Annotated in this window: 55 protein-coding genes and 1 tRNA gene (2 of these 56 running past the window's edge); 33 read left to right on the top strand and 23 right to left on the bottom strand. The window is 67.2% G+C overall.

Going from position 1 to position 54895, the window contains the following annotated elements; translation table 11 throughout:
* From JGR78_RS10205 to serB, 3 genes are all read left to right on the top strand, one after another.
* A protein-coding gene (locus tag JGR78_RS10205; RefSeq protein ID WP_200559288.1) for a hypothetical protein crosses the window boundary here: on the top strand, positions 1-322 show its 3' portion. It extends 203 nt beyond the left edge of the window; the window shows 322 of its 525 coding nt (coding positions 204-525); the start codon falls outside the window, past its left edge; the stop codon is at positions 320-322.
* A gap of 419 nt (positions 323-741) precedes the next feature.
* On the top strand, positions 742-1770 hold the full coding sequence (locus JGR78_RS10200) for a site-specific integrase (protein WP_182805013.1): 1029 nt from the start codon (positions 742-744) through the stop codon (positions 1768-1770).
* Positions 1771-1901: 131 nt separating this feature from the next.
* Positions 1902-2783: a phosphoserine phosphatase SerB gene (gene serB / locus JGR78_RS10195; RefSeq protein WP_182805015.1), complete on the top strand. Its 882-nt coding sequence runs from the start codon at positions 1902-1904 to the stop codon at positions 2781-2783.
* 78 nt (positions 2784-2861) lie between these two features.
* Here the strand turns inward: serB and JGR78_RS10190 are convergent, their stop codons facing one another.
* From JGR78_RS10190 to dnaK, 4 genes are all read right to left on the bottom strand, one after another.
* Complete coding sequence (locus JGR78_RS10190; RefSeq protein WP_182805017.1) at positions 2862-3875, bottom strand: nitronate monooxygenase family protein; 1014 nt, start codon at positions 3873-3875, stop codon at positions 2862-2864.
* Between the two features lie 259 nt (positions 3876-4134).
* A complete protein-coding gene (gene radC, locus JGR78_RS10185) occupies positions 4135-4926 on the bottom strand; it encodes a DNA repair protein RadC (protein WP_182805020.1) in 792 nt (263 codons plus the stop codon).
* 46 nt (positions 4927-4972) lie between these two features.
* Positions 4973-6118, bottom strand: coding sequence for a molecular chaperone DnaJ (gene dnaJ, locus JGR78_RS10180; RefSeq protein ID WP_182805022.1), 1146 nt, complete (start codon positions 6116-6118; stop codon positions 4973-4975).
* Between the two features lie 95 nt (positions 6119-6213).
* Positions 6214-8124, bottom strand: a complete 1911-nt coding sequence (gene dnaK / locus JGR78_RS10175) for a molecular chaperone DnaK (RefSeq protein ID WP_182790719.1) — start codon at positions 8122-8124, stop codon at positions 6214-6216.
* Between the two features lie 162 nt (positions 8125-8286).
* Here dnaK and JGR78_RS10170 point away from each other — a divergent pair, with 162 nt between their 5' ends.
* Positions 8287-8937, top strand: a complete 651-nt coding sequence (locus JGR78_RS10170; RefSeq protein ID WP_182805024.1) for an alpha-ketoglutarate-dependent dioxygenase AlkB — start codon at positions 8287-8289, stop codon at positions 8935-8937.
* On the opposite strand, the gene JGR78_RS10165 is transcribed toward JGR78_RS10170, so the two are convergent.
* Complete coding sequence (locus JGR78_RS10165) at positions 8934-9755, bottom strand: ABC transporter permease (protein WP_182790717.1); 822 nt, start codon at positions 9753-9755, stop codon at positions 8934-8936. The genes JGR78_RS10170 and JGR78_RS10165 overlap by 4 nt on opposite strands.
* 158 nt (positions 9756-9913) lie before the next feature.
* Here JGR78_RS10165 and cysQ point away from each other — a divergent pair, with 158 nt between their 5' ends.
* The 8 genes from cysQ to JGR78_RS10125 all read left to right on the top strand — a co-directional run bounded on the left by cysQ (position 9914) and on the right by JGR78_RS10125 (position 19009).
* The gene (cysQ, locus tag JGR78_RS10160) at positions 9914-10714 is read left to right on the top strand and encodes a 3'(2'),5'-bisphosphate nucleotidase CysQ (protein WP_182805026.1); all 801 of its coding nucleotides are present in this window, start codon (positions 9914-9916) and stop codon (positions 10712-10714) included.
* Between the two features lie 4 nt (positions 10715-10718).
* Positions 10719-11519, top strand: coding sequence for a 3-deoxy-manno-octulosonate cytidylyltransferase (locus JGR78_RS10155; protein WP_182805028.1), 801 nt, complete (start codon positions 10719-10721; stop codon positions 11517-11519).
* 146 nt (positions 11520-11665) lie between these two features.
* Complete coding sequence (locus tag JGR78_RS10150) at positions 11666-12556, top strand: UTP--glucose-1-phosphate uridylyltransferase (protein ID WP_182805031.1); 891 nt, start codon at positions 11666-11668, stop codon at positions 12554-12556.
* 3 nt (positions 12557-12559) lie between these two features.
* On the top strand, positions 12560-13561 hold the full coding sequence (gene galE / locus JGR78_RS10145; RefSeq protein ID WP_182805033.1) for a UDP-glucose 4-epimerase GalE: 1002 nt from the start codon (positions 12560-12562) through the stop codon (positions 13559-13561).
* 2 nt (positions 13562-13563) lie between these two features.
* Positions 13564-14616 carry a glycosyltransferase family 2 protein gene (locus JGR78_RS10140; RefSeq protein WP_234450713.1) on the top strand — a complete coding sequence of 351 codons (1053 nt, stop codon included), beginning with the start codon at positions 13564-13566 and terminating at the stop codon, positions 14614-14616.
* Positions 14617-14783: 167 nt separating this feature from the next.
* Complete coding sequence (locus JGR78_RS10135) at positions 14784-15782, top strand: glycosyltransferase family 2 protein (RefSeq protein WP_182790712.1); 999 nt, start codon at positions 14784-14786, stop codon at positions 15780-15782.
* The gene (locus JGR78_RS10130; protein WP_182805034.1) at positions 15779-17560 is read left to right on the top strand and encodes a beta-1,6-N-acetylglucosaminyltransferase; all 1782 of its coding nucleotides are present in this window, start codon (positions 15779-15781) and stop codon (positions 17558-17560) included. Before JGR78_RS10135 ends, JGR78_RS10130 begins: the two co-directional genes overlap by 4 nt.
* A gap of 69 nt (positions 17561-17629) precedes the next feature.
* Complete coding sequence (locus tag JGR78_RS10125) at positions 17630-19009, top strand: hypothetical protein (protein WP_182805036.1); 1380 nt, start codon at positions 17630-17632, stop codon at positions 19007-19009.
* Here JGR78_RS10125 and JGR78_RS10120 read toward each other — a convergent pair.
* The 6 genes from JGR78_RS10120 to JGR78_RS10095 all read right to left on the bottom strand — a co-directional run bounded on the left by JGR78_RS10120 (position 19006) and on the right by JGR78_RS10095 (position 23283).
* Positions 19006-19920 carry a DMT family transporter gene (locus tag JGR78_RS10120; RefSeq protein ID WP_256435004.1) on the bottom strand — a complete coding sequence of 305 codons (915 nt, stop codon included), beginning with the start codon at positions 19918-19920 and terminating at the stop codon, positions 19006-19008. The two genes, JGR78_RS10125 and JGR78_RS10120, sit on opposite strands and share 4 nt — an antisense overlap.
* Positions 19917-20939 (bottom strand): tRNA epoxyqueuosine(34) reductase QueG, encoded by a 1023-nt coding sequence (gene queG, locus JGR78_RS10115; RefSeq protein WP_370576540.1) that lies wholly within the window; start codon positions 20937-20939, stop codon positions 19917-19919. The genes JGR78_RS10120 and queG overlap by 4 nt, the downstream gene beginning before the upstream one ends.
* Positions 20940-20988: 49 nt before the next feature.
* The gene (locus JGR78_RS10110; RefSeq protein ID WP_182805040.1) at positions 20989-21669 is read right to left on the bottom strand and encodes a glutathione S-transferase family protein; all 681 of its coding nucleotides are present in this window, start codon (positions 21667-21669) and stop codon (positions 20989-20991) included.
* 88 nt (positions 21670-21757) lie between these two features.
* Positions 21758-22492, bottom strand: coding sequence for a biosynthetic peptidoglycan transglycosylase (locus tag JGR78_RS10105; RefSeq protein ID WP_370576539.1), 735 nt, complete (start codon positions 22490-22492; stop codon positions 21758-21760).
* Between the two features lie 59 nt (positions 22493-22551).
* A complete protein-coding gene (locus tag JGR78_RS10100; RefSeq protein WP_182805043.1) occupies positions 22552-23085 on the bottom strand; it encodes a DUF1269 domain-containing protein in 534 nt (177 codons plus the stop codon).
* 113 nt (positions 23086-23198) lie between these two features.
* A tRNA-Leu gene (locus JGR78_RS10095) sits at positions 23199-23283 on the bottom strand.
* Between the two features lie 178 nt (positions 23284-23461).
* On the opposite strand from JGR78_RS10095, the gene JGR78_RS10090 reads away from it, so the two are divergent.
* From JGR78_RS10090 to JGR78_RS10055, 8 genes are all read left to right on the top strand, one after another.
* On the top strand, positions 23462-24448 hold the full coding sequence (locus tag JGR78_RS10090) for a complex I NDUFA9 subunit family protein (protein ID WP_182790707.1): 987 nt from the start codon (positions 23462-23464) through the stop codon (positions 24446-24448).
* Positions 24448-25251, top strand: a complete 804-nt coding sequence (locus JGR78_RS10085; protein WP_370576332.1) for an undecaprenyl-diphosphate phosphatase — start codon at positions 24448-24450, stop codon at positions 25249-25251. The genes JGR78_RS10090 and JGR78_RS10085 overlap by 1 nt, the downstream gene beginning before the upstream one ends.
* A 145-nt stretch (positions 25252-25396) precedes the next feature.
* Positions 25397-26971 carry an NAD(P)-dependent oxidoreductase gene (locus tag JGR78_RS10080; RefSeq protein WP_182805045.1) on the top strand — a complete coding sequence of 525 codons (1575 nt, stop codon included), beginning with the start codon at positions 25397-25399 and terminating at the stop codon, positions 26969-26971.
* Positions 26972-27051: 80 nt separating this feature from the next.
* Positions 27052-27741 carry a hypothetical protein gene (locus tag JGR78_RS10075; protein ID WP_182805080.1) on the top strand — a complete coding sequence of 230 codons (690 nt, stop codon included), beginning with the start codon at positions 27052-27054 and terminating at the stop codon, positions 27739-27741.
* Between the two features lie 26 nt (positions 27742-27767).
* Positions 27768-28151, top strand: coding sequence for a GFA family protein (locus JGR78_RS10070; protein WP_234450711.1), 384 nt, complete (start codon positions 27768-27770; stop codon positions 28149-28151).
* A complete protein-coding gene (gltB, locus tag JGR78_RS10065) occupies positions 28148-32686 on the top strand; it encodes a glutamate synthase large subunit (protein ID WP_182805049.1) in 4539 nt (1512 codons plus the stop codon). The genes JGR78_RS10070 and gltB overlap by 4 nt, the downstream gene beginning before the upstream one ends.
* 290 nt (positions 32687-32976) lie before the next feature.
* Positions 32977-34053, top strand: coding sequence for an AI-2E family transporter (locus tag JGR78_RS10060; RefSeq protein WP_182805051.1), 1077 nt, complete (start codon positions 32977-32979; stop codon positions 34051-34053).
* A gap of 131 nt (positions 34054-34184) precedes the next feature.
* Positions 34185-35147 carry a glycosyltransferase gene (locus JGR78_RS10055; protein WP_182805053.1) on the top strand — a complete coding sequence of 321 codons (963 nt, stop codon included), beginning with the start codon at positions 34185-34187 and terminating at the stop codon, positions 35145-35147.
* Between the two features lie 29 nt (positions 35148-35176).
* Here JGR78_RS10055 and JGR78_RS10050 read toward each other — a convergent pair whose 3' ends face one another.
* Positions 35177-35650: an Lrp/AsnC family transcriptional regulator gene (locus JGR78_RS10050; RefSeq protein WP_182805055.1), complete on the bottom strand. Its 474-nt coding sequence runs from the start codon at positions 35648-35650 to the stop codon at positions 35177-35179.
* Positions 35651-35775: 125 nt separating this feature from the next.
* Between JGR78_RS10050 and JGR78_RS10045 the strand changes: the two genes are divergently transcribed.
* From JGR78_RS10045 to JGR78_RS10025, 5 genes are all read left to right on the top strand, one after another.
* The gene (locus JGR78_RS10045; RefSeq protein WP_182790699.1) at positions 35776-36231 is read left to right on the top strand and encodes an Rrf2 family transcriptional regulator; all 456 of its coding nucleotides are present in this window, start codon (positions 35776-35778) and stop codon (positions 36229-36231) included.
* Between the two features lie 285 nt (positions 36232-36516).
* Positions 36517-37521, top strand: a complete 1005-nt coding sequence (locus JGR78_RS10040) for a sulfate ABC transporter substrate-binding protein (RefSeq protein WP_182790852.1) — start codon at positions 36517-36519, stop codon at positions 37519-37521.
* Positions 37522-37535: 14 nt separating this feature from the next.
* A complete protein-coding gene (cysT, locus tag JGR78_RS10035) occupies positions 37536-38357 on the top strand; it encodes a sulfate ABC transporter permease subunit CysT (protein WP_371816631.1) in 822 nt (273 codons plus the stop codon).
* The gene (cysW, locus tag JGR78_RS10030; protein ID WP_182805059.1) at positions 38350-39222 is read left to right on the top strand and encodes a sulfate ABC transporter permease subunit CysW; all 873 of its coding nucleotides are present in this window, start codon (positions 38350-38352) and stop codon (positions 39220-39222) included. Before cysT ends, cysW begins: the two co-directional genes overlap by 8 nt.
* A gap of 12 nt (positions 39223-39234) precedes the next feature.
* A complete protein-coding gene (locus tag JGR78_RS10025; protein WP_182805061.1) occupies positions 39235-39954 on the top strand; it encodes a sulfate/molybdate ABC transporter ATP-binding protein in 720 nt (239 codons plus the stop codon).
* A gap of 29 nt (positions 39955-39983) precedes the next feature.
* Here JGR78_RS10025 and soxZ read toward each other — a convergent pair whose 3' ends face one another.
* From soxZ to JGR78_RS09990, 7 genes are read right to left on the bottom strand one after another with little or no spacing between them, the layout of a single operon-like run.
* Positions 39984-40310: a thiosulfate oxidation carrier complex protein SoxZ gene (gene soxZ, locus JGR78_RS10020; RefSeq protein WP_182790695.1), complete on the bottom strand. Its 327-nt coding sequence runs from the start codon at positions 40308-40310 to the stop codon at positions 39984-39986.
* A gap of 10 nt (positions 40311-40320) precedes the next feature.
* A complete protein-coding gene (locus JGR78_RS10015; protein ID WP_200559286.1) occupies positions 40321-40800 on the bottom strand; it encodes a thiosulfate oxidation carrier protein SoxY in 480 nt (159 codons plus the stop codon).
* Positions 40793-42133 carry an FAD-dependent oxidoreductase gene (locus JGR78_RS10010; RefSeq protein ID WP_200559285.1) on the bottom strand — a complete coding sequence of 447 codons (1341 nt, stop codon included), beginning with the start codon at positions 42131-42133 and terminating at the stop codon, positions 40793-40795. Before JGR78_RS10010 ends, JGR78_RS10015 begins: the two co-directional genes overlap by 8 nt.
* A gap of 2 nt (positions 42134-42135) precedes the next feature.
* A complete protein-coding gene (locus JGR78_RS10005; RefSeq protein WP_200559284.1) occupies positions 42136-43173 on the bottom strand; it encodes a YeeE/YedE family protein in 1038 nt (345 codons plus the stop codon).
* Positions 43170-44447: an NAD(P)/FAD-dependent oxidoreductase gene (locus JGR78_RS10000; protein ID WP_182805063.1), complete on the bottom strand. Its 1278-nt coding sequence runs from the start codon at positions 44445-44447 to the stop codon at positions 43170-43172. The genes JGR78_RS10005 and JGR78_RS10000 overlap by 4 nt, the downstream gene beginning before the upstream one ends.
* Complete coding sequence (locus JGR78_RS09995; protein WP_182790693.1) at positions 44444-44743, bottom strand: c-type cytochrome; 300 nt, start codon at positions 44741-44743, stop codon at positions 44444-44446. The genes JGR78_RS10000 and JGR78_RS09995 overlap by 4 nt, the downstream gene beginning before the upstream one ends.
* Positions 44740-45207 (bottom strand): PPC domain-containing DNA-binding protein, encoded by a 468-nt coding sequence (locus JGR78_RS09990; RefSeq protein WP_182790692.1) that lies wholly within the window; start codon positions 45205-45207, stop codon positions 44740-44742. The genes JGR78_RS09995 and JGR78_RS09990 overlap by 4 nt, the downstream gene beginning before the upstream one ends.
* A 247-nt stretch (positions 45208-45454) precedes the next feature.
* On the opposite strand from JGR78_RS09990, the gene JGR78_RS18165 reads away from it, so the two are divergent.
* Together JGR78_RS18165 and JGR78_RS09985 are read left to right on the top strand one after the other, a co-directional pair.
* Entirely contained in the window at positions 45455-45685 is a 231-nt protein-coding gene (locus tag JGR78_RS18165) for a hypothetical protein (RefSeq protein WP_234450710.1), read from the top strand.
* Between the two features lie 50 nt (positions 45686-45735).
* Positions 45736-46428 carry a fumarylacetoacetate hydrolase family protein gene (locus JGR78_RS09985; RefSeq protein ID WP_234450709.1) on the top strand — a complete coding sequence of 231 codons (693 nt, stop codon included), beginning with the start codon at positions 45736-45738 and terminating at the stop codon, positions 46426-46428.
* Here the strand turns inward: JGR78_RS09985 and dapD are convergent, their stop codons facing one another.
* A complete protein-coding gene (dapD, locus tag JGR78_RS09980; RefSeq protein ID WP_182790690.1) occupies positions 46429-47253 on the bottom strand; it encodes a 2,3,4,5-tetrahydropyridine-2,6-dicarboxylate N-succinyltransferase in 825 nt (274 codons plus the stop codon).
* A 96-nt stretch (positions 47254-47349) separates the two neighbouring features.
* Between dapD and JGR78_RS09975 the strand changes: the two genes are divergently transcribed.
* Positions 47350-48174 (top strand): LOG family protein, encoded by an 825-nt coding sequence (locus JGR78_RS09975; protein WP_182790689.1) that lies wholly within the window; start codon positions 47350-47352, stop codon positions 48172-48174.
* A gap of 61 nt (positions 48175-48235) precedes the next feature.
* On the opposite strand, the gene rlmH is transcribed toward JGR78_RS09975, so the two are convergent.
* Both rlmH and rsfS read right to left on the bottom strand, forming a co-directional pair.
* The gene (gene rlmH / locus JGR78_RS09970; RefSeq protein WP_370576331.1) at positions 48236-48712 is read right to left on the bottom strand and encodes a 23S rRNA (pseudouridine(1915)-N(3))-methyltransferase RlmH; all 477 of its coding nucleotides are present in this window, start codon (positions 48710-48712) and stop codon (positions 48236-48238) included.
* A gap of 8 nt (positions 48713-48720) precedes the next feature.
* Positions 48721-49125 carry a ribosome silencing factor gene (rsfS, locus tag JGR78_RS09965; protein WP_182790688.1) on the bottom strand — a complete coding sequence of 135 codons (405 nt, stop codon included), beginning with the start codon at positions 49123-49125 and terminating at the stop codon, positions 48721-48723.
* 365 nt (positions 49126-49490) lie between these two features.
* Between rsfS and leuC the strand changes: the two genes are divergently transcribed.
* From leuC to JGR78_RS09950, 3 genes are read left to right on the top strand one after another with little or no spacing between them, the layout of a single operon-like run.
* Entirely contained in the window at positions 49491-50933 is a 1443-nt protein-coding gene (gene leuC, locus JGR78_RS09960) for a 3-isopropylmalate dehydratase large subunit (RefSeq protein WP_182805065.1), read from the top strand.
* 17 nt (positions 50934-50950) lie between these two features.
* Positions 50951-51556 carry a 3-isopropylmalate dehydratase small subunit gene (leuD, locus tag JGR78_RS09955; RefSeq protein WP_182805067.1) on the top strand — a complete coding sequence of 202 codons (606 nt, stop codon included), beginning with the start codon at positions 50951-50953 and terminating at the stop codon, positions 51554-51556.
* Positions 51547-52641: an endonuclease/exonuclease/phosphatase family protein gene (locus JGR78_RS09950; RefSeq protein WP_370576330.1), complete on the top strand. Its 1095-nt coding sequence runs from the start codon at positions 51547-51549 to the stop codon at positions 52639-52641. The genes leuD and JGR78_RS09950 overlap by 10 nt, the downstream gene beginning before the upstream one ends.
* Here JGR78_RS09950 and JGR78_RS09945 read toward each other — a convergent pair.
* Entirely contained in the window at positions 52595-52996 is a 402-nt protein-coding gene (locus JGR78_RS09945) for a hypothetical protein (RefSeq protein ID WP_182790685.1), read from the bottom strand. The genes JGR78_RS09950 and JGR78_RS09945 overlap by 47 nt on opposite strands.
* A 138-nt stretch (positions 52997-53134) precedes the next feature.
* On the opposite strand from JGR78_RS09945, the gene leuB reads away from it, so the two are divergent.
* On the top strand, positions 53135-54256 hold the full coding sequence (gene leuB, locus JGR78_RS09940; protein WP_182790684.1) for a 3-isopropylmalate dehydrogenase: 1122 nt from the start codon (positions 53135-53137) through the stop codon (positions 54254-54256).
* A 6-nt stretch (positions 54257-54262) separates the two neighbouring features.
* A protein-coding gene (locus JGR78_RS09935) for a DMT family transporter (protein ID WP_182790683.1) crosses the window boundary here: on the top strand, positions 54263-54895 show its 5' portion. Its footprint extends 297 nt past the window's final position; 633 of the gene's 930 nt are visible here — the first part of the coding sequence; it begins with the start codon at positions 54263-54265; its stop codon lies off the right edge, out of view.

Raw genomic sequence — 54895 nt, 5'->3', positions numbered from 1 at the left:
CGATGTGAGCGACTGGATGAACCTGCCTCTGCGCGACTCGCCCTTTCCGCTGCCCGAAGGACGCCTGATTGATCTGCTGCCTGTAGTCATTCGGCAGATAGCAAGCAGAGAAATCGATGCCCCAAGGCCCGAGTTGATCGTCAACTATGCCCGCCGCGAAGTCACCTTTGTCGTCGGGAAAGAACAAAGCGTTTGGTTCTCCCACAATGCCCCCCTCAGTATCCAGGGCGCAGAGCGCATTGCCTTGCTCAACCCGCGCGTGGTTGCACGGATCGTCGCTTTCTATCGGGAAGTCATCGCGCCGAATGAGGCCGCCGACTGATGGGCCTCTCCGCTGCCCTCGGCAACACATGACCCGGGAGCGATCCGGCGCCACCCTGTCGCTCTCCGGTCAACCCGCAAGGCCGATCCTGTGGACAACCCCGAACAACGCTCTTCGGCTTTTCACGACCTCCTCCGACACTACCCGTATCGAGGAGGCTGAGCGGCACATGAAAAATCCGGATTTTCGATTTTCAGGCTTTCAGGCTCTTCTCGATCAGCAAGGGAAACCACGGACTATCTGATGCAGACGAACTCGATCCTTCCGCCGCATGTGCTGCCTGCCGATCTGGCAGCGCACTTCGGCGTGTCGGAGCGCACGGTTCGCTCGAAGCTCAGGGCCATCGGCGCCTATGCGACCCTTGGCAACAAGATGCTCGTGTTCCCGCAGCACGTCGAAATGCTCACGGAGGCCATGACATGCCCCTCACGATCTACAAGCGCGGAAAAATCTGGCACCTGCGAGGCACCGTTGCGGGGCGCCTCATTCGAGAAACTACAGAAACGTCTGACCGAAAGACGGCCGAACGGATCAAGGCGGAAGTCGAAAGCCGCGCCTGGCAACGTCGTCTCGATGGACCGGGGGCGGGGCTGACGATGGCCGAGGTCTTCCATGCCTATCTCGATGCCGACAAGTCCGACCGTTTCCTGCTGAAGCTTGCCCAGCACTGGAAAGATACCCCTGTTGCAGAGGTCTACCCGGAGACGATCCGCAGGGCCGCCAAGCTGATCTATCCCGAGGCCAATGAGCCGACGTGGAACCGCCAGGTCATCAAGCCCACGCAAGCCGCGATCAACTATGCCGCGGGGCTCGGCTGGTGTCCCCGTATCTCGGTGAAACGCTACACCGAGGATCCCGAGATCAAGACGCCCGCGACCATCGCGTGGGTCCGCGCTTTCCATACCCAGGCACTCGTGGATGGCCTGCCTCACCTCGGCGCCCTCTGCATGTTCATGTTCGGCACGGCCGCGCGGGTAGGGGAGTCCTGCCGCATGACGTGGGGTGACGTGGATCTGAGCCTCGGAACGGCGAAGCTCTATCTCTTCAAGCCGACCCCGTGGAACCGGGTCGCACACCTGCAGCCTGAACTGGTTGCCGCGATGGCGAACCTGCCGACGAACCGGAAAACCGACGAGCTGGTGTTCGACTACACCGGCCGGGGCAGCCTCAGGGGCGCATGGAACAACGTCTGCAAGCGGGCGGACATCGAGCGTCTGACCCCGCACTGCTGCCGTCACGGCTTCGCCACCTCGATGCTGCAGGCGGGCTATGACGTGAAGACCGTCGCCGAGCGAGGCGGCTGGAAGGACGCGGCAACCGTGCTGCGGACCTATGCCCACGCGATCAAGGATCGCAGTGTCACCAACGTGCTCTTTGACACACCAGCGGCACAAGAAGCCGAAAAGAAAATTCCAAGTATCAGAAAGATAAGGAGAAAAAAGGCATGAACGCCGCCCCTCGTTGGGAGGGGTGTCCCACCGTAAGGACTACGCCTCGACTCACGGACGCGCAAGTCCGGGCATGCTGGCAGGCGGCGAAAATACTGCGTAAGTCCGGGCCGACCATCGAAGGGGCCGCCATGTACACCATCAGCATTCTCGCCTCGCCAGCGCGCGCCGATCTTGACGACGACACGATCGTGGCGCTGCAGAGGCGCTGGGACGGGGGCCATGCAATCTGGCTAGACCACGGGACCGCGGCCGAGTTCGCGGTCGAGGCCCCGCCTGCCGAGTTCGACGAGGTCTGGGCGCAGCTTGACGGGCGCGGCTTCGACCTGGCAGTGCAGCCGGCGGCGGCGCGGCGCAAGGCGGTGCTGCTGGCCGACATGGATTCGACCATGATCGGACAGGAATGCATCGACGAGCTGGCCGACATGGCGGGCGTCGGCCCCCGGGTCGCCGCCATCACCGCCCGCGCGATGAACGGAGAGCTGAACTTCCATGAATCTCTGGTCGAGCGCGTGGCGCTGCTGGAGGGGCTGCCCGATTCGGTCATCGCGCAGGTGCTCGAAACCCGCATCTCGCTGGCGGCCGGAGGCCCCACGCTGGTCGCCACGATGAAGGCGAACGGCGCCTGGACGGCGCTGGTGTCGGGCGGGTTCACCGACTTCACCGGCCCGCTGGCGGACCGGATCGGCTTTGACGAGCAGCGCGCGAATGTGCTGCTGTCGGACGACCGCGGGCGGCTCAGCGGGCGGGTGGCGCTGCCGATCCTCGGGCGCGAGGCCAAGGCCGAGGCCCTGCAGGAGATCACCGCCGCGCGTGGCCTGACAGTTGCGGATGCGATCGCGGTGGGCGACGGGGCCAACGATCTGGGGATGTTGCAACTCGCCGGAACGGGCGTCGCATTGCGCGCCAAGCCCGTGGTCGCCGCGCAGGCCCCGATCCGCATCAACCACGGCGACCTGACGGCGCTGCTGTATCTGCAGGGCTATGGGCGCGACGAGTTCGTGGCGGGCTGAGGCCGGAGCACAGCCAAGTACCGGCCGGTGACGGCGGCGCAGGCTTATTACCACGAGTCCCGGCGGTCCCGGTTCAAATCACGGTGCCAGTGCGGCTACGGTATCCGCCGCCGGTCTCGCGACCGCCCGGGCGCAGCCGGTGCCGGCCCAATGCGCGCCGTAGTTCGTGGTTCCCTGCGCCCGCGCCGCCGCGTCCAGCGCCTTTCCCGCCGCATAGGTTGCCGGATAGCCGGGGCTTTCCGCATCGGGAATCGCGGAAAACGCGTTCGCGCAGCATCGCGCCGGCCGTCCCGAGATCGCCCTGGTCATCACCGTCTCTCCAGCGTCCAGCGCCGCGCGGTGGGCCTGCGACGTCGCCGCCTCGGGTGCCCGCAGGAAGGCCGTGCCGCATTGCACCGCCACCACCCCGGCGCCCAGTGCCGCAAGGGTATCGGCCCGGTCCATGATCTCACCGGCCGCGATCACCGGCAAGCCCAGCGGCGCGATCCGGCGGACCAGTGCCAGCGTGTCCAGCCGCTCATCGGGACCGTCCGGGTCGAAGATCCCGCGGTGGCCACCCGCCTGCCAGCCCTGCGCCACGACCATATCCAGCCCGGCTTCGCGGATAAGCCCGGCTTCGCGGGCGCTGGTGGCGGTCGCGCCCAGAAGGCAGCCGCGCTGGCGCAGGGCGGCGATCTGCTCGGGCCGCGGCAGGCCGAAATGGAAGGTGACAACAGCGGGCTGGCCGGTCAGCACCGAGTCCAGCAATTCGTCGCTTTCCAGAAGGCTTGGATAGCGGGGCACCAGCGTGGCCGGAGGCGTGGCGCCGAAGCGCTGGAAATGCGGCGCGAGCCGAGCGAGCCAGCGCGCCTCGGCCGCGAGGTCGCGGGGCTGCGGCTGGTGGCAGAAAAGGTTCACGCCGAAGGGCCGCGAGGTCAGCCCGTGCGTCCGGGCGATGGCCTCGGCCGCTTCATCGCCGGTCATGGCCGCAAGCCCGAGGCTGCCGAGCCCTCCCGCATTGCTGACCGCGGCCGCCAGCGCCGGCGTAGACACTCCGGCCATGGGTGCCTGGATCACCGGCACCCGCATTTCCAGTTGCGCCACAATGTCCATGTCGCCCCCGCAAGTCCTTTGTGCCGCATCATGCGAGCGATTCATCCGCTGTCCAGTCCCGCGCGGCGAGAACGAGGTTCGGCCCCGCCGTTCAGGGCACCTGCAGGCCATCCCTGGAGGGCAAGGTCCACTGTTCCGGCTTCGCGGCTCTGCCGCCCCCCTGAAACGCGCCGATCGGAGATCCGACATTCTGGCGCACCTGACATGACCCCAGGCTGCCCCTTCGGGACTTCCCGCCGTGGCGCCCCCGTCAGGGCCTTCAGGGCGCCAGAAGCCCGGTGCTGCGGAAGCTCAACTCGCGGCTTTTCCCGATGATGAGATGGTCGTGGACGGTGATCCCCATTGTTGCCGCTGCCGCCACGATCTGGCGGGTCATGTCGATGTCGGCAGCACTTGGGGTCGGGTCGCCCGAGGGGTGATTGTGAACCAGGATCATGGCGCTGGCGTTCAGTTCCAGCGCCCGGCGGACTATCTCGCGCGGATAGACGGGCACATGATCCACCGTGCCGCGCGCCTGTTCGTCGTCGGCGATCAGCACATTCTTGCGGTCAAGGTAAAGCACCCGGAACTGCTCGATCCTGCCATGGGCCATGGTTGTGTGGCAATAATCCAGCAGCGCGTCCCAACTGGTCAGCACCGGGCGGTTGATGACCTTCGACCGGGCAAGCCGCTGGGCTGCGGCCTCGATGATCTTCAACTCGGTGACAATGGCAGGGCCGACGCCCTCGACCTGCGTCAGTTGCGCCGGATCGGCCGACAGCACCCGGTTGAAATCGCCGAAACGGTCCAGCAGCCGCCGCGCCACCGGCTTCATGTCCTGTCGCGGCACGGCGCGGAACAGGATCAGTTCCAGCAGTTCATATTCCGGCATCGCCATGGCGCCACCCTGCATGAAGCGGTCGCGCAGCCGGGCGCGATGGTCGGCGATATAGCTGGGCAGACGGGCCTTCATCCCCGCCCGCGCGTTCGGCGCGGCGATGCAATCATCCTCGGCGGGAACGAAGCCTGAAAGCGGGGCCGGAGCTTCCTGAAAGGCATGATTCTTGCTCATGCCCCCCAGATTGTCCCAGTGGGGTTAAGATGCGGTTAATGTCTGATCAGGTGCCCAGACCTTCCCAGAAGCCTTTGATCTTGGAAAAGAAGCTGTCCGTCTGCGGATGGTTGTCGGCGGCGATGCCTTCGAACTCACGCAGCAGTTCCTTTTGCCGGGCGGTCAGGTTCACCGGGGTCTCGACGACCAGTTCGATCACCATGTCGCCCGGCTCGCCGTTCAGGCCCGCGCCGTGGCGCAAGGGCGGCATCCCCTTGCCGCGCAGGCGCATCTGCCGGCCGGTCTGGCTACCCGCCGGCACCTTGACGCGCGAGCGGCCGCCGTCGATCGTCGGCACCTCGACCTCGCCCCCCAGCGCGGCAGTGGCCATGCCGACCGGCACCTGACAGGCGAGCGTACGGCCGTCGCGGATGAAGATCGGATGCTCGCGCACCTCGACGAAGATATAAAGGTCGCCCGAAGGACCGCCCCGAACGCCGGCTTCACCTTCGCCCGCCAGACGGATGCGGGTGCCGGATTCGACGCCCGCCGGGATCACCACCGACAGGCTGCGGTCCTGTGCCACGCGGCCCGCGCCCGCGCAGGACTTGCAGGGGTTCTTGACGATCTGGCCGTTGCCGCTGCAGGTCGGGCAGGTGCGCTCGACAGTGAAAAAGCCTTGGCTCGCCCGGACCTTGCCCATGCCGGAACAGGTGGGGCAGGAGGTCGGCTCGACCGCGCCCTCGGCGCCGGTGCCGTTGCACGATCCGCAAGCGACGGCGCCCGGAACGGTGATGGTCCTCTCGATGCCGCGGAAAGCCTCCTCCAGCGTCACCCGCAGGTCATAGCGCAGGTCCTGTCCACGGGACGGACGGGTCCGGCCGCCGGAACGGGCGCCCACGAACTCGCCGAACAGGTCCTCGAAGACATCCGCGAAGGCCGCGCCGAAATCGCCCTGCGGGGCGCGGCCGTTGCCGAAGCCGCCGCCCTCGAAGGCCGCATGGCCGAAGCGGTCATAGGCCGCCTTGCGCTGGGGATCCTTGAGACATTCGTAGGCCTCGTTGACCTCCTTGAAGTCGGTTTCCGAGACCTTGCAGTCCGGGTTCAAGTCCGGGTGCAGCGCCTTGGCCTTGTTGCGGTAGGCCCGCTTGATCTCGTCGGCCGATGCGCCGCGAGCGATCCCCAGAATGTCGTAGTAGTCGCGCTTTGCCATGGTCGTCCGTCAACCTTGGACCGTCGCGAGGGCCGGTCCTTCATGAAAAGACCGGCCCGCGGGGTGGCGCGGGCCGGTCGCTTGCCTCACCGCGCTTACTTGCGCTTGTTTTCGCCGAGATCCTCGAAATCGGCGTCGACAATGTCGTCGTCCAGGTCGCGGGGCGCGTCGGCATCCCGCCCCTGGGGCTCATCGGACTGGCTGGACTTGTAGATCGCCTCGCCCAGCTTCATCGAGGCGTCCATCAGGTTCTGGATGCCACCCTTGATCTTGCCGACGTCCTCGGACTTGAGCGCCTCTTCCAGCGCGTTCACCGCCAGTTCGATCGCCTCGACGGTCGAGCTGTCCACCTTGTCCCCGTGTTCGTCCAGCGACTTGCGGGTCGAGTGCAGCAGGCTTTCGGCCTGGTTCCGGGTCTCGACCAGTTCGCGGCGGCCCTTGTCGGCCTCGGCATTGGCCTCGGCGTCCTTGACCATCTTGTCGATATCCTCGTCGGACAGCCCGCCCGAGGCTTGGATCGTGATGTTCTGGGTCTTGCCGGTGCCCTTGTCCTTGGCGGAAACCGAGACGATGCCGTTGGCGTCGATGTCGAAGGTCACCTCGATCTGCGGCATCCCGCGCGGCGCGGGGGGAATATCCTCAAGGTTGAACTGGCCCAGCAGTTTGTTGTCCGAGGCCATCTCGCGCTCGCCCTGGAAGACCCGGATCGTCACCGCGTTCTGATTGTCCTCGGCGGTCGAGAAGGTCTGCGACTTCTTGGTGGGAATGGTGGTGTTGCGGTCGATCAGCCGGGTGAAGACACCACCCAGCGTCTCGATGCCAAGGCTCAGCGGCGTCACGTCCAGCAGCACGACGTCCTTGACGTCACCCTGCAGCACGCCGGCCTGGATGGCCGCGCCCAGCGCCACCACCTCGTCGGGGTTGACGCCCTTGTGGGGTTCCTTGCCGAAGAACGAGGTCACTTCCTCGATCACTTTGGGCATTCGGGTCATGCCGCCGACCAGCACCACCTCATCGATGTCGCCTTTCGCCAGCCCGGCATCCTTCAGCGCGGCCTGACAGGGCTTCAGCGTCGCCTTGATCAGGTCGCCCACCAGTGATTCCAGCTTGGCGCGGGTCAGCTTGACGACCATGTGCAGCGGTGTGCCCGAGTTCTTGTCCATCGAGATGAACGGCTGGTTGATCTCGGTCTGGCTGGACGACGACAGTTCGATCTTGGCCTTCTCGGCGGCTTCCTTCAGCCGCTGCAGCGCCATCTTGTCGCGGGTCAGGTCGACGCCGTGTTCCTTCTTGAACTCGTCGGCGAGGTAATTGACGATCCGCATGTCGAAGTCCTCGCCGCCGAGGAACGTGTCCCCGTTGGTCGATTTCACCTCGAAGAGGCCATCGTCGATTTCCAGGATGGTGATGTCGAAGGTGCCGCCGCCGAGGTCATAGACCGCGATCGTCCGGCTTTCCTTCTTGTCCAGCCCGTAGGCCAGCGCGGCGGCGGTCGGTTCGTTGATGATCCGCAGGACTTCCAGGCCCGCGATCTTGCCCGCGTCCTTGGTCGCCTGACGCTGGGCGTCGTTGAAATAGGCCGGCACGGTGATGACCGCCTGATCGACCTTCTCGCCCAGATAGGATTCGGCGGTTTCCTTCATCTTCTGAAGGATCATCGCGCTGATCTGCGAGGGGGAATATTTCTCGTCCCGGACCTGCACCCAGGCATCGCCGTTGCCGCCGTCCACGATCTTGTAGGGGACGAGGTTGCGGTCCTTTTCGACCTCGGCATCGCCCACGCGGCGGCCGATCAGCCGCTTGACGGCGAAGATGGTGTTTTCCGGGTTTGTGACGGCCTGGCGCTTGGCCGGCTGGCCGACGAGCCGTTCGCTTTCGGTGAAGGCGACGATCGAGGGGGTCGTGCGCGCACCCTCTGCGTTTTCGATCACACGCGGCTGGCTGCCGTCCATGATGGCGACGCAGCTGTTGGTGGTCCCTAGGTCGATCCCGATGACTTTGGCCATGCGTTTTTACCTTTCTTGAGGCGATGGTGCGGGGTGCGGGTCCGTACGCGGCCCCCGCGCCCCTATCCCTTGGTGGAGTTCTTTCCGGGCCTGAACCCGGGTGGTTCGATGGCTATATAAGGCGGCGTTCAAGGCGTGCAAGCGCCGCCACCCGAGGATTTCATGACGATTGCAGAGAGTTCGCCGAATGCCGCAGAAAGCGCCGCGCCGCTCGTGGTTCGGGGCTTTGCCATCCACAGGGGCTTTCTGGATGCGCCTGCGCAGGCCGCCCTGATGGCCGCAGTCGGGCGCATCTGGACCGAGGCCCCGCCGCTGCGACCGGTGACGCGCTGGGGTAAGCCCCTGTCGGTCGCGATGACCTCGGCCGGCGCCCTGGGCTGGACCACCGACCGGCGCGGCTATCGCTATGAGCCGGCGCAGCCCGATGGTCGTCCCTGGCCGCCGATCCCACCCATGCTGCTGGACCTGTGGCAACGTGTGACAGGCGTGCCGGTGCTACCCGACAGTTGCCTCGTGAACCTCTACCGCGACGGCGCGCGGATGGGGCTGCACCAGGACCGCGACGAGGCGGAACTGCATTGGCCCGTGGTCTCGGTCAGCCTGGGCGACGAGGCCCTGTTCCGCATCGGCAACCTGGAACGCGGCGGGGCGACCGAAAGCCTCTGGCTGCAATCGGGCGACGTGGTGGTGATGGCGGGCGCGGCGCGGCTGACGCATCACGGCATCGACCGCATCCGTCCGGGCAGTTCTGCGCTGGTGCCTGGCGGCGGCCGCGTCAACCTGACGCTGCGGGTGGTCGCGCCGACCGCTTAGCGCGCCGCGTTCCAGCTGAGCGAGATGGCGTTGCGGGTCACGAACTCGGCCATCAGCCCGATCATCAGCGCGGTCAGGGTGAAGTAGAACGGATAGCTCAGGTTCGAATTGTGGGGCGTGTAGTTGATGAAGACGAAGCCCCGGTTCTGGTCGATCAGGTGGAACAGCGGGTTCCAGTCGAACAGGTTCAGCATGAAGGTCGGCATCATGTTGGCGACAAACATCTTGCCCGAGGCGATCATGTTCACCCGCCGGATGATCCGCGACAGCATCGGCCCGATCTCGGGCAACCAGGTGGTGATGGACAGCAGGATCAGCCCGATGGTCCCGCCTGAGAACCAGGCGAAGATCATCATCCCCAGCGCACCGCGCCAGTTCTCGATCTCGATCGGTTGCCACAGCACATGGTAAAGCCCCACCAGCACCAGGGCCGACAGCACGTTGTTGTAAAGCGCCGCCAGTGCCGCCCCGCACATCGAGATGGCGGTGTTCATCGGTCCGTGCTTCAGCATGGCGCTGGTGGACTTGCCTGCGGTCGCGACCTTGGCCAGGCATTGATTGAAGGCCATGAACAGGAAAATCCCGCTCATGATGAACAGCATGAAATCGCCCCGCAACGGCGCCGAGCGGACGCCAATGACGACATACATCAGGAAGAAGGCGAGGATCATGATCGATGCCTGCAGCATCGTCAGCAGCAGCCCGACAATGGCGTTGCGGTGCGTCTGCCGCAGGTTCTGGACCGTCTGGTGATAGATCAGCGCCGCCGTCGTGAAGACCGCGCCGCCCATGCTGCGGGTTTTGCGCTGGACGAACATGGACCGGCCCCCTTCGGCTTGGCGGCCGCCGGGGGCGACCTGAAAGCGGACCCGAGCGCCATCGCTTGCTCATCGTCCGAGAGCCGATCATAAGTCGCAGAAAGCCGCCATTCAACCGCGCAGGCTCGCTGCCCTGGGCGCCTGACAAGGAAATATCCATGCAATTCGACCGACTGACGTTCGAGATGCGCCGCCTTGCCCTCGCCGCGGGCGCCCGGATCATGGAAATCTACGAAGGCCCCGACTTTGCCGTGCGGTCCAAGACCGACGCCTCGCCGGTGACCGAGGCCGACGAGGCCGCGGACGCGCTGATCTCCGAAGGGCTGCGCGCAGCCTTCCCCGACATCCCGCTTGTGACCGAGGAACAGGTCGAGACCCATGGCCAGTCCCTGACCAGCTTCCTGATCGTCGATCCGCTGGACGGCACCAAGGAGTTCGTGCAGCGGCGCGGCGACTTCACCGTCAACATCGCCTTCGTGCAGGACGGCGTGCCGGTGCGTGGTGTTGTCTATGCCCCGGCCAAGGGGCGGCTGTTCTACACCGCAGCCGACGGCGGCTCGGTCGAGGAAAACGGCCCCTTCGGACCCGAGCCGGGCGCGATCCGCCCCATCGGCGTCAATGCCACGCCCGACAACCGCGGGCTGATGGTGGTGGCCTCGAAATCCCACCGCGATCAGGCAACGGACGACTATATCGCGCAATACGGCGTGCGCGACATGACCTCGGCGGGGTCCTCGCTCAAGTTCTGCCTGGTGGCGACCGGAGAGGCCGATCTGTATCCTCGTCTCGGGCGCACCATGGAATGGGATACGGCAGCGGGCGATGCGGTGCTGCGCGGCGCGGGGGGCGAGGTCGTGCGCTTCGACGACCACACGCCCCTGACCTATGGCAAGCCCGGCTTCGAAAACCCCTTCTTCATCGCCTACGCGCCGGGCGTCCTGCTGCACCCGAGGGGCTGAGGGCATGTCTGTCGTCATCGTAATCCCCGCCCGCTTCGCCTCGACCCGCTATCCGGGCAAGCCGTTGGTCGAACTGCGCGGGGCTGAGGGGCAGACCCGGTCCTTGATTCGCCGCAGTTGGGAGGCCGCACGAGCAGTGAAGGGCGTTTCGCGGGTCATTGTCGCGACGGACGACAGCCGGATCGCCGATCATGCCGCGGACTTCGGGGCCGAGGTGGCGATGACCTCGCCGGACTGCCGCAACGGAACCGAACGCTGCGCCGAGGTGCTGGCGGGCTTGCCCAAAACCCCCGAGATGATCGTCAACCTGCAGGGCGACGCGCCGCTGACGCCGGCCTGGTTTGTCGAGGATCTGATCGCCGGCCTGCGCGCCCGGCCTGGTGCCGAAGTGGCGACGCCGGTCCTGAACTGCTCGGGCGCGATGCGCGCCGACCTGCTGGCCGACCGCGCCGCGGGCCGGGTGGGGGGCACAACGGCGGTCTTCGGCACCGACAACCGTGCGCTCTATTTCTCGAAGGAAGTCATCCCCTTCGTCCCCCATGAGGTCCCCCTGAGCGCGCCGAGCCCGGTGTTCCACCATGTTGGCGTCTACGCCTATCGGCCGGACGCGCTGACCGCCTATGCAAGCTGGCCCGAGGGGCGGCTTGAACGGCTGGAAGGACTGGAACAGTTGCGCTTCCTGGAACACGGCCGCCCGGTTCTCTGCATCGAGGTGCAGGCGCAGGGCCGCGAGTTCTGGGAACTGAACAATCCCGAGGACGTTCCCCGGATCGAATCGATGATGCGCCGGATGGGGATGGCCTGACCATTTCCCGCCGAAATGCTGTCTGTTTCGGCAGAACTCCGCGGCATTTGCGTCATTTGGTCATACGATAACTTCAAGACGACTTGCCGCAGTGCGGCGGGCGTAGGATAAGCTGGCACGCAGGATTGACAGATCTGGAGTCCAAGATGAATCGCAAGGTCACGAAGGCCATCTTCCCGGTGGCGGGTCTGGGCACGCGCTTCCTGCCTGCCACCAAGTCGATCCCGAAAGAGATCATGACGCTGGTCGACCGCCCCCTGATCCAATACGCCATCGACGAGGCCCGAGCGGCCGGAATCAAGGAATTCATCTTCGTCACCTCGCGCGGCAAGGGGGCGCTGGAAGATTACTTCGACCACGCGCATGAACTGGAAAACACGCTGCGCAAGGCCGGCAAGGACGAGCTGCTGGAGGTGCTGCGCCAGACCAACATGGAATCGGGCGCCATCGCCTATATCCGCCAGCACAAGGCCATGGGCCTCGGCCATGCCGTCTGGTGCGCCCGCCGCCTGATCCACGATGAACCCTTTGCCGTGGTGCTGACCGACGACGTGGTGATGGGCGAGCCGCCCTGCCTGCAGCAGATGATCGAGGCCCATGCCGAAACCGGCGGCAGCATGGTCGCGACCATGGAAGTGCCGCTGGAAAAGACCAAGTCCTACGGCGTCCTTGACGTGGCCGAGGACATGGGCGCCATCGTCCGCGCCCGCGGCATGGTGGAAAAGCCCAAGGACAACCCGCCCTCGAACCTCGCCGTGATCGGCCGCTACATCCTCGCGCCGACGGTGATGGAGAATCTCAACAAGCTCAAGCAGGGCGCGGGCGGCGAGATCCAGTTGACCGACGCCATCGCCGACGAGATCGAGGAAGGCCGCGACGTCTTCGGCCTGCGCTTCCGCGGGCAGCGTTACGACTGCGGGTCCAAGGCGGGCTTCCTGCAGGCAACAGTGGCCTTCGGCCTTGCGCGCGACGAGCTGAAGGACGAATTCGCCGACTATCTTCACGAAGTCATGGCGATGCGGAAGGCCGCGGAATAACCGATGGCCGGCAAGGTTCTCGTGACCGGCGGCGCCGGCTATATCGGCTCGCACGCCTGCAAGGCGCTGGCGGCAGCCGGTTTTCTGCCCGTCACCTATGACAACCTTTGCACCGGCTGGCGCGAGGCGGTGAAGTTCGGCCCCTTCGAGGAAGGCGACCTGATGGACCGCGCCCGGCTGGATCAGGTCTTCGCCACCCACAAGCCCGTGGCCGTCATGCATTTCGCCGCCCTCAGCCAGGTAGGCGAGGCGATGCGCGAGCCGGGCAAGTACTGGCGCGGCAATGTCTGCGCCTCGCTGAACCTGATCGAGGCCACGGTGGCGGCCGGTGTCCGCGACTTTGTCTTCAGCTCGACCTGCGCGACCTATGGCGACCAGGACGGCGTGGTGCTGGACGAGGACTCGGCGCAGGCGCCGCTGAATTCCTATGGCGCCTCCAAGCGCGCGATCGAGGACATGCTGCGCGACTTCGGCGATGCGCATGGGCTGCGGTCTGTCATCTTCCGCTATTTCAACGTCGCCGGCGCCGACCCCGACAGCGAGGTGGGCGAGTTCCACCAGCCGGAAACGCACCTGATCCCCCTGATTCTCGACGCCATTGACGGCAAGCGCGACGCGCTGACGATCCACGGCACCGACTATCCGACGCCGGACGGCACATGCATCCGCGACTATGTCCATGTCATGGATCTGGTCGATGCCCATGTGCTGGGGCTGACCTGGCTGCGAAGCGAAGGCAAGCTGCCGCAGGGCGGCACCGAGGTCTTCTGTCTCGGCACCGGCAACGGCTTCTCGGTGCGCGAGGTGCTGGACCAGTCACGCCATGTCACCAACCGCGCCGTGCCGATGGTCGAAGGGCCGCGCCGGGGCGGCGATGCGGTCAAGCTGGTGTCGGGCAGCGAAAAGGCGGGCCGGGTCCTCGGCTGGCAGCCGCATCGGTCCAACCTGCAGACGATGATCTCGGATGCCTGGCGCTGGCACCAGACCGGGCATTACGCCGGCTGATAGTGGCCGAGGCGCCGCCCGATCCGACCATCCGACAACGCCTTGCGCGTGACTGGAAGCGCCGCCGGCTGTTGTGGCGCGCCTTCCGCAGCCGCCATGATCTGGCCGCAGTGGGCAGGCCCGGAGGGCGGCTGGCTCGCGATGCGATCCTGGCCTTCGCGGTCGTGCGAAACGAGATGGAACGGCTGCCCCATTGGCTGGACCATCACCGCCGGGTCGGGGTGGACCGCTTCCTGATCGTGGACAACGGCAGCGACGACGGCAGCGCCGAGTTGCTGGCCGCCCAGCCCGACGTGGCCTTGTGGACGACGCAGGCCAGCTACCGCGGTGCCCGCTTCGGGCGCGACTGGACGAACTGGCTGCTCAACCGGCATGGCGCCGGGCGCTGGTGCCTGACGCTGGATGCAGACGAACTGTTCGTCTTTCCCTATTACGACCGCGCCACGCTGCATGACCTGGTGGCCGAACTGGACCGCCGCCGCGTCACTGCCTTGGGCGCCCTGATGGTCGAGCTTTACCCGAAAGGCCCCCTGCAGCCCGCGCAGCCGCTGGACGATGCGGCGGCCCTGGCGCGGATGGCATGGTTCGATGCGGGCAACTACCGCACGGCGATCCAGGCGCCGCTGGGAAACCGCTGGGTGCAGGGCGGGGTCCGCGACCGCGTCTTCTTCAAGGCCCGCCCGCAGCGTGCGCCGACTTTGAACAAGCTGCCGCTGATCCGCTGGCGGCGCGGGTTCGCTTATGTGAACTCGACCCACTCGGCGTTGCCCGCGCGCCTGAATGGGGCGTGGGACGGGCCGGGCGATCCCCGCCTGTCGGGGGCGCTGCTGCATACCAAGTTCCTGCCGTCGATCGTCGAAAAATCCCGGTCCGAACGTGCGCGCGGCCAGCATTTCAACGAGCCGGCGGCCTTTGACGATTATTATGCCGCGATCATCCGCAACCCGGACCTGTGGCTGTCCGCTTCGCGCCGGCTTGCGGGATGGGAAAGCCTGGTTCGCGCGAGGGTCATGTCCGCAGGCGGCTGGCAAGGCCCGCAAAGGGACGGATCGTGAAAGTTATCTGCAGTCTTTAGGGTGACGAGGGGAGCGCCTTTCCCTATGCTTGACCCAAGCCTGCGGCAACCGTGGCGTATAGGGTGCTGCCCCGGCGCGCGTGACAAGCCAGACCAACCAGTCTGATCCGGGGTTCCGGCGTGCGAAAAGCGTTCAAGCGTTTGCTGATGATGTCCCGGCTGCGGGTGCGGCGCCAGTATTATCTGGTGCGGGCTTTCCGGCGCGGACGGGCGCTTGCCAGTGTCAGCGACCGCACCGGTCAGATGGCGCGGGATCATATCCTTGCCTTTGTCACGCTGCGGAACGAACGCATCCGGTTGCCCTACTTCCTGGACTATTACCGCCGCATCGGAGTCGGACATTTCCTGATCGTGGACAATGCCAGCACCGACGGCAGCCGCGAATATCTTGCGGGCCAGCCCGATGTATCGCTGTGGACCACCACCGCCAGCTACAAGGCCGCGCGCTTCGGGATGGACTGGATCAACTGGCTGCTGCGCCGTCACGGTTCGGGGCACTGGTGCCTGACCGTCGATCCCGACGAGTTCCTGGTCTATCCCCATGCCAACACCCGTCCCCTGAAGGCGCTGACAGACTGGCTGGAAGCCTCGGGGCAGCGGTCGCTGTCGGCGATGCTGCTGGACATGTATCCCAAGGGCCCGGTCACGGCGCAGCCCTATCGCGAAGGTCAGGACCCGTTCGAGATCGCCTCGTGGTTCGATCCAGCCAACTATGCGATCCGCAAGAACGCGTTCTATCGCAACCTGTGGATTCAGGGCGGTCCTCGGGCGCGGGTGCTGTTCGGCGAGGACCCCGAGAATGCGCCCGCGCTGAACAAGATCCCGCTGGTCCGCTGGAAGCCGGGCTATGCTTATGTCAGTTCGACCCACATGCTGCTGCCGCGTTCGCTGAACCTCGTCTATGACGAGGATGGCGGAGAGATGGCCTCGGGCGCGCTGCTGCACGCCAAGTTCCTGTCCACCTTTGCCGACAAGTCCGCCGAAGAGATCGACCGCCGCCAGCATTATGCCGAAAGCCGCGAATACCACGCCTATCAGCAGGGATTGCAGCAGCAGACCGATTTCTGGTGCGAGCAGTCGCGCCCCTGGCAGGACTGGCGCCAGCTCGAGGATCTGGGCCTGATCTCGCGCGGGAACTGGGCATGAACGTGGCGCCGATCAGGCGGGCGCGCCCGGCAGGAGACGCATCCCCGGAAGCCGCGGTCTGCCTGGGTGTCGTCATGCTCTGCCACGAGAATCTGGCGCTTGCGGCGCGGATGGCGCGCATCTGGTCGAACGGCGGGGCGCGCGTGGTGATCCATGTCGATGCCAAGGCACCGGCTTCGGAGATGGCCGGACTGCGGCAGGCGCTGGAAGGCACGGGCGTGCTTTACGCGCCGCGCCGGTCCTGCACCTGGGGCACCTTCAGCCTTGTCGCGGCGACTCAGGACGCCGCCGCCATGCTGCTGGACGCCCACCCCGAGGTGAGCCACGTCTTTCTCGCCTCGGGCTCCTGCCTTCCGCTGCGTCCTGTCAGGGAACTGGGCCGGTTCCTCGCCGCCCATCCGCAGGCCGATTTCATCGAAAGCGTCAGCGTGCGTGATGTCGGCTGGACCATGGGGGGCTTGAACGAGGAACGCTTCACCCTGCATTTCCCGTTTTCCTTCCGCAGGCGCCGCAAGCTCTTTGACCGCTATGTCCGGCTGCAGCGCCGCTTGGGGATCGCGCGGCGGTTGCCGGACGGGATCAAGCCGCATGTCGGCTCGCAATGGTGGTGCCTGACGCGTCAAACCCTGTCGGCGATCCTGAACGATCCCCGGCGCGCAGAGTTCGACCGCTACTTCCGCCACGTCTGGATCCCCGATGAAAGTTATTTCCAGACGCTTATGCGCCGCCACTCGGTGCGCATCGAAAGCCGGTCGCTGACGCTGGCCAAGTTCGATGCGCAGGGCAAGCCCTATGTCTTCTACGACGACCATCTGGCGCTGCTTGCGACGTCCCACATCTTTGTCGCCCGCAAGATCTGGCCGGGCGCCAAGGCGCTTTACGATTCCTTCCCCCGCCGCACCGACCCCGACAGCGCCGAGGATGAACCCGACACCGAACGGATCGAGGCGCTTCTGGACCGCGCCGCCGCCCGGCGCCGCCTGGGGCGACCGGGGCTTTACATGCAGAGCCGCTTTCCCCGCAAGGACGCCGAGAACGGCAAGACCTCGCAACCTTATGTCGTGATCTACGGCGCGGGCGACATGTTCGACGGCTTTGCCGACCACGCCGCGACCGCGACCGGGCGGACGGTCCACGGCCATGTCCTTGCCCGCCACACGGTCGAGTTCGCCGGCGACGCCCCCATCGGGCCGGGGGCATTGCCCAGCCATGTCGGCCTGCGGAACCTCGACCCGCAGGGCTTTCTTGCCGCGCTGATCCGGTCGTCCGAGGACATGCCGGCGTTTCTTTATTCCCCCCGCGACCGCCAGCATCTGAACTGGTTCATGGCGACCGACCCGAACGCCCAGCTTCTGGTCGTGACCGGCGCCTGGATCGTGCCCCTGATCCATTCGGACATGCCCTTCGACAACGTCCGGCATATCGCCGCCAAGCTGCAGCGGGCCGAGGTGCGCTTTCTGGACATCCTCGATTCCGTCTGGGTCAAGGCGCGGGTGCGGCGCTGGTCGTTGGCTGAGGCGCTGGGCCAGCCGGACGAGTTGTGGTCCGAGATCTGCATGGCCCTGCGCCCCGAAGGGGGCGCGGACCAGAGCCAGGCGCCACCCATGCGCGACATGACGGGCGTGATGCGGCTGATCCGCGACCTGCGCAATGCCGGCCTTCGCCCGCGCAAGATGGGCGATCCCCGGATCCTGCGCGCGCTGACGCGGCAACCGTCTGCGGTAGGCGAGGACGCGATTTCCCCGGCCGAGTCAGGGCCGGTGCGCCGGGCCGTCTGACCGCGCAATGGTTGACGCGGCTCGCCTGTCGGTTGAGGTTGCGCCTGCCGTTGATGCAGGACCTTGCCGATGACCGCTTTCCGCAGTTTCGTGATCTTCGCCGGGATGCGGACCGGCTCGAACCTGCTGGAAGCCACGCTGAACGCCCATGATGTCGCCTGCTTCGGCGAGGCCTACAACCCGTATTTCATCGGCTGGCCCGACCAGCAGACGCTGTACGACATGACCCTCGCCGACCGCGAGGCCGACCCGCAGGCGTTGTGGCGGCACATGGTCAATGCCCGCAAGGTCAAGGGCTTCCGCTATTTCCACGACCACGATCCGCGGATGTTTCAGCCGCTGATGGACGACCCGACCTGCGCCAAGATCGTGCTGACGCGGAACCCCGTGGACAGTTGGGTTTCGACCCAACTCGCCTATGCCACCAACCAGTGGAAGCTGAACGAGACTGAGACGCCGATCCCCGCGCAGGTGGAGTTCGACGCGGGGTCGTTCCGCGAGAGCCTGGCCCAGACGCAGGGCTTTCTCGACCGCATCCAGCAGGCGCTGCAGATGCGCGGCCAGACCGCCTTCTGGCTGAATTACGACGACCTGCGCGACGCGGATGTGATGACCGGTCTTCTGCACTGGCTGGGCCGCACCGACCTGGACCGGGTCGAACCCGCGCAGGACCAGGTGCCCCAGAACCCGCGTCCCATGGCCGAGAAGGTCACGAACTTCGCCTCCATGCAGGCTGAACTGGTGGCGGCTGACCCCTTCCAGTTGCACCGCATCCCCGGCTTCGAGCCGCGCCGTGGTCCTGCCGTCCCCTCTTTCCTGACGGTCGAGACGGGCCGGGGCCTGCTGTTCATGCCGGTGCGCGGCGGCCCCTCGGGTCCGGTCGAAAGCTGGCTTTCCGCCCTCGGAGGGGTCGAGCGCGACCTGACCCAGAACGCCCTGCGGCAATGGAAGCGCGCCCATCCCGGCCACCGTGCCTTCACCGTCCTGCGCCATCCGCTGCCGCGGGCTTGGGATGCGTTCCACGCGATGATGGCCGCCCGCAACCCGGACCTGCGCGGCCTGCTGCGTCAGGTCCACCGCGTCCCCCTGCCGCCCGACGAGGATCTGCAGGCGCTGACCGAGGCCGAAAAGCTGCCGATCTTCGCGGTATTCCTCGACTTCCTGCGCCGCAACCTGAACGGCCAGACCGGTCTTGCGACCCATCCCGGCTGGGCCTCGCAGTCCGAGGTGCTGGCCGGTTTTTCCCGCTTCGGCGCCCCCGACCTGGTCGCACGCGAGGACCGCATGGCGGAAGACTTGGGCTTCCTCGCCCGTGCTGCCGGGATAGAGCGCGACGGTCCCGCGCCCGAGCCGCTGCCCGAGGTGCTGGACGACCCCGCGCTGCGCCGCGCCGCCAAGGCCGCCTATCTGCGCGACTATGTGGCTTTCGGCTTTCTCGACCGCCCCTAGCGCGGCGTCCCCGCCCGCTGGCCGCGGCGGATGCCCAGGTGCCGCTCGCGCAGGATGATCGCGACGCCCGCCGCGATGATGACCGCCGCGCCCGCCAGCATCCGCAGCGTGGTCGGCTCACCGAAGACGAACCAGCCCACGGCGATCGCCATCAGCATCGAGGCGTAGTCAAAGGGCGCCACCAGCGAGGCGTCGGCAAAGCGGTAGGAGGAGGTCAGCATGATCTGCGCCAGCCCGCCCACCAGCCCCGCCGCAACCAGCAGCCCCGTCGTGGCCGGATCGGGCACCACCCAGCCGAAGGGCAGCGTGACCAGCGACAGTACCGATGCGGTGACAAGGAACCAGAAGACCACGGCCGACGTCTGCTCGGTCGCAACCATCCGGCTGATGAAGATCTGCGCCAGCGCCCCGAAGGCCGCGCCGGTCAGCGTCAGCATCGCGCCGAGGCTCTGTTCCGCCGAGGCGCTGCCCATCCCCAGTGACAGCCGCTGCGACAGCACGATCAGCACGCCCGCAAAGCCCAGGGCGACCATGCTCAGCCGGAAGACGCCGACCCGTTCGTCCAGGAACATCGCTGCGAAGATCACCGTCATCAGCGGCATGGCATAGTTCAGCGCGGTCGCCTCGGGAAAGGGCAGCAGCCCGAGGCCGGCGAATCCGCAGCCCATCGAGATCGTGCCGATGATGCCGCGATAGGCGTGGGCCATCGGATTGGCGGTCCGCAGCCCGGTCGCAAGCTCGCCCTTCAGCGCCAGCCAGACCAGGATCACGGGGATGCCGAAGAAGGACCGGAAGAACACCTGCTCGCCCGTGGGGACAGCCGGCGCCGTGGCCTTGAGGATCGCGGCCATGACGGTGAACAGGAAAACGCTGCCCAGCTTCAGCAGGATGCCGGTCCTGGGGTTTTTCACGAAAGCCGCCCCACCGCCCAGCGCGCCGCATCCGCCACCGCCAGGTCGGGGTCGTCCACCAGTCCTTCGGCTACAGGCTTCAGCCGGGGCTGACCGCTGTTGCCGATGGCGTAAAGCGCGTTCCGCACCATCCGGTCGCGCCCGATCCGCTTGATCGGGCTGCCCGAGAACCGCGCCCGGAAACCCGCATCATCCAGCAACGCCAGCTCATCCAGCGCAGGCGCGCGATGCGGCCCGTGATAGCGCATCTCCTGCGCCTGAACCGCGAACTTGTTCCACGGACAGGCGGCGAGGCAGTCGTCGCAGCCATAGATGCGGTTGCCCAGCATTGGCCGCAGTTCGGGACCGACCGGCCCCTTGTGCTCGATGGTCAGGTAGGAAATGCAGCGCCGCGCATCCAGTTGGAAGGGCGCGGGGAAGGCGCCCGTGGGGCAGGCGTCCAGGCAGGCGCGGCAGGAGCCGCAATGCTCGGGTTCGGGCGGATCGGGCGGCAGGGGCAGGGTGGTGAAGATCGCGCCCAGGAAGAACCAGTTGCCCAGGTCCCGCGACAGCAGGTTGGTGTGCTTGCCCTGCCAGCCGAGGCCCGCAGCCTCTGCCAGCGGCTTCTCCATCACCGGGGCGGTATCCACGAAGACCTTGATCTCGCCGCCCCAGCGCTCGATCATCCAGCGGCCCAGCCGCTTCAGCCGCGCCTTGACGATGTCGTGGTAATCCTTGCCCTGCGCATAGACGCTGACCGCGCCCCGGTCCCGCTGCGCCAGATCCTCGCGCGGATCATGCGGCGGCGTATAAGCCTCGGCCAGCATGACAACCGACCGCGCCTCGGGCCACAGCGCATCGGGCGCGCCGCGCCAATGCATCCGTTCGGCCATCCAGCCCATCTGTCCGTGCCGCCCCTCGGCCACGAACTCGGCCAGCCGCCCCGCCGCCTGCGGGATCGCCCCCGGCACCGTCACGCGGGCGGCCGAAAACCCCTCGGCCAAAGCCCGCGCGACCAGTTCCTTCTTCTTCGCCCAAATATCCTGGGGGGAGCCGGCATCGCCGGCGGGGGGCAACGCCCCCCTGTCTTTAGAAGTCGAGCTGCGCATAATGCGGCGCCGGCGCCAGCCCCGAGATCTGGTCCGCCAGCACGCCGCGGAAGGCCGGGCGCGACTTCACGGTCGCATACCAGTCCTTCAGCGCCACCGAGCGGTCCCAGTCCACGTCCGAGATGTAGTCGAGGCAGGAGAGATGCGCGGCGGCGGTGAAGTCCGCCAGCGTCAGCATGTTCCCCGCCAGCCATTTGCGGTGTTCCAGCAGGTGGCCCAGATAGTCGATGTGGTCCTTGACCGCCCGCAGCCCCGATTTCACCAGCCGCGAATCCGGGTAGCCCGCGTTCATCACCTTCTTCCAGACCCGTTCCGACAGGATCGGCCGCGTGACCTCGGTGTTGAACTTGTCGTCGAACCAGGCGCAGAGGCGGCGGACCTCGTGCCGCTCGGCGGGCGTCATGGGCATCAGGGCCGGGTTCGGATAAGCCTCGTCCAGATACTCGACGATCGCCTGGCTTTCGGCCCAGAGCCGCCCGTCCAGCCGCAGCACCGGGATCTTGCCGGCGGGGTTGCGGCGGGCGATCTCGGACCCCGGCTCCCACCAGCGTTCCTCGACCAGTTCCACGTCGATGCGCTTTTCGCCCAGCACCAGCCGCACCTTGCGGCAGAAGGGCGACAGGGCAACATGGTAAAGACGCGGGGTCGAGTTCGTGTTCATTGCCGGGGAAAGGTCGTTCGCTTGGGGGAGGGACCGGCCGGTGATACGCCCCCCTGCCGGGGTATTCAACCGCGGTGCCGCCGCCCGCTCACTGCTGGAAGCAACCCGCCCGCCCGTCCCGCTGGATCGTGGCCGCCCCGTCGGCAATCGCGCGGGCGCGGGCCGAGCGGGTCTGCGCAGCCCGCGTCTTGGGCGCGGGCAGGACGGCGGCCAGCGCCGCGGCCTGACCGGCGCTCAGCTTGTCGGGGGTCGTCCCGAAATGATGGGCCGAGGCGGCATGGATGCCGAAAACGCCGGGACCGAATTCCGCCACGTTCAGATAGACTTCCAGGATGCGCCGCTTGCTCCAGATTGCCCCGATCATGGGGGTGTAGAGCGTTTCCAGCGCCTTGCGCGGCCAGCTTCGCCCTTGCCACAGAAAGACGTTCTTGGCCGTCTGCTGCGTCAGGGTCGAGGCCCCCCGGCTTTCCCCCCGCGCGATCACGCGGCGGATCTCGGCCATGTCGAAGCCCCAATGCAGGCAGAAATTCGCGTCCTCGGCCGCGACCACGGACCGCAGCATCACCGGCGCGATGTCACCGGCGCGGGTCCACTGGCGCGGCGCGATGGTGCCCTCGCGGATGATCGTCCAGGTGGTCGGCGGGTTCAGGAACCAGCCGAACAGCACCACCACCGCCAGCATCAGGACAAGGAACCGCAGCCCCAGCCAGCGCAGAGGCCGCAGGAGGCGCCGCCGTATCCGCCGCCGCCATGCCGCGCGGCGGCGAAGCGGTCGGGGCGGCGGGATTGCCATGACGTCTGTGAAGGGCTCCGGGCGGGACATGGCCCGTCGTCTCACGCAGGCTGCAGGGGCGTCAAGAAAGCCCGGCGCCCTGCGGCCGTTCAGTCGGTTACGGGCTGGCTCGGGGCGGTCAGCGCCTGCCCGCCGGTTCCGGCCAGCGTGTCGCGCAACCGCGCCTCGTCCGCGTCCGACAGCGAGGTCTGGATCACCTGCGCGCGTGCGCCGTATTTTTCCAGCCGCGGCAGCAGCTTGTCGATGTTGAAGTCGCGCGCGAGGATGAAGACCGCGCCGCCGCCCAGCGGCACGGTCTTGCCGATCTGGCGGATGAAGTCGTCGTTGATGCCGTAATCCGTGGCTTTGCCCGCCAAGGCCCCCGAGGCCGCGCCGATCGCCGCGCCCGCCAGCGGGTTCAGGAACAGAAGGCCGATCAGCCCGCCCCAGAAGGTTCCCGTCAGCGCCCCCGTCCCGGTCATGTTCAGGGCCTGATGCAGTTGATATTCGCCCTCGGTGGGGCGGGTGACGACAACGGCATCCTCAAGCTTCAGCAGGTATTCCTTCTGCGCCGCGCCGAGTTCCTGGCGAAGCGCAAAGGCATCCGCCTCGGACGCGAAGCCGATGACGATCAGTTGGGACATGGGGCCACCTTCAGGTTCAGGATTGCCCCGACAACGCGCCCGCGGCCTGAATGGTTCACGAAGCCTTGAAACGGAAAGCCCCCGCAGCTTGCGCTGCAGGGGCCTTGCGACGATGGTGCCCAGAAGAGGACTCGAACCTCCACGCCTTGCGGCACACGGACCTGAACCGTGCGCGTCTACCAATTCCGCCACCTGGGCCGGTGTCGTGAGGCGGGGATGTAGAGCCAGCCGCAGGGGCTGTCAACGGCCCTTCTTCGGAAAAAACGGCCGTCCTTCCGAAAGCGCGGTTCCTGCCTGCGCTTGATGCCGGGGGACCGGTTCGCTATCAGGCTTGCAAGGCGCGAAAGCGGCACCCGGCTGCTGAAAGGGGCGAGACATGGCAAGGCTGGTCACGATCTATGGCGGCTCGGGGTTCGTCGGGCGGCAGATTGCCCGCGTCATGGCGGCCGAGGGCTGGCGCGTCCGCGTCGCCGTCCGCCGCCCGCATCTGGCGGGCGTGGTGCGGATGTATGGCCATGTGGGCCAGGTCCAGCCGGTCTTCTGCAACGTCCGCGACGACCTGTCGGTGCAGGCGGCGATGACGGATGCGGATGCCGTCATCAACTGCGTCGGCATCCTCGTGGGCCAGCGGCGCAACACCTTCGAGGCCATCCACCACGAGGCCGCCGGCCGCATCGCCCGCATCTCGGCCGAGCTTGGCGTCGAGCGGCTGGTCCACCTGTCGGCCATCGGCGCCGATCCCGATTCGGACAGCCGCTATGCCGCGACCAAGGGCAAGGGCGAGCAGGCGATCCTGCAGCACCGTCCCGACGCGGTGATCCTGCGCCCTTCGGTGATCTTCGGGCCGGACGACAAGTTCTTCAACAAGCTGGGGGGCATGATGCGGCTGGGACCGGTCGTGCCGCTGCCCGGCGCCAATGCGGAACTGCAGCCCGTCTTCGTCGATGACGTGGCCCATGCCGCGATGATGGGCGCGACGGGCGAGGCCGAACCCGGCATCTACGAACTCGGCGGCCCCGACGTGATGACCATGCGCGAGATCGCGCGGCTGGTCGCCCTTGTCACCAGCCGCCGGCGCTGGATCATGGGGCTGCCGGGCTGGATGGCAGGCCTGATCGGCGTCTCCTTCGACGCGCTGCAGACGGTCAGCGGCGGGCTGGTGATGAACCGCGTGATCACCCGCGACCAGGCACGGCAGTTGCGACGCCCGAACCGGGTGGGGCAGGGGGTCAGGACCTTCGCCGACCTCGGCATCCAGCCCGCGGCCGCCGCGGCGGTGGTGCCCGAATACCTGTGGCGCTTCCGGCCCTCGGGGCAATACACCGCCATCAAGGACTCGGCGAAGAACCTGCGCCCCGATTGATGGAAAGTGATACGATCGTTGCGGCGTTCCTCGGGCTGCTTGAGGGACTGACCGAGTTCATTCCGGTTTCATCGACCGGGCACCTGCTGCTGGCCGGGCATTTCCTCGGCTTCGACAGCCCCGGCCGCGCCTTCGAGGTGCTGATCCAGCTTGGCGCGATCCTTGCCATCCTGGGCGTCTATGCAGGGCGGCTGTGGCGCATCTTCTCGGAGGCGCCGCACGATCCCCGGGCGCGGCGGTTCATCGGGGCGGTGCTGCTGGCCTTCCTGCCGGCGGCGGTGATCGGCGCGATGGCGCATGGGATCATCAAGACGGTGCTGTTCGAGACGCCCGTGCTGATCGCCGTCATGCTGATCTTGGGCGGCATCGTGCTGCTGTATGTGGACCGGCTGGCGATCCGAACCCGCTATGCCGAGGCCGAGGATATCCCGCTGGGCGTCGCCTTCCGCATCGGTCTTATCCAGTGCCTAGCCATGGTGCCCGGCGTGTCGCGTTCCGGCGCGACCATCGTGGGGGCGCTGACTATGGGGGTCGGCAAGCGGGCGGCGGCCGAGTTCAGCTTCTTCCTGTCGATGCCGACGATGGTCGGGGCCTTCACCTATGACCTTTATCGCAGCCATGCGGTGCTGGACGCGGCGGCGCTGACGAATGTGGCGGTGGGCTTTGTCTGCGCCTTCGTGGCGGCTGTCTTCGTGGTCAAGTGGCTGCTGAGCTATGTCTCACGCAGGGGATACGGGCTGTTCGCTTGGTGGCGCATCATCGTCGGAACTGCTGCGTTGCTGGGGCTTATAGTGGTTGGGTAATAAAAGCTGACCTATCTACAGTAGAAAATCTGCTGAATTTTCAATTCTCGTGCTGGAAAATCAAAGATAGGTAAGCATTGCTGACTTTTTGAGTGATCCTGTCTGTTTTACAGCTTTCTCCGGTTAATGGGAGAAGGCGCAGCGGATGGCGACGCAGGTGATGCTCAAGTTCGTGACCCTGGGTCGCGAGATGCCCGAGAAACGCGCGGCGGACGAACGCAGCGGCGATTTCCACGAGATCTACCGCGAGTTCGCGGATGCCAAGGCGCGTGAGCAGGCGAGCCGCTGTTCCCAATGCGGGGTCCCTTATTGCCAGTCACATTGCCCCCTTCATAACAACATTCCCGACTGGTTGCGCCTGATGGCCGAGGGGCGCACACAGGAGGCCTATCTGCGCGCGCAGGAGACCAACAGCTTTCCCGAGATCTGCGGCCGCATCTGCCCGCAGGACCGGCTCTGCGAGGGGAACTGCGTCATCGAGCAGTCGGGCCACGGCACCGTCACCATCGGCGCGATCGAGAAATACATCACCGACACCGCGTGGGAGGAAGGCTGGGTCGAGCCCATCCGCCCGATGGTCGAGCGCGCCGAAAGCGTGGGCATCATCGGCGCGGGACCGGGCGGGCTGGCGGCTGCGGAACGGCTGCGGCAGCAGGGCTTTCAGGTCACGGTCTATGACCGCCACGACCGCGCGGGCGGTCTGATGATCTATGGCATTCCCGGCTTCAAGCTGGAAAAGCCCGTGGTCGAGCGCCGCAACCAGTGGCTTGAGGAAGGCGGCGTCGAATTCGTGCTGAACGCCGAGGTGGGCCGGACGATCAGCTTCGACGCGATCCGGGGCAAGCACGACGCGGTGATCATCGCCACCGGCGTCTACAAGACCCGCGATCTGGAGATCGACAATGCGCCGGAACGGGGCGTGGTGGCGGCGCTGGACTACCTGACGGCCTCGAACCGGGTGGACTTGGGCGACGAGGTGCCGGATTTCGCCGATGGCGAGCTGGACGCCTTTGGCAAGCGCGTCATCGTCATCGGCGGCGGCGATACGGCGATGGACTGCGTGCGGACGGCGATCCGGCAGGGGGCGGTCAGCGTCAAGTGCCTTTACCGCCGCGACCGGGCCAACATGCCCGGCAGCCAGCGCGAGGTGCAGAATGCCGAGGAGGAAGGCGTTGAATTCGTCTGGCTTTCCGCCCCTGCCGCTTTTGCCGGCCATGTCGCCGGTGTCGCCTCGACCGCCAGCGAGGCGCTGGTGGCGAATGCCGGCGGCGACGTGGACGGCGACGGGATCGGCGACAATCCCAAGCTCTCTCCGCTGCATCTGGTCACGGAAACCGACATCTCGACCGGGCCTGCCGGTGTCACCGGCCTGCGCGTGGCGCGGATGCGGCTGGGGGCGCCGGATGCCACCGGCCGCCAGTCGCCTGAAGTGATCGATGGCGGCGATTACGACGAGCCGGCCGACCTTGTCATCAAGGCGCTGGGCTTCGAGCCCGAGGACATCCCCCGCCTTTGGGACGTCTCCGGCCTTGAAGTCACGCGCTGGGGCACGATCCGCGCCGATTACCGGACCCATCGCACCTCTCTGCCCGGCGTCTGGGCGGTGGGGGACATCGTGCGGGGCGCCAGCCTTGTCGTCTGGGCGATCCGCGACGGGCGCGAGGCGGCCGACGCCATTGCCGCCGAACTGATCACTGAGGCCCGGGTTGCAGCGGAGTGAATGTCATGCACAAACCATGCACGGATGATGCACAGGCGATGCATATAGCAGGTGCGGCAAAGGCCGCCGCGTTGCGGCGCATGGGTCAGCGTCTCTGCCTTGTTCTGGTCTTGGGCGCCTCGCCCGCTCTTGCCGCTGAATGGACCCCGCCGCAGGGCTGCCGGCTTGACCTGACCGTGCAGCAGCGGTCCTGCACCGTGGCCCAGCACTACCGCTGCGAGGGTGATGCGCCGGGCGACCAGTGGGTGGCCTATTTCACCGACGAGGGCCTGGTCAGCCAGTCCCGCATCGACGCCGAGACGCGCTGGATGGAAAGCACCGATCTTGTCAGCGGCATCACCGACCGTCTGGACCCGGATGCCCGCGACCACGCCAGCCTGTCCACCCTGCTGCAGACCGGCAGCGACGATTTCGATTTCTGGACCCGGTCGGACAGCGGCGAGCGGCTGCGCCACATCGGTCGCGACGACCTGACCGGCACGGTCGAGATCGACGGCGAGACGCTGGACACCACGCGGTTCAACCTGCGGACATTCGCCGAGTCGGGAGAGCTTCTGATCGAGCGCAACGGCTCGCAATTCGTCAGCCGCGATCTGGGGCGCTTCTTCGGCGGTGCCGAGACCTCGACCGACTGGACCGGAGAGGCGCAGGAGACGAACGATTCGCCCGTCCGCTTCATCCGGCGGGGCGAGGCGGGCTTCGGGGGAACGACGCCCGACTATGACTGCAACATGCAGATGGTCGGGCTGCCCGCCGGGGGCGGCGCATGATCGAGGGGCGGTGCCTGTGTGGGGCGGTGAGGATCACCGCCGCCCGCTTCAACGGCGAGGTCAGCGTCTGCCATTGCGCCATGTGCCGCCGCTGGGGCGGGGGGATCATGGCCGGGTTCGTGGCGCCTGCCGATGCGGTGACGGTGAGCGGAGAGGTGGGGCGTTACGCCTCGTCGGATTTCTCGGAACGCGCCTTCTGCCCGCGCTGCGGATCGAGCCTGTGGATGCGCGACCATGGCGGTGACTACGAACTGTCGCCGGGGCTTTTCGACGGAGCCGCCGATTTCCCGCTGGTGCGCGAGGTTTATGCGGATCAGGCGCATCGCTTTGCCGGTTTCTCGGGCGACCATCCGCGGATCACGCGGGCCGAATATGAACAAACACATCCCCATGTGGAGGGAGACGCATGACCGACGCTTGGCAAGCCAAGGAAGAAGCCCGCCGCGCGTGGATGGCGGAGAACTCGCTGTATCGCGCCGAGGATGAGCATTCCTCCTGCGGGGTGGGGCTGGTCGTCAGCATCGATGGCACCCCCTCGCGCCGCGTGGTGGAACATGGCATCGACGCGCTGAAGGCGGTCTGGCACCGGGGGGCGGTCGATGCCGACGGCAAGACCGGCGACGGCGCGGGCATCCATGTGCAGATCCCGGTGCCCTTCTTCCACGACCAGGTGCGCAGCACCGGGCACGAGCCGGACGCGTCGAAGATGATCGCCGTGGGGCAGGTGTTCCTGCCGCGCACGGATTTCGGGGCGCAGGAACGCTGCCGGACCATCGTGGAAACCGAGGTCCTGCGGATGGGCCACTATATCTACGGCTGGCGGCACGTGCCGGTGAACACGGCGGTGCTGGGGGAAAAGGCCAACGCGACGCGCCCCGAGATCGAGCAGATCCTGATCCGCTGCGAGAAGGACATCGACGAGGAAGCCTTCGAGCGCGAGCTTTACATCATCCGCCGCCGGATCGAGCGCGCGGCGGTCGCCGCCCAGATCGCGGGGATGTATATCTGCACGCTGTCCTGCCGCTCGATCATCTACAAGGGGATGATGCTGGCCGAGCAGGTCGCCGTCTTCTACCCCGACCTGCAGGACGAGCGGTTCGAGAGCGCCTTCGCCATCTACCACCAGCGCTATTCCACCAACACCTTCCCGCAGTGGTGGCTGGCGCAGCCGTTCAGGATGCTCGCGCATAACGGCGAGATCAACACGCTGAAAGGCAACCTCAACTGGCTGAAAAGCCACGAGATCAGGATGGCGTCCTCCACCTTCGGGGAGATGGCCGAGGACATCAAGCCAATCGTGCCGGGCGGCTCCAGCGACTCGGCGGCGCTGGATGCGGTGTTCGAGGTGATGGTGCGGTCCGGGCGCTCGGCGCCCATGGTCAAGACGATCATGGTGCCCGAGGCGTGGAGCAAGGCCACGACCGACCTGCCGAAGCCTTGGGCGGACATGTATGCCTATTGCAATTCCATCATGGAGCCTTGGGACGGGCCTGCGGCGCTGGCCATGACGGACGGGCGCTGGGTCTGCGGAGGTCTGGACCGCAACGGGCTGCGGCCGATGCGCTATGTGGTGACGGGCGACAACCTGCTGATCGCGGGGTCCGAGGTCGGCATGGTGCCGGTGGACGAATCCTCGGTGCGCGAAAAGGGCGCGCTGGGGCCGGGGCAGATGATCGCCGTCGATATTCAGGACGGGCGGCTGTATCACGATGTCGAGCTGAAGGATAAGCTCGCGGCCAGCCAGCCCTTCGGCGACTGGGTCGAGAAGGTCGTGGCCCCCGGCACGATGCTGGAGAACCTGCCCGAGCCGGTGACCTACACCGACGAGGACCTGCGCCGCCGCCAGATCGCCGCGGGCTACACCGTCGAGGAGATCGAGGCGGTGCTGGCGCCGATGGCCGAGGACGGGAAAGAGGCGCTGGCAAGCATGGGCGACGACACGCCGCCTGCGGTGCTTTCGGCGCAATACCGGCCGCTGAGCCATTTCTTCCGGCAGAACTTCAGCCAAGTGACAAACCCGCCGATTGACTCCCTGCGCGAAAGCCGGGTGATGAGCCTCAAGACGCGGTTCGGCAACCTCAAGAACGTGCTGGACGAGTCCTCCAGGCATACCGAGATCACCCTGCTGGAGACGCCCTTCCTTGCGAATGGCGAACTGGCCGAGGTCGTGCGGATGTTCGGCGATGCCGTGACCTGGATCGACTGCACCTTCGCCGATGGCGCGGGACCGAATGCGATGGCCGAGGCGCTGGCACGCATCCGCGCCGAGGCCGAGGATGCCGTGCGCTCGGGCGCAGGCCAGTTGGTGCTGACGGACGAGCATCAGGGCGAGGCGCGGATCGGGCTGCCGATGATCCTCGCGACCTCGGCGGTGCATAGCTGGCTGACGCGCAAGGGGCTGCGGACCTTCTGCTCGCTGAACGTGCGGTCGGCCGAGTGCATCGATCCGCATTACGTCGCGGTGCTGATCGGCTGCGGGGCGACCACGGTGAACCCCTATCTGGCGCAGGACACCATCGCCGAGCGGATCGAGCGGGGCTTGCTCAAGGGCGACCTGATCCAGATCATGCGCAACTACCGCGACGCCATCGACGCGGGCCTGCTGAAGATCATGGCGAAGATGGGAATCTCGGTCCTGTCGTCCTATCGAGGCGGGCTGAACTTCGAGGCCGTGGGGCTGTCGCGCGCGATGGTCGCGGAATACTTCCCCGGGATGCAGAGCCGGATTTCGGGCATCGGCCTGCACGGGCTTCAGGCCAAGCTGGAGGAGATCCACCACAAGGGCTGGCACACGCCCACGGCTGATCTTCTGCCAGTCGGCGGCTTCTACAAGGCGCGGCGCTCGGGCGAGAAGCACGCCTGGGAGGCCAGCACCATGCGGCTGCTGCAACTGGCCTGCGAGAAGGCCTCCTATGAAATCTGGAAGCAGTTTTCCGGCGCGATGCGGGCGAATCCGCCGATCCACCTGCGCGACCTTCTGGACATCAAGCCGCTGGGCAAGCCGGTGCCGATCGAGGAGGTGGAGTCGATCACATCGATCCGCAAGCGTTTCGTGACGCCGGGGATGAGCCTAGGGGCGCTGTCGCCCGAGGCGCATATGACGCTGAACATCGCCATGAACCGGATCGGGGCCAAGTCCGATTCGGGTGAGGGCGGCGAGGACCCGGCCCACAGCGCCCCCCTGCCGAACGGCGACAACCCCTGTGCCAAGATCAAGCAGGTGGCCTCGGGGCGCTTCGGCGTGACCGCCGAATACCTGAATGCCTGCGAGGAGCTGGAGATCAAGGTCGCGCAGGGGGCCAAGCCCGGCGAGGGCGGGCAGTTGCCGGGGATGAAGGTGACGAGCCTGATCGCGCGGCTGCGGCATTCGACGCCGGGGGTGACGCTGATCTCGCCGCCGCCGCACCACGACATCTATTCGATCGAGGACCTGGCGCAGCTGATCTATGATCTCAAGCAGATCAACCCGCGGGCGAAGATCACGGTCAAGCTGGTCGCGGGCGGCGGCGTCGGCACCATCGCGGCGGGCGTCGCCAAGGCCAAGGCCGATGTCATCCTGATCTCGGGCCATAACGGCGGCACCGGGGCCTCGCCGGCCACGTCGATCAAGTTCGCGGGCCTGCCGTGGGAGATGGGGCTGACCGAGGCGCACCAGGTTCTCGCCATGAACCGGCTGCGCGACCGGGTGACGCTGCGGACGGATGGCGGGCTGCGGACGGGGCGCGACGTGGTGATGGCGGCGATGATGGGGGCCGAGGAATACGGCATCGGCACCGCCGCCCTGATCGCCATGGGCTGCATCATGGTGCGTCAGTGCCAGTCGAACACCTGCCCGGTGGGGGTCTGCACGCAGGACGAACGGCTGCGGGCGATGTTCACCGGCTCGGCCGACAAGGTCGTGAACCTCATCACCTTCTACGCGCAGGAGGTGCGGGAGATCCTTGCGTCCATCGGCGCGCGGTCCCTGGACGAGGTGATCGGGCGGGCGGACCTGCTGACGCAGGTGTCGCGCGGCTCGGCCAGCCTCGATGACCTCGACCTGAACCCGCTGCTGATCACCGTCGATGGGTCGGAGAAGATCGTCTATGACCGGTCCAAGCCCCGCAACGCGGTGATGGACACGCTGGACGCCGAGATCGCTCGCGACGCCGCCCGCTTCTTCGAGGATGGCGAGAAGATGCAGCTGTCCTATGCGGTGCGGAACACCCAGCGGACGGTGGGGACGCGGACATCCTCGCTGATCGTGCAGCGGTACGGGATGCGGAACAGCCTGCAGCCGGACCACCTGACGGTGCGGCTGACGGGTTCGGCCGGGCAGTCGCTGGGGGCCTTTGCCGCGCCGGGGCTGAAGATCGAGGTCTCGGGCGATGCCAACGACTATGTCGGCAAAGGGCTGTCCGGGGGGATCATTGTTGTGAAGCCCGCGATGGGCAGCCCGCTGGTCGCCGCCGACAACGTCATCATCGGCAACACCGTGCTGTATGGCGCGACCGACGGCTGGCTGTTCGCCGCCGGGCGGGCAGGGGAGCGGTTCGCGGTGCGGAACTCGGGCGCGAAGGTGGTGATCGAGGGCTGCGGGACCAACGGCTGCGAATACATGACCGGCGGGGTGGCGGTGATCCTTGGCTCCATCGGCGCGAACTTCGGCGCGGGGATGACCGGGGGGATGGCCTATCTGTACGACCCTCGGCGCGTGGCAGAACGCTACATCAACGCCGAGACGCTGGTGACCTGTCCGGTGACGGTGGCGCATTGGGAAGCCGAACTGCGCGGGCTGATCGAGCGCCACGGCGCCGAGACAGGAAGCAGGCGGGCGGCCGACATCCTGGCCGACTGGGAGCGCGAGCGGGCGCACTTCCTGCAACTCTGCCCGCGCGAGATGCTGCCGCATCTCAAGCACCCGCTGGCCGGGACGGGGGAGCTTGCGGCGATTCCCGCCGAATGAGGGGAGGTGCCGGACCGGGGCGCTGCCCCCCGCTCGGGCCTGCCGACCCCAGCCTCGCTGGACAGGTTCCAGCGGACCATCCGGCGGGAAAACAGCCGTTATGGTTGTTTTCTGATACGCCTCCTGTTCCGGGCGCTCGGCAGTCCGGGATATTTGAACGAAGAAGAATGAAGGGGGACGCAGGTCGCCCCCTTTTCCTCATGCGGAGGTGTAGGCCGTGTGAGCCGAGCAGCGTTGCGTAAAAGGCCGTTCTCGCCAATAGTCGCACCCAAAACGGGGACGGTTGCGACATGCTGGTAATGGTTCGGCCGCGGACGATCTGGATGCTGGCCGGGCTGGTCCTGGCGGTCATGCTGGTCGGCCGCCTGGGCAACGTGCTGGCGCCCTTCGTGCTGGGCACGGCGCTGGCCTATTTCCTGGATCCCCTCGCCGACCGGCTGGAGCGGATGGGGTTTTCACGCGGCTGGGCGGTGGCGGTCATCATGCTGGTGAGCCTGTCGGCCATGGTCGCGGCCGCCCTGTGGCTGCTGCCGACGCTGATCGCGCAGGTGCGCCAGGCGGTCGAGGCGCTGCCGCGCGCCGTGCGCTCGGGCTTTGACTTCCTGACCATGCATTTCCCCGAGATGATGGAGGACGGCGGCTTCCTGCGCCAGTTCATCACCGACCTTTCCGACCGCATCCGCCTGACCGCGCTGATGCTGCTGGGCGGCACCGTCAGCACCGTCATCAGCGCCGTCGGCACCATCTTCATCTTCATCGCCACGATGACCGTCTCGATCTACATGCTGTATGACTGGGACCGCATCGTGCAGGGCGTGAACAAGCGCCTGCCGCCGGGACAGGCGCCGCTGATCCGCCGCCTCGCCCGGGACATCGACGGAGTGATGACGGGCTTCGTGCGGGGGCAGGTGATCGTGGGCGGGCTGCTTGCGACCTTCTATTCCACGGTGCTGATGGCGCTGGGCCTGAACTACGGGCTTCTGATCGGGATTGCTTCGGGGCTTTTGAACTTCATCCCCTACCTGGGGTCCTTCTCGGGCTTCATTCTGGCGACGGGGGTGGCGCTGGTGCAGTTCTGGGGCGACTGGTGGCGGGTGGCGCTGGTGGCCTTCATCTTCGTCTTTGGCCAGGTGGTCGAAGGCAACTTCGTCACTCCCCGGATCGTGGGCGATTCGGTCAAGCTGCACCCGGTCTTCCTGCTGCTGTCGTTGGCGGTGGGCGGAACGCTCTTCGGCTTTGCCGGGCTGCTGCTGGCGGTGCCGCTGGCGGCGGGGCTGGGGGTGATCGTGCGCTACTTCGACGCCGAATACCGCGCCAGCATCCGCCGCCGCCGCACCCGCCAGCTGCTGCAACCACGGGTGGATTGAGGCAGCCGCTTGCGCCTTTCTGCAGATGCTGCCAAGAGCCGGGAAGATACCCGTCAAAGTTGATCTGGCCGTGCAGAGTTCGCGACATGAATGATTCCTTTCCCGCGGCGCGGCACCTCCGCGGATGCGTCGTGGTCTGTTCGGATGCCAACTGGGCTTGGCAGAGCGCCTTTCTGCTGATGCGCTCGATGGCGTTCGACGCCGGAAAGGCGCTGGATCACCATCTTTATCTGGCGGGTGACGTCGATCAGCGCGTGCTGGATATCCTTCCTCCCGAAATCACGCTGCACCGGATCGAGGAACTGCCGGAATCATATTCGCTTGCGGCCAAGGGGCATATCCCGGCAGCGTCCCTGCTGCGGCTTGTCGCGCTGGAGGAACTTGGCCGCAGCTATCCACGGATCATCTATCTTGACGGCGACGTGTTCCAAGCCTGGGGTTCTCTGGCCGACTTGCTTGCCGTCGATCTGGAGGGCAAGCTGGTGGCCGCGGTGCGCGACAAGCTTCAGTGGCCCAGCGGCAAGCGGTGGATGGAACGCTACATCAACCAGCTTGCGCGCAGGTGCGGTGTCGATCGGCTGGAGTATTTCAACTCGGGCGTGCTGCTGATCGACGGGACCGCCTATGTCGATGCCAAGATTTCAGCCCGGACATTCGCGTTCATAACCGACAATCGGGATTTCCTTCGGTTCGTGGATCAATGTGCGCTGAACGCGGTGTTGGCTACCCAGTGGTGCGAACTGTCGCCGGGCTGGAACTGGCAGGTGTCGCGCAAGGTGCTGGGCCTGACCGTCGGGCGTCGACCGCGGCTGGTTCATTTCGTGGGCGAGATCAAGCCGTGGGTGGATCAGCTGCGCGTGCTGCCGCCGGAAGCCTTCCACGCAATGCTCGACTTTCTGAAGCATCATCGGCTGACGGATCTTCTGTCGCCGAAAGCCCCCTGCCACTTCGATTTCCGCAGCATGGAGCGCGCGCGCGTCCGCTTCATCACCGATTGGGCCGGCGACACCTTTGCCAAGCGCGAGGCGGTGAAATCCTATCTCGACCGCACGGATTTCGCCGATTACGCGGCAGGCCTGCGGTCCTTCGGCTGAGAAGGGGGCTTCCGCGCCGCAGGCCGCTTTCAGCGCGTGCTGGTGTCCAGCGGATAGCCCGGCGTTGCCTTCAGCCGTTCCAGCACGAACAGGGACGAGCACGACTTGACGGTCACCATCGTGGTCAGGCGCTTGTAGAACGCGTCAAAGGCCGGGACGTCGCGGGCCACGATCTGCAGCAGGTAGTCGTAGACGCCGGCCATGCGATAGACCTCGCGCACTTCGGGCATCGCGGCCAGCGCCGATTCGAAGCCCGCGCGCCATTCGGGCGAGTGGTCGGGCGCCTCGACGCCTGAGAAGACGGTCAGGCCGAGCCCCAGCTTGGCGGGGTCTGCCAGCGCCACGCGGCCGGTCAGGACGCCCGTGGCTTCCAGCTTCTGGATGCGTTTCCAGCAGGGTGTCTGGGACAGGCCCACCTGGTCGGCGATCCGGCCGATGGGCTGCGTCGCGTCGCGCATCAGGGCTGCGACGATCTTGCGGTCGATGAGATCGAGCGTGGTCATGGCGTCCTCTTGTCGCGTCCCGCATGGCTGGCATTCTGGCGCAGGAATGTCTATTATCCAAGTCGTCTTTTATTCTTCCCCTCGCGGTGCTTGCGGCGACGCCGGTGCCTGCCTACGGCTTGCTGATGATCACGCAGAAGATGAAATACGCGCTCAAGGCGCTGCTGGTCCTGGCCGACGAGGCGGCCTCGGACACACCGCAGCCCTTGCCGATCGAGCAGGTCGCCAGGCGGTCCGGCACGCCAAAGCGGTTCCTGGAACATATCCTGCTGGAGATCCGGGACAGCGGGGTGATCGCCTCGCGGCGCGGGCGGACGGGGGGATATGTGCTGGTCAAGCGCCCGGCAGAGGTGAAGCTGTCGGAACTGCTGCGGCTGATCGACGGGCCGCTGGCGCCCTTGCCCTGCCTGTCGCGCAGCGCCTATCAGCGCTGCGCCGACTGCACCGACGAGGAAACCTGCCGCATCCGCAAGACCTTCGCGGATGTGTTCTGGACCTATCTGCTGATCATCGATTCGCTGACGCTGGCCGACCTGATGCGATCGGACGACATCGCCAGCCGGGTCATGGCCGAGCCCTGACAAGCCCTGTGCGGGTTCTGCCCGGTCCGTCCCGCCGCGCAGGCCGGGGGCGTTTTCGCGCACGCCTCATGCCCGGCCAGGCGGGAGCAGGCGAGAGAATGGTATTCTCAAATCACGATAAAATACGCCGTGATTTTTTTCTTGCCATAGACGACTTTCTGACTCGATATTTATCCCATGGCGACGGCCCCTGGCGGCCGCGCGATCATGAGGAACAACCAGATGACCCGGCAGACCCTTGGTTCCATCGCCCCTCGCCCCCGGCCCCTGACCCTTGCCGAGATCATGACGCCCCTGCGGCGGGTGCGCCCGCTGCTGACAGGGGGCGCGATCCTAGCCGCGCTGGCGCTGGGCATCGGCGGCGCCCGCGCCGAATCGCTGCTGAACGTCAGCTACGATCCGACGCGGGAGCTTTACCGCGACGTGAACGCCGCCTTCACCGAATACTGGACCGCGCAGGGCAACCCCGCGCCGCAGATCGAAACCAGCCACGGCGGGTCCGGCGCGCAGGCGCGCTCGGTGGTCGAGGGGTTGAACGCGCAGGTGGTGACGCTGGCGCTGGCGTCCGACATCGACCGCATCGCCGAGGCCGGCAAGCTGCCCGCCGACTGGCAGGGGCGGCTGCCGCACAACTCGTCGCCCTATACCTCGACGGTCGTGTTCCTGGTGCGTGAGGGCAACCCCGAGGGCATCCGCGACTGGGGCGATCTGGTGAAGGAAGGGGTCGAGGTCATCACCCCGAACCCCAAGACCTCGGGCGGGGCGCGCTGGAACTATCTGGCGGCCTGGGCTTGGGCGGAACGCAACGGGCAGAACCCGCAGGACTTCGTGGGGGCGCTGTTCCGCAACGTGCCGGTGCTGGATTCGGGCGCCCGCGGGGCGACCACGACCTTCGCCCAGCGCGGCATCGGCGACGTGCTGCTGGCCTGGGAAAACGAGGCCTATCTGGCGCTGAAGGAACTGGGCGAGGATCAGTTCGACATCGTGGTGCCCTCGGTTTCGGTTTTGGCCGAGCCGCCGGTCGCGGTGGTGGAGGCCAACATCGCCAATGACGAGCAGCGGGCGCTGGCCGAGGGCTACCTGAACTTCCTGTATTCGCCGCAGGGGCAGGCGCTGGCCTTCAAGCACTATTACCGCGCCTGGGATGCCTCGGCTGCGGCCCCCGAGGATGTGGCCCGCTTTCCCAAGCTCGATCTGGTGGACATCGCCCATTTCGGCGGCTGGGCCAAAGTGCAGCCCGAACACTTCGGCGACGGCGGCATCTTCGACCAGATCTACGTGCCGAAATGAGCGGCCGCCCCTTCGTGCAGCGGTCCCCCATCCCGGGCTTCGGCCTGGCGATGGGGGTGACCATGGCGATGCTGTCGGTGGTCGTGCTGCTGCCCATCGGCGCCCTGCTTCTCAAGGGCGCCGATTTCGGCCTGTCAAATATCTGGGCCACCGTGAACCGCGAGCGCGTCTGGAAGGCGCTGTGGCTGTCCTTCCGGCTGTCCTTCCTGGCCGCGATGTTCAACCTTGTCTTCGGGGTGATGCTGGCCTGGGTGCTGGCGCGCTATCGCTTCCCCGGCCGCCGCCTGCTGGATGCGGCGGTGGACCTGCCCTTCGCGCTGCCCACCGCCGTTGCCGGGATCGCGCTGACCGCGCTTTACGCGCCGAACGGGGCCTTCGGCTCGGTGCTGGCGGACTGGGGGATCAAGATCGCCTATACGCAATGGGGTATCCTGATCGCGCTGATCTTCGTGGGCCTGCCCTTTGTCACCCGCACCGTCCAGCCGGTCATCGAGGAGATCGAGCGCGAGGTCGAGGAGGCCTCGGCCACGCTGGGGGCGTCACGGCTTTACACGTTGCACCATGTGATCCTGCCGATGCTGGCGCCCGCCGCACTGACGGGCTTCGCGCTGGCGCTGGCCCGCGCCGTGGGGGAATACGGCTCGGTCATCTTCATCGCCGGGAACATCCCGCTGCTGACCGAGATCGCGCCCCTGCTGATCGTGATCCAGCTTGAGGAATTCAACTACGACGCCGCCGCCGCCATCGGCATCGCCATGCTGCTGATCTCCTTCGCGATGCTGCTGGCGATCAACCTCATCCAGATCTGGAGCCGTCGGAGGATCGGATATGTCTGACATCTCCCTTGGCCCCGCCCGCCGCTTCCGCGCGCCTACGGCTGAAGCCCCGGCCCTGCGGATCGCGCTGATCCTGCTGGCCGTCACCGGCATCGGCCTGCTGGTGCTGGCCCCGCTGGCCACCGTCTTTGCCGAGGCGCTGTTGCGCGGGGTCGGCGCGGCGGTGGCCAGCCTGTCCGACCCGCAGGCCTGGTCGGCGATCCGGCTGACGCTGCTGGTCGCCGCCATCGCCGTGCCGCTGAACGCGGTCTTCGGGCTGGCCGCCGCCTGGGCGATCACCAAGTTCGACTTTCGCGGCAAGGCCTTTCTCATCACGCTGATCGACCTGCCGTTTTCCATCAGCCCGGTGGTGGCGGGGCTTTGCATCGTGCTGACCTTCGGAGCGAACTCGATGATCGGGGGATGGCTGGTGGCGCATGGCTTTCCCATCGTCTTCGCCCTGCCGGGCATCGTGATCGCCACCATGTTCGTGACCTTCCCCTTCGTCGCCCGCGAGCTGATCCCGGTGATGATCGAGCAGGGCCGCGCCGAGGAGGAAGCCGCCCTGACCCTCGGCGCCTCCGGCTGGCGTGTCTTCTGGACCGTGACCCTGCCCAACATCCGCTGGGCGCTGCTGTATGGCGTGCTGCTGTGCAACGCCCGGGCGATGGGCGAGTTCGGGGCAGTCGCGGTCGTCTCGGGCAAGATCCGCGGGCAGACGGCGACCATGCCGATCACCATCGAGATGCTTTACAACGAATATCTTTCCGTGGCGGCCTTTACGATGGCGGCGCTGCTGGCGCTGCTGGGGCTGGTCACGCTGCTGGTCAAGACCTCGCTGGAAATCCGCCATGCCGATGCGTTGGCAGCCCAGAGGCGGCACTGAAAGGACATGGTCATGGTGATCCAGATCGACGAAATCTCGAAGCTGTTCGGCACGACCGCGGCGCTGCATCCGGTGTCGCTGTCCATTCCTGGCGGCGCGCTGGTCGCGCTGCTGGGACCCTCGGGGTCGGGCAAGACGACGCTCTTGCGCATTCTCGGGGGGCTGGAATACCCGACCTCGGGGCGGGTGCTGTTCGACGGGCAGGACGCGACCGGCATGACTGTGCAGGAACGCCGCGCGGGCTTTGTCTTCCAGTCCTACGCGCTGTTTCGGCACATGACGGTCTTTGACAACATCGCCTATGGCCTGAACGCCCGGCCCCGCGCGAGCCGCCCGCCAAAGGCGGAAATCGCCCGGCGGGTGACGAAGCTTCTGGACCTGATCCAGCTTCCCCAGATCGCCGACCGCTATCCCAGCCAGTTGTCCGGCGGCCAGCGCCAGCGGGTGGCGCTGGCCCGTGCGCTGGCTATCGAGCCGCGGATGCTGCTGCTGGACGAGCCTTTTGGGGCCTTGGACGCCAAGGTGCGCAAGGAACTGCGGCAGGGGCTGCGCGAAATCCATGACGAGACGGGGCTGACGACCGTATTCGTCACCCATGACCAGGACGAGGCGATGGAACTGGCCGACCTGGTGGTGGTGATGTCGATGGGCCGGATCGAGCAGATCGGCAAGCCGCAGGACATCCGCGACCGTCCTGCCACCGCCTTCGTGCGGGACTTCATCGGCGCGTAAGGGGCGGGCGGCGATGCCGCCCGCCGGTCTCAGGCGAGGGTGATCTCGCGCTCGGCCTCGGTCACGGTGCCGGTTGCGTCGAACCACGCCATGCGCAGGGTGCCGGGCTGGCGGGCGGCAAAGGTGAACTCGAGATAGGGGTTCTGCGAGATCGCCGTTTCCGGCAGCCATTCCATCAGCAGCGTATCGCCCAGGGTCGCGGTGAAGCCGGTCAGGATGTCGGCGGGGATCGGATCGCCATTGGCATCGAGGCGGAAGCCGCTTTCCATGACATGGACGATCTGGGCGCGAACGCGGACGATCTCGTCCTTGGCTGGGGTTTCGTTGCTGATCCAGATGCGGGGGGGACGGGACATGGCAGGCTCCTTACAATCCGCAGCCGCCGGCGGCGACGGTGATTTCCTGCCGCGCGACCAGCACCCGGCCGTCGTTCATCCGCGCCAGCGCCCGCACCGGCATGGTCCCGATCAGCCGCAGCCGCACCGCCACGTCGGCCGAGCCGGTGGCGGGGGTGAAGCGGAAGCGGCAGGCGAAGGGCAGGGGGTTCAGTTCGGCGATGACGATGATCTCCTCGCACCACGAGTCCTCAGTGATCGGTTCGGTCACATGGACGCGCACCGGCACGGCGGCGGGGTTGTCGCCCAGCGCGGGCAGGTCCAGCGCCAGCCCTTCGGTCAGGGGCGTGGCGCCGCCTGCGAACTCGGCCGCGAGGTCTTCGGCCAGGGCCGAGTCGAGCTGCGGCATCGCCAGCGAGCTTTGCGCCAGCGCCGGGCGCAGGCCCAGCGCCGCCATGCCGGCAAGCGCCGCGCCGCCCATCAGCAACCCGCGCCGGTCAAGGTCAGACACGAACGAAGTCATCGAACATCCCGTTGATCCAGACAAGGTCTTCCTCCATCAGGTCGGGGGTGCGGACGTCGATATCAATCTGCGTCTGCTGCACAAGCCCGTCAGCCCCGACCTCATACAGGAACTCGACCGAGATCGCCTCGCGCGGGTCGCCGTTGACCAGCATGTAGCAGAGGTTGTCGGGCAGCCGCGCCACGACCTCCTCGCCGCGCACGCGCTCGCTGATGTTCTTCGCCACCAGCTTGCCGATGTAATTCGCGACATGGGCGCTTTTCGGGTAATGCCCGAACTGGGGCGAGATCGGGCCCATGCTGTCGCCGACGATATAGACGTCCTCGTCCGCATTGGCGTGGTAAAGGCGCGGGTGCATGTCGGCCCAGCCGGTGGATCTGCCCTCGGCGTCCTTGCCGATCAGGTCGGCGTGGAACACCATCTCGGCCGCCTGATGCGGCGGCATGAAGATGGCGTCGTCGAAGTCGAAATCGCCTGCCTCGGTCATGATCCGCTTGTTGAAGGGATCGACCTCCTTCACCCGCGCATTCGGGACATGGGTGATGATGTCGGGGTAAAGCTCGGCGAAGGCCGCGCGATAGCCCGCGCCGATGGGGGCGACCTGCGGCTTGGGATCGAGGATCACGATCTTCGCCGGGATGTTGTTGGTCTTGAAATGCCATGCCATCAGGCAGGCGCGTTCATAGGGCGAGGGCGGGCAGCGGTGGGGCGGCGGCGGCAGGGTCATCACGATGGTGCCGCCCTGGAAGCTGCGGACCTTGTCCTTCAGCCCCAGCATCTGTCCCTGCGGGATATAGGCGGAGGCGTAATGCGCGCGGGTATGGTCGATCGCCGCCTGGTCGTCCCCGAACCAGACGTCCCAGGCGTCGCGGATGCCGCCCGACAGGATCAGGAAGTCATAGTCCACGTTCCCCTTGGAGGTGCGGACGATCTTCTTGTCACGCTCGATCCCCGTGACGTCGCACTGGATCAGGGTGTAGCCGTATCTGTTCGCGGGCCGCTGCATGTCGTGGACGAGGAAGCCCGTGTCCACCACGTCGATCAGCCACTTGTTCGAGAAGGGGGCGGACCAGAAGAAGGGGTTGCGTTCCAGCAGGATCACCTCGGCGTCGGGCAGTTCCTGCTTGACGTAGCGCGCGGCGGTCAGCCCGCCCCAGCCGCCGCCCGCGATGACGATGCGGGGGGCGCTGCCCGAGCGGGGCTTGAGAACGGTTTTCCCTGTCAGGGCGGCGGGGGCGGCCAGCGCCGGGGTAAGGTTCATCAGCCCTGCGCCCAGCGCGAGGGCCGGCGCGGCAGTCAGAAGCGTGCGGCGGCGGATCATGTTCATGTCCTTTCAGGAAAAGCAGGAAGGATCGTCAGGCCCAGCATCGTGCCGGCGAGGATGCCGGCAAAGGCGATGAGGCTGGCGACCGAGAGGGTGGAAAGGCCCGATAGCCCTTGTCCGATGGAGCAGCCAAGCGCCAACACGCCGCCGAAGCCCATCAGCGCGCCGCCGAGGGCCGAGGCGACGGTCTGCCGGGGCGAGCCGAAGCTTTCGGCCCGCAGGCTGCGGGTGAGAAGGGCGGTGGCGAAGGCGCCGATCAGGGTGCCGCCGATGATGGCGACGCCGAAAGCCGCCTGCCGCCCGGTCGATAGCATCAGCCACAGCACGCTTTCCCCCATCGGGCCGATGTAGCTGAGCGAGGTCAGCGGCTTCGGGTCAAAGGGGTCGTCGGTGGCGAAGGTGATCCACCAGCCGCCGACGACCGTTGCGCCGATGATGGCGGCCATCGCCGCCTCAAGCGGGCGGCGGCTTATCAGCGGCCAGGCGAAGGCTGCCAGCGCCAGCGCGGGCAGGATCGTGGCAATTGCCAGGGCGGCCTGCGCCGGGATGCCGGCGCTCGCGATGAGTTGCGGCAGCGACAGCCCGGCAAGGCTCGCCTGCCCGAGTTGCTGGACCGCCGCGCGGGCCGGGGCCAGAACGCCGGTCAGCGTGGCCTGCGCGGCCAGCCCGAGGCAGAGCAGCACCACCAGCGACCGCAGGTTGCCCCCTGCCAGCAGCACCAGCGCCCGCGCCCCGCAGGAATTGGCCAGCACCATGCCGAGGCCGAAGATCGCCCCGCCGATCAGCATGGAAAGCCACGGGCTGCCCGCCCGCAGCGGCAGGGCGGCGGACAGGTCGGTGCCGCCCATAAGGTTCAGCGCCTGCGACCCGGCCAGCGCCACGGCGAGGGCCAGCGCAAAGGCCCGCAACGCCGAAAGATCGCGCGCAGCCTTCCCCGGCACCAGCCCCTTGACCCCCCTCAGCAGGCAGAAGCGGCCTGCGCGGGCGGCGGCGCCGAAGACAGCGCCGAGGAGCAGGCCGAGGGCGACGACGCTCACGCCTGCGTGCCCCAGATGTCGGCGCAGATTGCGGCATACCAGCCGGCGCCGTAATCGGCCTCGGCCTGGCGGAAATCCGCGCCGGCGTCCAATGGGCTGACGCCGCCCGAGCCTTCGATCTCGACGACCCTCCCGTTTTCGCCGCGATAGACGCCGGCGACCGAGATGCCGTAGTCGGGGCCGATCAGGCTGTAGCAGGTGTTGGCGTAGCTTGCCCGTGGGGCCTCGCGCCCGGCGAGTTCCGCGGCGATCACAGCGGCCGCGACCTTGCCTTGCGTGTTCGCGGCAAAGCCCGACTTGGGCATGGGCGCCGCGATGGTCGCGTCGCCGAGGACGAAGATGCCGGGCACCCGCGCGGATTCGAAGCGGTCGCCATCGACCGGCACCCAGCCGGTGTCGTCCGTGACGCCCGCGCGTTCGGCGATCAGCCCGGCCTTCTGCGGCGGGATCACGTTCAGCACGTCGGCCTTGTGGACGTTGCCGAAGCCGGTCACGGCCTCGCGGGCGCTCGCGTCCACCTGTTCCACCAGCCCGTCGTCGGACAGGCTGACCCATTCGATCATGCCGGGATAAAGCGCGTCCCACCCCTGCTGGAACAGCGCCTGTTTCGAGAACTTGTCCTGCGAATCGAGGATCAGGATCTTCGAGCGCGGCTTGTTCGCCTTGAGGTAATGCGCGACCATGCTGGCGCGTTCGTAAGGCCCCGGCGGGCAACGGAAGGCGCCCTGCGGGACGACCATCGCGAAGGTGCCGCCGTCCTCCATCACCTCAAGCTGGGTCCGCAGAAGCCGGGTCTGCGGCCCGGCCTTCCAAGCGTGGGGGGCAAACTCGGCTGCGGCTTCGTCATAGCCCTCGATCCCGTTCCAGCGAAAGTCGATGCCGGGCGACAGCACCAGCCGGTCCCAGTTCAGGCGCGCGCCGTCCGACAGGGTGACGGTGCGGGCAGTGGCGTCCACATCCTCGGCGCGGGCGTGGATCACCTCGATCCCCTGGGCGCGAAGGTCGTCGAAGCCGTGGCCGAGGCTGTCCCAGTCGCGCAGGCCCGCGAGGTAGAGGTTCGAGAAGGGGCAGGTGACGAAGCGTTCGTTCGGCTCGACCAGCGTGATCCGCACCGCGGGGTCCAGCCGGCGCAGGTAGCGGGCGGCGGTGGCGCCGCCGAAGCCGCCGCCGACCACGACCACATGAGCTGCCCCTTGGCCGCGAACCAGCGAGGGCAGGGCGAACGCCCCGATCCCCGCGCCGATGCCCTGAAGGATGCTGCGGCGCGCGATCATGGGTCCACCCTTTCGAACCATTCGGCGAGGGCGCGGATCTGCGCCTCGTCATAGCCCTTCATCAGCCGCGGCATGACCGTGGCGGCGGGGTCCTGTCCGTCGCGGAAGGCCAGCATCTTCGCGGCGGTCTCCTCGGCCGGCAGCCCGGCGATCGAGGGGATGGCGCCGGGCGAGTGCCCGTCAGGGCCGTGGCAGTTGGCGCAGGAACCCGCCAGCACCTGCAAGGCAGCGCGGTCCGGTTCCTCGGCCGCAAGGGGCAGGGCCAGGGCGAGAAGGGGGGCAAGCAGGCGGATCATCCGGGCATCTGTTCGATATAAAGCTCGTCAAAGCCTGAAAGCGGGCAGGGCCGGCGGGAAAAGCGCAGGTCGGGCAGCAGCAGCGCCACGATCTCGGCGGTGGTGAAGACCTGCGAGCCGGGCAGCAGGTGGCCGCCGAAGGCCCGCCCCTCGCCGTTGGCGATGGACAGATGCAGGTGCTGGTGGGCGGGGTCGATGGTGCCGGTCAGCGACAGGATCTCGAAATGCCCTTGGTAGAGGGTCGCTTCGGTGCGGTTCGCATGGCGCAGCCGGACTTCGCGCAGGCTACCGACGCAGCTTGTGACCGCCATGGCCCCGGCCCCCGTCCGGCTCTGAAGCCGGCGCAGGCCGTCGATCAGGTCGCAACCGGGCTGCAGCCGGGTCGCGGCAAAGCCCCCCGGCGAGGTCGCAACAGCCGTATCCGCCCCGTCCGGAGCGGCAATGGAAAGAGAGGGGAAGGGCAAGCCGTTCTCCGCCGGATGACCGAACCTGGGCAGCCCCGCCGGGGCATCACGAAACCAAGGCGCATCCGCGACCTTCTGCCAGAGATACGACCCGCGGCAGGGTCATGTCAATCCGGCGGCCAGAGGGGACGGCTGCATCTTCCGGTTTCGCCCGTGATGCCCCCGCTGGATGATCTGTCACATGCTTGCGGGATGCCCCTGATCCTGACCGTTCTGACCGGAAGGCCCGTTCCCCCCGGAAGGACCGATGTCCCGGAGCGAGCGGGTGTTGGGAAACAGCCCCGCGCCCCGGCGCCAGGACAAGCTGCAGCCGAGGATGATCGCCGCTTGCGTCAGCCTGCTCGCTGGGGCGTTGGCCGACCGCAGGCCAAGGCGCAGGGCCTTCGGGATCGCCGCCGCATCATTCCCGGCCGTCACCTTCCGCCGCAGCGGCATGGTGCTGGAAAACGCCGCGCCCATGCTGCCAGAGCGCGCTTGACGCGGGCGGGCGGCTCGGCTCTCGATGCGCCCGCAACCAAGGAGCGCGCCGTGACCCAGACGATCTTCCCCGCCCCCATTCTGCCGACTGTTCCGGTGACCGGGCAGAACGCCGCCTTTCCGGTCCGCCGCATCTTCTGCGTCGGCCGCAACTATGCCGCCCATGCCGCCGAGATGGGGGCCGAGGTGGACCGCGAGGCGCCCTTTTATTTCACCAAGTCGGCCTTTTCGCTGACCACGGGCGGCACGCTGCCCTATCCGCCGGGCACCGAAGACTATCACCACGAAGTCGAACTGGTCGTGGCGCTGGGCCGCCCCGCCTTCGGCATTTCCCCTGCCGACGCGATGGGCTGCGTTTTCGGCCATGCGGTCGGTCTCGACATGACGCGGCGCGACCTGCAGGCGGTGGCGAAATCGAAACAGCGCCCGTGGGATCTGGGCAAGGATGTCGAGAACTCGGCCGTGATCGGCCCGATCACCCCGGCCGAGGGCTTCCAGCCGTCCGGGCAGCGCATCACCCTGCAGGTGAACGGCACGCTGCGGCAGGATGCGCCGCTGTCGGACATGGTCTGGTCGATCCCCGAACTGATCGCGGACCTGTCGCGCTATTACCACCTTGAGCCGGGCGACCTGATCTATACGGGCACACCTGCGGGTGTCGGCGCCGTGCAGCCGGGCGACCACCTGCAGGCGCGGGTCGAGGGGCTGGAGCCGCTGGATGCGGCGATCGGCCCCGCCGAATGATCAGTCGCGCAGAAGCTCGTTGATCGAGGTCTTCGAGCGGGTCCTGGCATCGACCCGCTTGACGATCACCGCGCAGTAAAGGTGGACGCCGTTCTTGGACGGCATCGAACCCGCGACGACGACGGACCCCGCAGGCACCTCGCCATACATGACCTCGCCGGTTTCCCGGTCCAGGATCTTGGTGGACTGGCCGATGAAGACGCCCATGCCGAGGACCGAACCTTCGCGCACGATCACGCCCTCGACCACCTCGGAGCGGGCGCCGATGAAGCAGTCGTCCTCGATGATCGTCGGGCCAGCCTGCATCGGTTCCAGCACACCGCCGATGCCGACGCCGCCCGACAGGTGGACACGCTTGCCGATCTGCGCGCAGGAACCGACCGTGGCCCAGGTATCGACCATCGTGCCCTCATCGACGTAAGCCCCGAGGTTCACGAAGGAGGGCATCAGCACCACACCCTTGGCGATAAAGGCGGAACGGCGGACGACGCAGGTCGGGACGGCGCGGAAGCCCGCCTCGCGCCAGCGGGCCTCGTCCCAGTCCTTGAACTTGCCGTCCACCTTGTCCCACCAGGTCCCGCCCTGCGGGCCGCCCGGATGCAGTTCCATGTCCTGAAGGCGGAAGCCCAGCAGCACGGCCTTTTTCGCCCATTGGTTCACGTGCCAGTCGGCCCCGCGCTTTTCGGCCACGCGCAGCTCGCCCCGGTCGAGTGCCTCCAGCGTCGCCTCGATGGCGTCGCGGGTTTCGCCCTTCGTCGCGGGGGTGAGGGAGTCGCGGGCGTCCCAGGCGGCCTCGATGGCGGTTTCAAGCGCAGCGTTCGACATGGTGGCCCTTTCCGGCGGTTGGGTGGAAATCTTTACCATTGGGCTATAAGCGGGGGGTCAGGACCGTGCAACGCCGGTGGCCACTTTGAGGTTTGGATGACGCCCCCCGACGACGAACGCAGCCATAACCTGCGCCACAGCGAACAGGACGTGATCGCAGTCGCGCAGGAACCGGACACGCCGCAGACCCGCGCGCCGTCCTATCGCCTCGCCTTCACCGACACGGAATTCCTGCTGCGCGAGGAACTGCGGCCTGTCCGGCTGCAGCTTGAACTGCTGAAGCCCGAGATGATCATGGACGAACGCGGGGTCGCCTCGACCGTGGTGATGTTCGGGGGCGCGCGGATTCCGGCGCCGGAACACGCGGGACAGGCGCGCACCCCCACGCTGGCGCGGCTGTCGGCCTATTACACCGAGGCCGAGCGGTTCGCTTGGCTCGTCACCCAGCGGTCGATCGCCAGTCACGGGCGCGAATGGGTGATCTGCACCGGCGGCGGGCCGGGGGTGATGGAGGCCGGGAACAAGGGCGCATTCGAGGCGGGCGGCCAGTCCATCGGCCTGGGCATCGTGCTGCCGCACGAGCAGGCGCCGAACCTTTACGTGACGCCGGAGCTGGCGTTCAACTTCCATTATTTTGCCATCCGCAAGATGCATTTCCTGATGCGGGCGCGGGCGATCACGATCTTCCCCGGCGGCTTCGGCACGCTGGACGAGATGTTCGAGGCGCTGACCCTGATCCAGACCGGCCGGATGAAGCCGATCCCGTTCCTGCTGTTCGGGACCGAGTTCTGGAACCGCATCATCGACTGGCAGGCGCTGGCCGAGGCCGGCACCATCAGCCCCGAGGACCTCGGCCTGTTCACCTTCGTCGAGACCGCCGAGGAAGCGATCGCCGCCATTGACGCCTTCGACCTCGGCTGAGGCCCGGCCCGCCGTCAGGACGGCACCGCACGGGCAGGGGCCGTCCGTCAAAGCGGGGCGATCACGCCCGGTGATAGGGCGATCCGGCAAGAATCGTCGCGGCGCGATAAAGCTGTTCGGAAAGCATCACGCGGGCCAGCATGTGCGGCCAGACCATCGCGCCGAAGGACAGAGTCACGTCGGCACGGTCGCGCAAGGAAGGGTCCAGCCCGTCCGCGCCGCCGATCAGGAACACGGCGTCGGACCGGCCGTCGTCGCGGAAGCGGGCAAGATGCATGGCGAAGTCGGGAGAGGTGAGCAGCCGCCCGCGTTCGTCCAGCGCGATCACCGCCGCGCCGTCGGGAATCTGGCGAGAGAGAAGGGCGGCCTCGGCGGATCTGCCGCCGCCCTTGCGATCCTCGACCTCGGCCACTTCGGCGGGACCAAGGCCGAGCGCGCGGCCAGTCTGGGCGAACCGGCCGAGATAATCCTGGATCAGCGCCGCCTCGGGGGCACGCGCGGCCAGCCTCCCGACCGCGGCGATACGGACCCGCAGCATGGCCGGCCTTACTGGGCCAGCGGCTGTGCGGCGTTGAGGGCCGTGCCGCTGCGCAGGCTGGCGACTGCGTCGGCGGGCATCCACATCTTCTCGAGCTGGTAGAACTCGCGCACTTCGGGGCGGAAGACATGGACGATGACGTCGTCGGCGTCGATCAGCACCCAGTCGCCGGTGTCCTTGCCCTCGATCCGGGCTTGGCGCCCGGCCTCGTGCTTGAGACGGTCAACCAGCTTTTCGGCAATGGAGGCCACCTGGCGCGCGTTGCGGCCCGAGGCGATGACCATGTGGTCGGCCATGGCGGAACGTCCGCGCAGGTCGATGGTGACGACATCCTCGGCCTTGTCGTCATCGAGCGAGGCGAGGATGCGGGCAAGCAACTGGTCGCTGCTTTCCGCGGTGGTCGCGGTCGGCACGTCGGCCGACGGGACGGTGGTGGACAGGGGACTTCCTCCGGTCAGCGCGCCGATCTTCCCCGGCGCAGGGATGAATCGAAAGATAGCACGCGAAGGCCCATTCTCAACCGCCGCAAGTTCACTTTCCGCAGCCACAGCACCGGAAAACGGCCATGCGCGCCGCTCAGACCCGCCAACCCCTTGCAGGACGTGGCGTCAAGGGCCTATCTTTACGGCCATGATCCGGTTTTTCGACATCCATGATCGCGCTCGTCTGCCCGGCCGATTCTACGGCGTGACCCGGACGGTGACCGCGCGACTGTGAGGCGGGCCTGCTTTCGCGCCTGCCTTTCCCCCAATCGCCATCCCTTCCGAAAGAGACAGCCATGACCGGCACCCCGACCCCCAGCGGCCCCCGCACGCTTTACGACAAGATCTTCGACGCCCATGTCGTCGACCGCCAGCCCGACGGCACCTGCCTGCTGTATATCGACCGCCACCTCGTCCACGAGGTGACCAGCCCCCAGGCCTTCGAGGGGCTGCGGATGTCGGGCCGCACCGTGCGCCGCCCCGACCAGACCATCGCCGTGCCGGACCACAACGTGCCGACCACGCCCGACCGCGTGGCGGGCATCCAGAACCCGGAAGGCCGCATTCAGGTCGCGGAACTGGACAAGAACGCCCGCGACTTTGGCGTGAATTATTACCCGATGAACGACATCCGGCAGGGCATCGTCCATATCGTCGGCCCCGAACAGGGCTGGACCCTGCCTGGTATGACCGTCGTTTGCGGCGACAGCCACACCGCGACGCATGGGGCCTTCGGCGCGCTGGCGCACGGGATCGGCACGTCGGAGGTCGAGCACGTGCTGGCCACCCAGACGCTGATCCAGAAGAAATCGAAGAACATGAAGGTCGAGATCACCGGGCGCCTGCGTCCCGGCGTGACGGCCAAGGACATCACCCTGTCGATTATCGGCCACACCGGCACGGCGGGCGGCACTGGTTATGTCATCGAATACTGCGGCGAGGCGATCCGCGAGTTGTCGATGGAAGGCCGAATGACCGTCTGCAACATGGCGATCGAGGGCGGCGCCCGCGCGGGCATGATCGCGCCGGACGAGAAGACCTTTGACTACGTCAAGGGCCGTCCCCATGCGCCGAAGGGCGCGGCGTGGGAGGCTGCGCTTTCCTGGTGGAAGACGCTGTTCTCGGACGAGGGCGCGCATTGGGACAAGGTCGTGACCATCCGCGGCGAGGACATCGAGCCGGTCGTGACCTGGGGCACCTCGCCCGAGGACGTGCTGCCCATTGGCGCGACCGTCCCCGCGCCCGAGGATTTTGAGGGCGGCAAGGTCGAGGCGGCGCGGCGTAGCCTCGACTACATGGGCCTCAAGCCCGGCATGAAGCTGACCGACATCAAGGTGGACGCGGTCTTCATCGGCTCCTGCACCAACGGCCGGATCGAGGACCTGCGCGCCGCCGCCGAGGTGCTGCGCGGCAAGCATCTTGCGCCGGGCGTGCGGGGGATGGTGGTTCCCGGCTCGGGTCTGGTCAGGATGCAGGCCGAGGAGGAGGGGCTGGACAAGGTCTTCCTCGACGCGGGCTTCGAATGGCGGCTCGCGGGCTGTTCCATGTGTCTGGGCATGAACCCCGACCAGCTGGCGCCGGGCGAACGCTGCGCCGCGACCTCGAACCGCAACTTCGAGGGCCGGATGGGCCGGGGCGGGCGCACCCACCTGATGTCGCCGGTGATGGCGGCGGCCGCGGCCGTGACCGGCCACCTGACCGACGTGCGCGAGCTGATGGCCGCGCCGGTGGATGCCTGAGGGGAGACGAGGACAACATGGACAAGTTCACCACCCTGACCGGCATCGCGGCGCCCATGCCGCTGGTCAACATCGACACCGACATGATCATCCCCAAGCAGTTCCTGAAGACGATCCATCGTTCGGGACTGGGGAAGAACCTGTTCGACGAGATGCGTTATTTCCCCGACGGGACCGAGAACCCGGACTTCGTGCTGAACAAGCCGGCCTGGCGGGACGCGCAGATCATCGTGGCGGGCGACAACTTCGGCTGCGGCTCCTCGCGCGAGCACGCCCCCTGGGCGCTGCTGGACTATGGCATCCGCTGCGTGATCTCGACCAGCTTCGCGGACATCTTCTACAACAACTGCTTCAAGAACGGCATCCTGCCCATCGTCCTTCCGCAGGACGCCGTGGACGCGCTGATGAAGGATGCCGAGAACGGAGCCAACGCCCGGCTGATCGTCGATCTTGAATCGCAGGTGGTGACGGGCGCGGACGGCACCGCCTATCCCTTCGAGATGGACCCGCACCGCAAGCACTGCCTGCTGAACGGATTGGACGACATCGGCCTGACGATGGAGAAGGCCCTGTCCATCGATGCCTATGAGACCCGGATCGCCCAGTCTCAGCCTTGGGTCTGAGGCGGCTTGCCCTCGCGCTGGCGCTGGCCTCGGGGCCGGCGCTGGCGGATACCATCCGCATTGCCAGCTACAGCCCCGACCTGTCGCGCGACGGGCCGGGGCTTCTGCTGCGTGACATCCTGTCGGGCAAGGACGAACAGGTCGCGGCCGCCGTGCAGGTGATCGCGGCTGCGGATGCCGATGTGCTGCTGCTGACCGGCTTCGACTGGGATCATGACGGCGCGGCGCTATCGGCCTTTGCCGATCTGCTGGAAGCGGCAGGCGCGGGCTATCCCCACCGCCATGCGAGCCGCCCGAACAGCGGGATGGCGACCGGCCTCGATCTGGACGGCGACGGGCGGACGGGGACGGGGGACGACGCGCAGGGCTTCGGGCTGTTCTCGGGGCAGGGGGGCATGGCGCTGCTGTCGCGGCTGCCGCTTGGCGAGATCATGGACCACTCCGGGCTGCTGTGGCGCGACCTGCCGGGGAACCTGATGCTCGCGGTGCCGGCTGAGGTGGCCGAGGTCCAGCGCCTCTCGTCCACCGCGCATTGGGACGTGCAGGTGCTGGTCGGCGGAGCGGTCTTGCACCTTCTAGCCTTCTCGGCCACCCCGCCGGTGTTCGATGACCCTGAAACCGACCGCAACGGCCGCCGAAACCATGACGAGATCGCCTTCTGGACGCATCACCTGCCCGCCGCGCCCTTCGTGATCCTCGGCGACTTCAACCTTGATCCCGTGGACGGAGACGGGCGGCGCGAGGTCTTCGACCTGCTCTGGCCTCATGTGCAGGAAACCGAAGCCGCAAGCCGGGGCGGATTCCTGGCCCCGCAGGACGGAGCCAATGCCGTGCAAAAGGGCGACCCGGCGCGTGACACGGCGCAATGGTCGGCGGCGGATGGGCCGGGCAGTCTGCGGGTGGACTTCGTGCTGCCCGCAAAGGGCCTGACGATGGTGGACGCGGGCGTGCTGTGGCCCGCGCCGGGCGAGCCTTTGGTAGATACCGTCGCCACGGCCTCGCGGCACCGGCTGGTCTGGGTGGACCTCGACTTCGGCGCTATTGCGAATGCGACAGCGGCGTCGTCGCCCCGCCCATCGCCTTGAGCCGGGCGATCAGCGGCTGCGCCCTCGGCCCGATCCGGTCGCAGGCCTCGGGGTCGTCCAGCAGCTTGAACGCGGGGCCGTAGAACTGCTTGTCATATGCAGAAGCGTCCAATCCAAGCTGCGCCGCCAGCTTGTCGCCCGTCCCCGCGATCAGCGTCCATTCCGCGTCTGATACCGGATAGGCCGGGCAGTTCGAGGTGATGACATTGACCTGCGCCAGTTCCGCGATCAGCGTCCGCGCCTGATCGGGCGACAACCCCGAGGTATCGGGCAGGGGCACCGTCATCCCTCCCTCTGCCCAGGCAGCACCTGAGACAATCACCAGCAAGGCGGCGGCAAGCATGGGTTTCATCATTCGTCTCCCGTCGATGGGCTTGCCCTTACCGACAGGACATGGAGGGCAGGGGCAAGCCAAATGGCCGTGAACTTGACCCTTGCGCGGGGCGGGGCTAGGCGGGACGCGACCCGCATCCCGAACACACAAAGGCGCAAGATGAGCGACAGCTATTCCCTTCTGATCCTGCCGGGCGACGGCATCGGCCCCGAAGTCATGGCCGAGGTGCGCAAGGTCATCGACTGGTTCCAGGCGAACCGCGGGATGCGCTTCGACGTCAGCGAGGACCTGGTCGGCGGCGCGGCCTACGATGCCCATGGCAAGCCGATTTCGGATGAGACGATGGCCAAGGCGCAGGCCGTCGATGCGGTGCTGCTGGGCGCCGTCGGCGGCCCGGCCTATGACAACCTCGACTTCAGCGTGAAGCCGGAACGCGGGTTGCTGCGGCTGCGCAAGGAGATGGACCTTTACGCCAACCTGCGTCCAGCGCAGTGCTTTGACGCGCTGGCGGATTTCTCGTCGCTCAAGCGCGATGTCGTGGCGGGGCTGGACATCCTGATCGTGCGGGAACTGACCTCGGGCGTATATTTCGGCGAGCCGCGCGGCATTTCCGCCGACGAGCGGCCGGAGAACGAGGGCGGCCGCGTGGGGGTGAACACCCAGCGCTATACCAGCGGAGAGATCCGGCGGGTCGCGCGTTCCGCCTTTGAACTGGCGCGGAAGCGCAACAATCGCGTCTGTTCCATGGAAAAGGCCAACGTCATGGAATCGGGCATCCTCTGGCGCGAGGAGGTCCAGTGGGTCCATGACAACGAATACCCCGATGTCGAGCTGACCCACATGTATGCCGACAACGGCGCCATGCAGCTTGTCCGCCGTCCCTCGCAGTTCGACGTGATCGTGACCGACAACCTGTTCGGGGACATCCTGTCGGACGCGGCGGCGATGCTGACCGGCAGCCTCGGGATGCTGCCTTCCGCGAGCCTGGGCGCGCCGATGGCGAACGGCCGACCAAAAGCGATGTATGAGCCGGTGCATGGCTCGGCCCCCGACATCGCGGGGCAGGGCAAGGCCAACCCCATCGCCTGCATCCTCAGCTTCGCCATGGCGCTGCGCTATTCCTATGACGAGGGCGCTGCCGCCGACGCGCTGGAAGCGGCGGTTCAGAAGGTGCTGGCGGACGGCGCCCGCACCGCAGACCTGATGGGTCCGGAAGGGGGCACGCCCATCAGCACCGCCGAGATGGGCGACCGGATCGTCGCGGCGCTGGCGGCGGGCTGATCGCCCATGCGCGGCAACCTTGCGGGCGCCGCGCTGGGCCTTTGCGCGATGGGCGCCTATGCGAGTCATGACGCCATCATCAAGCTGCTGGGGGCGAGCTATTCGCCCCTGCAGATCGCCTTCTTCGTGGCGCTGATGTCCCTGCCGGCGCTGGCGGTGGTGGCCGCACGCCGGTCTTCGGTCAGCCTGTGGCCGCGGCATCCCGGCTGGGTCGGGTTGCGGTCGGCCTGCCTGACGGTCAACGTGCTCTGCGCCATGGCGGCCTTTGCCGCGCTGCCGCTGACGCAGGTCTATGCGATCCTGTTCACCATGCCCCTGCTGATCACGCTGCTGTCCGTGCCGCTTCTGGGCGAGCGCATCGGCCCGCACCGCCTTGGGGCGGTGCTGCTGGGCCTTGCGGGGGTGCTGATCGTGCTGCGGCCGGGACAGGCGCAGCTTGGCCCCGGTCATCTCGCCGCCGCGCTGTCGGCGCTCTGCGGCTCGCTGTCGGCGGTGATCGCCCGCCGCCTGGGCGGGTCCGAGCGCACGCTGGTCCTCGTCCTCTGGCCGGTGCTGCTGAACCTGACCGTATGCACCCTGGCGCTGCCCTTCGTCTACCGTCCGATGCCGGGGGGCGACCTCGGCCTCGCCGGGCTGGTG

It is taken from the genome of Paracoccus sp. MC1862, from assembly GCF_016617715.1.
In the GTDB taxonomy this organism is placed as follows: Bacteria; Pseudomonadota; Alphaproteobacteria; order Rhodobacterales; family Rhodobacteraceae; genus Paracoccus.
Note: the sequence above shows the minus strand (reverse complement) of the source record. Positions and strands in the feature narration are given on the sequence as shown.

Coding starts and splice junctions, on each gene's coding strand:
- JGR78_RS10200 (WP_182805013.1), top strand. CDS start 742: ATGCCCCTCACGATCTACAAGCGCGGAAAAATCTGGCACCTGCGAGGC.
- serB (WP_182805015.1), top strand. CDS start 1,902: ATGTACACCATCAGCATTCTCGCCTCGCCAGCGCGCGCCGATCTTGAC.
- JGR78_RS10190 (WP_182805017.1), bottom strand. CDS start 3,875: ATGGACATTGTGGCGCAACTGGAAATGCGGGTGCCGGTGATCCAGGCA.
- radC (WP_182805020.1), bottom strand. CDS start 4,926: ATGAGCAAGAATCATGCCTTTCAGGAAGCTCCGGCCCCGCTTTCAGGC.
- dnaJ (WP_182805022.1), bottom strand. CDS start 6,118: ATGGCAAAGCGCGACTACTACGACATTCTGGGGATCGCTCGCGGCGCA.
- dnaK (WP_182790719.1), bottom strand. CDS start 8,124: ATGGCCAAAGTCATCGGGATCGACCTAGGGACCACCAACAGCTGCGTC.
- JGR78_RS10170 (WP_182805024.1), top strand. CDS start 8,287: ATGACGATTGCAGAGAGTTCGCCGAATGCCGCAGAAAGCGCCGCGCCG.
- JGR78_RS10165 (WP_182790717.1), bottom strand. CDS start 9,755: ATGTTCGTCCAGCGCAAAACCCGCAGCATGGGCGGCGCGGTCTTCACG.
- cysQ (WP_182805026.1), top strand. CDS start 9,914: ATGCAATTCGACCGACTGACGTTCGAGATGCGCCGCCTTGCCCTCGCC.
- JGR78_RS10155 (WP_182805028.1), top strand. CDS start 10,719: ATGTCTGTCGTCATCGTAATCCCCGCCCGCTTCGCCTCGACCCGCTAT.
- JGR78_RS10150 (WP_182805031.1), top strand. CDS start 11,666: ATGAATCGCAAGGTCACGAAGGCCATCTTCCCGGTGGCGGGTCTGGGC.
- galE (WP_182805033.1), top strand. CDS start 12,560: ATGGCCGGCAAGGTTCTCGTGACCGGCGGCGCCGGCTATATCGGCTCG.
- JGR78_RS10135 (WP_182790712.1), top strand. CDS start 14,784: ATGATGTCCCGGCTGCGGGTGCGGCGCCAGTATTATCTGGTGCGGGCT.
- JGR78_RS10130 (WP_182805034.1), top strand. CDS start 15,779: ATGAACGTGGCGCCGATCAGGCGGGCGCGCCCGGCAGGAGACGCATCC.
- JGR78_RS10125 (WP_182805036.1), top strand. CDS start 17,630: ATGACCGCTTTCCGCAGTTTCGTGATCTTCGCCGGGATGCGGACCGGC.
- JGR78_RS10110 (WP_182805040.1), bottom strand. CDS start 21,669: ATGAACACGAACTCGACCCCGCGTCTTTACCATGTTGCCCTGTCGCCC.
- JGR78_RS10105 (WP_370576539.1), bottom strand. CDS start 22,492: ATGTCCCGCCCGGAGCCCTTCACAGACGTCATGGCAATCCCGCCGCCC.
- JGR78_RS10100 (WP_182805043.1), bottom strand. CDS start 23,085: ATGTCCCAACTGATCGTCATCGGCTTCGCGTCCGAGGCGGATGCCTTT.
- JGR78_RS10090 (WP_182790707.1), top strand. CDS start 23,462: ATGGCAAGGCTGGTCACGATCTATGGCGGCTCGGGGTTCGTCGGGCGG.
- JGR78_RS10085 (WP_370576332.1), top strand. CDS start 24,448: ATGGAAAGTGATACGATCGTTGCGGCGTTCCTCGGGCTGCTTGAGGGA.
- JGR78_RS10080 (WP_182805045.1), top strand. CDS start 25,397: ATGGCGACGCAGGTGATGCTCAAGTTCGTGACCCTGGGTCGCGAGATG.
- JGR78_RS10075 (WP_182805080.1), top strand. CDS start 27,052: ATGGGTCAGCGTCTCTGCCTTGTTCTGGTCTTGGGCGCCTCGCCCGCT.
- gltB (WP_182805049.1), top strand. CDS start 28,148: ATGACCGACGCTTGGCAAGCCAAGGAAGAAGCCCGCCGCGCGTGGATG.
- JGR78_RS10060 (WP_182805051.1), top strand. CDS start 32,977: ATGCTGGTAATGGTTCGGCCGCGGACGATCTGGATGCTGGCCGGGCTG.
- JGR78_RS10050 (WP_182805055.1), bottom strand. CDS start 35,650: ATGACCACGCTCGATCTCATCGACCGCAAGATCGTCGCAGCCCTGATG.
- JGR78_RS10045 (WP_182790699.1), top strand. CDS start 35,776: ATGATCACGCAGAAGATGAAATACGCGCTCAAGGCGCTGCTGGTCCTG.
- JGR78_RS10040 (WP_182790852.1), top strand. CDS start 36,517: ATGACGCCCCTGCGGCGGGTGCGCCCGCTGCTGACAGGGGGCGCGATC.
- cysW (WP_182805059.1), top strand. CDS start 38,350: ATGTCTGACATCTCCCTTGGCCCCGCCCGCCGCTTCCGCGCGCCTACG.
- JGR78_RS10025 (WP_182805061.1), top strand. CDS start 39,235: ATGGTGATCCAGATCGACGAAATCTCGAAGCTGTTCGGCACGACCGCG.
- soxZ (WP_182790695.1), bottom strand. CDS start 40,310: ATGTCCCGTCCCCCCCGCATCTGGATCAGCAACGAAACCCCAGCCAAG.
- JGR78_RS10010 (WP_200559285.1), bottom strand. CDS start 42,133: ATGATCCGCCGCCGCACGCTTCTGACTGCCGCGCCGGCCCTCGCGCTG.
- JGR78_RS10000 (WP_182805063.1), bottom strand. CDS start 44,447: ATGATCGCGCGCCGCAGCATCCTTCAGGGCATCGGCGCGGGGATCGGG.
- JGR78_RS09995 (WP_182790693.1), bottom strand. CDS start 44,743: ATGATCCGCCTGCTTGCCCCCCTTCTCGCCCTGGCCCTGCCCCTTGCG.
- JGR78_RS18165 (WP_234450710.1), top strand. CDS start 45,455: ATGTCCCGGAGCGAGCGGGTGTTGGGAAACAGCCCCGCGCCCCGGCGC.
- dapD (WP_182790690.1), bottom strand. CDS start 47,253: ATGTCGAACGCTGCGCTTGAAACCGCCATCGAGGCCGCCTGGGACGCC.
- JGR78_RS09975 (WP_182790689.1), top strand. CDS start 47,350: ATGACGCCCCCCGACGACGAACGCAGCCATAACCTGCGCCACAGCGAA.
- rlmH (WP_370576331.1), bottom strand. CDS start 48,712: ATGCTGCGGGTCCGTATCGCCGCGGTCGGGAGGCTGGCCGCGCGTGCC.
- leuC (WP_182805065.1), top strand. CDS start 49,491: ATGACCGGCACCCCGACCCCCAGCGGCCCCCGCACGCTTTACGACAAG.
- leuD (WP_182805067.1), top strand. CDS start 50,951: ATGGACAAGTTCACCACCCTGACCGGCATCGCGGCGCCCATGCCGCTG.
- JGR78_RS09945 (WP_182790685.1), bottom strand. CDS start 52,996: ATGATGAAACCCATGCTTGCCGCCGCCTTGCTGGTGATTGTCTCAGGT.
- leuB (WP_182790684.1), top strand. CDS start 53,135: ATGAGCGACAGCTATTCCCTTCTGATCCTGCCGGGCGACGGCATCGGC.